The sequence below is a fragment of the Vibrio ostreicida genome (genome assembly GCF_013074385.2).
GTDB classification, from domain to species: domain Bacteria; phylum Pseudomonadota; class Gammaproteobacteria; order Enterobacterales; family Vibrionaceae; genus Vibrio; species Vibrio ostreicida.
On sequence record NZ_JABEYA020000002.1, the window covers coordinates 1 to 57671 of the forward strand.

The window sequence follows — 57671 nt, forward strand, 5'->3', positions numbered from 1 at the left end:
TGAGCTGCCTGCCCAATGGCAAGAAAAAACCGAGCAAATCATTGCCGACCTGCAAGCGAATCCGGCCAACATTGCCTCTCGCAAAGCCTCACAAAATGCGCTTGAAGCCTTTGGTGCAATGCTGCCCGAATTCCTTGGCGGCTCCGCGGATCTGGCGCCTTCCAACCTCACTATGTGGTCGGGCTCTCAGTCATTGACGGCAGACGATGCGTCAGGAAACTACATTCACTACGGTGTTCGTGAATTTGGTATGACCGCGATCATGAACGGCATTGCCTTGCACGGCGGGTTTGTTCCTTATGGTGCGACTTTCCTCATGTTCATGGAATACGCGCGGAATGCCATGCGTATGGCAGCGTTGATGAAGATTCAGAATATTCAGGTCTATACCCATGACTCCATTGGTCTTGGCGAAGATGGCCCGACTCACCAGCCGGTTGAGCAAATCGCCTCCTTGCGTCTGACGCCGAACATGAGCACATGGCGTCCGTGTGATCAGGTCGAGTCGGCCGTGGCTTGGAAATTAGCGATTGAACGCAAACAAGGCCCAACCTCACTGATTTTCTCGCGTCAGAACCTCGCTCAACAAGAGCGTAATGCGGCACAAGTCGCGAACATTGCGCGTGGTGGCTACATTCTCAAAGACTGTGAAGGTCAACCGGATCTTATCCTTATCGCCACGGGTTCAGAGGTTGCTCTGGCCATCAATGCAGCGGCTGAGCTGAGCGCGCAAGGCCATAAGGTACGTGTTGTGTCCATGCCAGCGACGGATGCATTTGACAAGCAAGATGCGGCTTACCGTGAATCGGTCTTGCCTTCAGAGGTCACAGCGCGTATCGCAATAGAAGCGGGCATTGCTGATTTTTGGTACAAGTACGTTGGCTTCGGTGGCAAGATCATTGGGATGACGACCTTTGGTGAGTCTGCACCTGCGGGTGAGCTGTTTGAGATGTTTGGTTTCACTACCGAGAACGTCGTCAAGACAGCCAAAACGTTATTGAACGCATAACCGAGTTGATGTCAGCCGAGTCCATTGACTCGGCTTTTTTGTATCCAGTCGACTGCTATAGATGCGGAACTAGATGCGGAACTAGATGCGGATGATGGCGCTATCAGGTAATATTTGTGACATAAAAATTAAAGAGGGCAATGGAGTCATGCTAAAAGTTGCGATCAATGGATTTGGGCGTATCGGTCGTAATGTCTTAAGAGCGGTATACGAGAGTGGAAAAAGTCAGCAGATTAAGGTGGTTGCGGTCAATGAGCTCGCCCTGCCTGATGCGATGGCACACCTCCTTCAATACGATACTAGCCATGGGCGTTTCGGCAAAAGGGTGACGCACGATCAAGAACACATTCATATTCATCATGAAAGTGGCGAGTTTGATTCCATCCGAATTTTACATCTGGCCGAAATCGATCTTTTGCCTTGGCGGGATCTGGATGTGGATTTGGTCCTTGACTGCACTGGTGTATTTGGCTCCCAAGCTGACGGCCAAGCTCATCTTAAAGCAGGCGCGACGAAAGTCCTTTTCTCCCATCCGGGGGGGCCTGATCTTGATAACACCATTATCTATGGTGTGAACCATGATACCCTTAAAGCGCAACATAAAATCGTCTCAAATGGATCCTGCACGACAAACTGCATTGTTCCTATTGTCAAAGTGCTGGATGAAGCTTTTGGCATAGATTCTGGGACGATTACTACGATACATTCCTCGATGAATGATCAGCAGGTCATTGACGCCTATCACTCAGATCTCAGACGAACCCGAGCCGCCAGTCACTCGATCATTCCCGTTGATACCAAGTTGCATAAAGGTATTGAGCGAATATTTCCGAAATTTTCTAACAAATTTGAGGCTATTTCAGTCCGAGTTCCGACCATAAACGTCACGGCAATGGACTTAAGTGTCACAATTAATACAAATGTGAAAGTAAATGACGTAAATCAAACCATTATCAAAGCTTCTCAGTGTACATTACAAGGTATTGTTGACTATACTGAAGCGCCGCTCGTTTCCATCGACTTCAATCACGATCCACACAGTGCGATTGTAGATGGCAATCAGACGCGGGTCAGCAACGGTCATTTGGTTAAAATGTTGGTTTGGTGTGACAACGAATGGGGTTTTGCGAATCGTATGCTAGATACCGCTCTCGCCATGCAAGCGGCAGAATAATACAAGATCAGAATGGATAATTATTTATTTTTAACCTTGAAATAAATATTGATAATCTCCATATCTAGATCAGATTGAAGAATTGTTGAGTCTGGCTGGGAGCCGGATGAGAAATCACTTTATTTTTACTATTTGAGAGGACATATCATGTCTGTGATCAAAATGACTGACCTGGATTTAACAGGTAAACGCGTATTTATCCGTGCCGACCTTAACGTGCCAGTAAAAGATGGCAAAGTAACGTCGGACGCGCGTATTTTAGCATCGTTACCGACGATCAAGCGCTGCTTGGAAGCTGGCGCAAAAGTAATGGTGACCTCTCACCTAGGTAGACCGACAGAAGGTGAGTATGCCGACGAGTTCTCTCTACGACCTGTAGTGAATTACTTAAACGATGCGCTCGATTGTGACGTCAAATTGGCGAAAGATTATCTTGACGGCCTAGAGTTAAACGCCGGTGAGCTGGTCGTTCTTGAGAACGTTCGCTTTAATCAGGGTGAGAAGAGCAACGAAGCCGGGTTATCTAAGGCTTACGCGTCGTTATGCGATGTATTTGTCATGGATGCATTCGGTACTGCCCACCGAGCGCAAGCGTCGACTCATGGTGTTGGGATACATGCCCCAATCGCTTGTGCTGGTCCTTTGTTAGCGGCTGAATTGGAAGCGCTGAGTAAAGCCATGGATAATCCGCAACGTCCGTTGGTGGCGATTGTTGGTGGTTCTAAGGTGTCGACTAAGCTGACGGTGCTTGAATCCTTGTCTAAAATTGCTGATCAACTCGTGGTCGGTGGTGGGATTGCGAACACGTTTATTGCCGCTGATGGCCACAATGTTGGTCAATCACTGTATGAAGCGGATTTGGTGGGCACGGCTAAGACCCTCATGAAAGAATGTTCGATTCCTGTAGCAACGGATGTTGCTTGTGCAAAAGCATTTGATGAAAACGCTCAAGCGGAAATTAAGCATGTTTCTGACGTCGCCGACGATGACATGATTTTTGATTTGGGCCCTGACTCAACGGCCGCCCTGGCAGAGATTATCGCCAATGCTAAAACCATTCTTTGGAATGGACCGGTTGGCGTATTTGAATTTAAGAATTTTGAAGCAGGCACGGCGGGGATCTCAAAAGCCATCGCTGAATCGGCCGGTTTCTCAGTCGCAGGCGGCGGGGATACTCTTGCGGCGATCGATAAATTTGGCATTAAAGGCGATGTATCGTACATCTCTACAGGAGGAGGGGCTTTTCTTGAGTTTGTTGAAGGCAAAGTGCTCCCCGCAGTTGAGATGTTGGAATCTCGCGGCCAGTAATGGTAGGAGAGTGGCGTAGCCACTCCCTTGTTTGCTGCACGTCACACTCTTCTTTGTTAGAATGAGACAGGTTGTGAGCAAACGTTTGTAAGAATTTAAACTTAATCAGTTTTATTTTTAAAACGACAGATAAATAGGATTATATCCATGTCTAAGATCTTCGATTTCGTAAAACCTGGTGTTATCTCTGGCGATGACGTTCAGAAAGTCTTTGAAGTAGCAAAAGAGAAAAAGTTTGCGCTTCCTGCTGTTAACGTTGTGGGCACTGACTCGGTAAACGCAGTTCTAGAAGCCGCAGCTAAAGTGAAGTCTCCAGTCGTGGTGCAGTTCTCTAATGGTGGTGCTGCTTTCTTCGCTGGTAAAGGCGTTAAGCTTGAAGGCCAAGGTGGGCAAATCTTGGGCGCGGTTGCGGGCGCGAAATACGTCCACGCGGTGGCTGAGGCGTACGGTGTACCCGTTATCCTTCACACTGACCATGCGGCTAAAAAACTACTCCCTTGGATTGATGGCTTACTGGATGCGGGTGAAGCTTACTTCGCTCAAACAGGTAAACCTTTGTTCTCTTCACATATGATTGATCTTTCTGAAGAGTCCCTAGAAGAAAACATTGAAACTTGTGCTAAGTACCTAGAGCGCATGGCGAAAATGGATATGACGCTTGAAATCGAGTTGGGTTGTACGGGCGGTGAAGAAGATGGCGTTGACAACTCTGACATGGATGCGTCTGAACTTTACACCTCTCCAGAAGATGTGGCTTACGCGTACGAAAAGCTTAATGCAATCAGCCCGCGTTTCACTATTGCGGCTTCGTTCGGCAACGTTCATGGCGTGTATAAGCCTGGCAACGTAGTCTTAACACCAACCATCTTACGTGATTCTCAAGCCTATTGTGCTGAAAAGTTCGGTATTGCGCCTAACGCGCTAAACTTCGTTTTCCACGGTGGTTCAGGCTCCTCTGAAGCTGAAATCCAAGAATCGATTGGTTACGGTGTGATCAAAATGAACATCGATACCGATACGCAGTGGGCGACGTGGGACGGTATTCGTGCTTATGAAGCGGAAAATCGTGATTACCTTCAAGGTCAGATTGGTAACCCAACAGGTGATGATGCACCGAATAAGAAATATTATGATCCTCGCGTTTGGTTGCGTGCTGGTCAGGCTTCGATGGTGACTCGTCTTGAAAAAGCCTTCTCTGATCTTAATGCGGTTGATGTGTTATAACAGCCGCTGTGCAATATAAACAAAGCCCTCTAATGAGGGCTTTGTTTTTATCTCTGTTTAGTTCACTTTCTTCATCGATTTGAGTCGATTGATGCCACTTTATGGTGTGCCATGCCGTGCATATAACAGATGGACAAACCTATCACATCTATTTAATACCGCACCAAGGGAAACGCAGTGCCCATTACCACTGTTGTCTAGGTTCTCATCAGTTTCGTGATCATTCATGAATGTCCAACCGCTATAATTATCTTGGTCCTAGAGCGGTTTTTTTGTGCCGAAAATACCGGATTCCCTGCTTGTCGATAATGACCTTCTACGACCGTGAATAATTCCCTTGAACGATGCAACCTTTATACAGGCGAGTGGAAAAACCAGCCACCATTGCATAGTCTTTGTACAGCCAAATCGTATTTCACCTGATAACGCTTTGTTTTATCATGAAGTCAGGTGTCAACGCCATGTGTATTGCTAACGCAGTGCCAGGGTGAGAGGTGGTGATGGGGAGCCAGTGTGTGTTTCATAAAGAAAGCGTCCTGTGCAACCTAAGACCTTGTGCATTTATTGGAGAAAATATTATGGCAGTAGAGCCAACGGAAATCGACAATCCCATCGCTGATGGCCTCGCTCATGCAGAATTATGGATAACCCGCTACTCTGACTTATTGGTTCAATATGGTGAGAATATTATCTCAGCACTATTGATTATATTCATTGGTAATATTGTCTCCAAAATGGTGGCCAAGCGTGTTTCGACAATATTAAGCAAAAAAAATGTCGATCATGCGGTTGTCGAGTTTTTGCATGGTTTGGTTCGTTATCTTCTTTTTGTGATTGTCCTGATCGCGGCGTTAGGCAGGGTTGGTGTTCAGACAGCTTCCGTCGTTGCGGTAATCGGTGCGGCCGGTTTGGCCATTGGTTTGGCGTTGCAAGGCTCGTTATCAAATTTTGCTGCAGGCGTATTGATTGTTGCTTTTCGACCTTTTAAATCGGGTGATTATGTTGAAGTAGCCGGTGTTGCGGGCAGTGTTGAAGCAATACAAATTTTTCAAACGATTTTGAAAACGCCCGACAATAAAATGGTTGTCGTCCCCAATGCGTCTGTGACCAGTGGGCCGATCACAAACTACTCGCGTCATGACACACGTCGTGTTGATCTAACCATTGGTGTTTCATACCGTTCGGATTTAGAGCTGACCCAAACTGTCATTCGGCAAACCCTTAGCCAAGATGTTCGGATTTTAAAAGATCCGGATATACAAATTGGAGTGGTGGCTTTAGCCGACTCGTCGGTCAATTTTGTTGTTCGTCCTTGGGTAAAAGCGGAAGACTACTGGAATGTCTATTTCGATATGAATCTTGCTCTAAAGGAAGCCTTAGATAATGCGGGCATTGAAATTCCGTTCCCACAAATGGATGTGCATGTGACCAAGGTGGATACCTAGCCACGTGGATGAAAACGCGAAGCTCCTCGCGTGCTAGATCGCAATAACGGTATTGGGAAGCACAGACAATACCGTTTTCAGCGCTGAGCCGGAGAGAGCAATTGTGGCCTTGGGATCGCCGGGCGTGTACAAGATTTCACGTTGTTCAAATAGGGTCTTATCGACAATAATCGTGATGTGTTTCGGCATACCAAATGGACACACCGCTCCAGGTAGGCACCCAAGTTGTTCAGTCATATCTTCATTGGTGCAAATAGATGGGCGTTTGCCTAGGACTTGCTTGATGGCTTTAGTGTTTAGCCTCGCGTTTTTTTCCGTTAGATAAAGGGCATACCCTCCTCCTTTTAGCGCTAAGAATAGGCTTTTGCTCTGGATGCCTGTCCAGCCGAGCGCACGTGCCACGCGTTCATCTGTCGCGAAATCTAAAATGGGCTCATGACGCCACTCTTTATAATCAAGCTTAAGCTGATTTAATAACATCACGTTAGTCTGATAAATTTCTTCGATTTTGTTCATTAGCTTATCCATAATCGTGACCAAGTTCTGTGAGGAGCATGATTGCGATGGCAAACATCATGACTGCAACAATAAGGTCAATGGCTTGTTTTACCCGTGGCTTCGACAAGGTTGGTCCCAGTTTTGCGGCACCCATCGATAAAGTGAAGAACCAGACAAACGAAGCGCTGATGCTGCCTATTGTGAAATCCATTTTTTCCTGACCGTTAAATTGCCCGCCGATAGCGCCGAGGATCACCAAAGTATCAAGATATAAATGAGGGTTCAAAAGGGTAACAGCGAGAGCGCCTAACATAACCGCATAACGACCTTGCTTGATTCGCTGACTCACTGATTCTGGCTGCTTATTAGCAAGGAACGCACTTTTTAGTGACAGTAAACCATAGCCGATTAAAAAGACAGCACCCAAGAGGGTGGTGGCCATCAATAAGGTTGTATTTTGAGCCAAGAAGGCCCCACCTCCGAACACACCGATGGAAATGAACAAAATATCCAGCACACTGCAAATCGTCGCGGTGGTTAAATGATAATGTCGTCGAATTCCCTGATTCAGGACGTAGGCATTTTGCGCCCCAATTGGAATAATCATGCTGGCTCCCAGCGCGAACCCCTGCAGTAACACCCATATATTCACGTTTATTATTATCTCGTGACAGTCATTCAGTACACCGACAATAAAGAGGCTTGGTTGATAAGTATAATTAATGATTTTAATATACCATTAGAGTTACTTATTAAGGGAAGGCGATGCGAGGGTTGGATTACAAATGGATTGAAGCGTTGCAATCGGTGGTTGCTCTGGGCAATTTTGAGCGTGCAGCTGAGCATCTCCATCTGTCTCAATCGGCGGTTTCTCAGCGAATAAAACAATTAGAAAAGTTCTTGGCTCAGCCAGTTTTGGTCCGTGAGCAACCACCACGACCGACACAGGCTGGAAAAAAACTGCTTGGTCTCTACCATCGAATTCAATTACTTGAAAACGAGGTCATCCCTGAATTAACCAATGAGGAGGCACATCGGCCTTTACCTATCTCAATCGCCACCAATGCAGACAGCTTAGCAACTTGGTTGTTACCCTCATTGACGCCTGTGCTCAGCGAGCGAAACATTGCGCTTCGGCTGGCAGTTCTTAACGAGGTCAGGGCAATAGAAAAGCTCAAAAGTGGAGAAGTAACGGGTGCAATCAGCCTTGAGTCAACGCCAATATCGGGCTGTCAGGCGGATTATTTGGGGAGGGTTGACTATGTCTGTGTTGCCAGCCCAGCGTTTATAAAACGCTACTTTTCTCAGGGGGTGAATAAAGCGTCTTTACTTAACGCACCAGCGGTCGCGTATGATCAATATGATGAACAACACCTTAACTTTCTTGCACAACATTTTGACGTCTTACCTGATGCCATCACCGTCCATCAAGTTGGTAGTTCAGAAGCCTTTATCAAGATGGCCCTCGCGGGTGTTGCCTATTGCTTGATCCCGCACTTTCAAATCGAAAAGCAACGCCAAGAGGGCAGTTTAGTCGACGTATTGCCGGGCTTTCTCAGTTCATATTGTATCTACTGGCACCATTGGCAATTGGAGTCTGGAGTGCTCGCGGAAATCACGCAAGCTATTGTTGATTATGCCAAAAATGTGCTGTCACCCTAGTATTTCGTCAAAGTTGTGTCAGAAGATGAAATAAGACTCCTCAAGCGAGAACAAAGCGCTATGATGGAAAAGGTGATTAAATAAGGGGCAAAAGAATGAAAAGAGTGTCAAGTTTGGCGATTGCCTTCGCGGGCTTATTCAGTGTCAGTACGTGGGCTTCCACGCCAGATTTTCCACATGTCTCCACAACAGGCTACGGAGAGGTTGTGGCGAAACCGGACATGGCTAAGTTTGCCGTTCGTGTCACGGAAACCACAATGACCGCGGATCAAGCTAAGCAAACGGTCGACAAAATTGTGACCGACTTTTTAGCCGAGCTGAGTGAGCAGGGGATGAATTCAGACAACGTCACCAGCTCTAATCTTTATATTGCGCCCCAATATCACTACCCAAAAGATGGTAAGCCAGAATTGGTCGGATACCGTGCGACTCGAACGGTCAATGTCACTGTGTTTGAATTGGCCAACTTAAACCAGTATCTGGACATTGCGCTTAATTCCGGTATTAATCAGGTTGAAAATGTTCAGTTGCAAGTGAAAGAGCAGGCTAAATATCAAGACCAAGCGAGACTAGCGGCGATCAAAGATGCCAGTGCCAAGGCCAAGTCACTGGCGACAGGATTTGGTAAAAAGCTCAAAGATGTTTGGCAAATTAACTATAACATGACCAATAATCAGCCGGTTCTCATGCGTTCAATGGCCATGGATTCAAAAACGGAATCTAACTCGTATCAAGACTCGACTATAGTGATTCGTGATAGAGTGGATGTGATCTACCAGTTAGATTAACCATATTGAGCGCCTTTTTTCGCTGAAGTAAGGCGCTTATTTTATTTATCGTTTGTCACTAGAGTTAAACTTAACCCGTTTTTTAATCGGTGCTATACTGCTCCGCCTTCTTTCCGGGAGCAGCAGAGTGATTCAGCGTCGTAACATTTTTTGGCACTTGTGCATTACCACAATAGTATTTGTGTCAATTGTGACCACCTACTACGTGCACAGGTATCAGCAGCTCCAAAGCGACACCGTATTGTCAACGGCTAAGCATGCACTTAATCAACTCGCGTACAGCGAAAGAGAATATCGCAGTGCCCGCACTCAGCTGGTATCTGTTGTTGATTTGCTGGCCCACAGTAGTACCTTGAAGGATTACTTTGTCTCTCCAACGCCGACCAATCGCAATGATCTTATTGATGTTTGGTCTTCAGTAGCGTTAAACCATCAATGGTATCGTCAGATCCAATTGCTTGATCAACGTGGTACAGAACGGTTACGTCTGGATTACTTTTCCAGCGAAGCACGCATCAGTATTGACGGTGAACGACGCGACCAATCGCATCTCGATTATTTCAATTACGCTAAGACACTAAAAAATAAGCAAATTGGGGCTTGGGGAATTGATTTAAAAACCGCCGAAGGAAACGTGATTTACCCTTATCAGCCCAGTCTGAGACTGATTGCTCCGATTGATATTGAAAATCAACGTGTTGGCTATCTAGTGATGAATATTGATGTTTGGCACTTAATTTCACGTCTCAATGATTCACCTGATGATGGGATCCGCCCTCAATTGGTTGAGGGGCAGGGCTACGTACTGGCTCAAGATGACCGATCGTTACCGCTCGAAAATCCGATGGGATTTAGCCCGCAGAACATGGCAAAGCGTTATCCGAACAGCTGGCAACAAATTCAAAAGAAGAAGTCTGGTTATGTGCTTGAAAATCAACAGTTGGTGGTTTTTAATCAACTGCCGCTGTCGGAAGGAAAAACGCTTTATCAGGTGGTTAAATTTTCCCAAGACGATCTTGAAGCACGATGCGAGCTCGAATACCGTTTATTGATCAAAGAAGCATCGATTATTTTTCTGGTCGTGATCACGCTGATCATGCCCGTGACCAGCACCATTATTTATTATCGTAACCGAAGTTTGGAGAGTCAGTTAGCCAGAGCGGCTTTAAATGGCATGACGGCTGTGGTGATTTCTGATAAACATCACCGTGCGATATTGGTTAATCGCGAGTTTGAAACGTTGACGGGATACCGGCAAGAGGAGATGGCAGATAAGCACATGCTGGATATCTTACTCAGTCATGAGACCGAATCAGATCCTCTTCCTTCTTTGGCGTCAAAGAAAAAGTGGGAAGGCGAAATCAAAATTTTGCACCAGCAGACGGGGATTATCGCAACCGCCATCATACGTATTCAAAGTGTCGCAGGCAGGGGCAGTCGTTCCAGTTACTATATTACCTCGTTGATCGATATTTCACAGCGAAAAGAGCTTGAAGAACGGCTGAGAATATTGAGTGAAAAAGACGAGCTGACCCAACTATGGAATCGTCGAAAATTCGAAGTGGAACTTCGTAGCAGTACGAAATTGATGGAACGTTATCGGGACGCAAGAAAAGCGTGTTTGGCATTGCTCGACATTGATTTTTTTAAACGGGTCAATGACGAAATGGGCCACGATGAGGGTGATAGGGTTATCAGTCGGGTTGGGGCGATATTGACCGAAGCGTTGCGGGAGACTGACTTTATTGCCCGAATAGGTGGGGAAGAGTTTGCTATCATTATGCCGCACACCAACATTGAAGAAGCAGAGTTAGCGCTAGAGCGGGTTCGAATCGCAGTGGAAATGGCTCCTGATGTCCCTGTGACTATCAGTGCAGGTCTGACGGATCTGACAGGCAACAGTACCCGCTGTTATAAATGTGCAGATATAGCATTATATGAATCAAAGACATTAGGCCGAAACCAGATATCCTTATGCTACAGTCATTCAGAATTTGCGTGAGTGGAGATTCAAGGGCTTGAGTGAGCGTATCAATTAAGCGGCCTTTTCAATACTTGGTTGAATTTGTTTGATGGAAAGGGATAGCTGTCGGTCAAATTCTTGTAGCGCGTGTTTGAGGTTTTTTTCCAATACCGTTTTCATCAATTGTTCATACGCCTGAGTATCAAAATGACTCAGTTCGCAGCCCTGATGGTGCGCAAAATAGCGGTAACGCTTGATCTGATTGGCCAAATCTCTAAAAAAGTTCAGCATATGAGTAGAATGAGCAGCTTGCAAAAGCGAGAGGTGGAATTTCTGCTGACGTTCTTCTCGAGTTGACCAGTCAATGACCTCTGTTGAAAAATCGAGTCGTGACAACTGGTGGAATGAACTCAGTACATTCAACTCCCATTCTTCTTGTCCGTAAGCCATCGACTGTTCCAACAAGGTGGGGGCGATGGTTCGTAAGCTCTGATAGAGATCATGGAGTTCGTTGAGGCTCACACTTGCAACTCGAGCCCCTTTTTGCGGCTCGAGGCTAATGTATTTTTCGCATGCGAGTTGCATCAATGCCTCTCGTATTGGTGAGGCGCCAACTTGATAATAATTTTTTAACTCAGCGACACTGAGCTTCTCTCCGGGCTGAAAGATACCATATAAAATATCACGACTTATCATGGCTGATACAGTGGCAGTTAATGTTGGTCTGGACACGATCCCTATCCTCTCTATTTAGCACGAGCTCGTATTTTTAATGCACTCAAACGGGGTATCATTCTGTAATAATGATAAAATGAACAGTACCATCCGACAAGAGATAGAGATAAAAAAAGAGGGCTTAAGCCCTCTTAATCATTCGGCGTTACATTGTTCAGTGTTAAAGAACGTGAACAGATGCAGTGTTTGTTGTGCCTGAGGCGACTAAAGCACCAGAGACCATCACCACGATATCGCCCTTGGTGCCGAGCCCTGATTCAAGCGCCAGCTCTTTGCCTGCGACGTAGAATGCATCGGTGCTGTCGATAGAGTTGACCAAAACGGGACGAACACCTTTCGTTAGTACCAACTGTGCCGCAGTTTTTGCGTTGGTTGTCAGTGCTAAGATGTTGGCTGTTGGGAAATATTTACGCACTGAGCGGGCAGACTTACCGCCTTCAGTCGCCACGACAATAAGAGGCGCGGCCAGTTTCTCGGCTGTATCGACAGCGCCTTTACATACCGCTTCGGTAATGCGCAAGCGAGGGCTATCCAGACGTGAACCCAGCTCGGCCTTGAGTGCCGAATCGGTACGGTTTGCGATTTGTGCCATGATGGTGACGGCTTCAACGGGGTATTTACCTTTCGCTGTTTCACCAGAGAGCATCACTGCATCCGTACCATCCATGACCGCGTTGGCTACGTCACCTGCTTCAGCGCGAGTTGGGCGTGGGTTGTGGATCATTGAGTCCAGCATTTGAGTTGCAGTGATGACCATCTTGCGTGCGCGATTACATTTTTCGATCATCATCTTTTGAGCAAAAATAACTTCTTCTGCTGGTATTTCTACACCAAGATCGCCACGAGCAACCATGATACCGTCAGACAGCTCCAAAATCTCATCGAAGTTATCGACCCCTTCTTGGTTTTCGATCTTAGAGATGATATGGATGTTTTGACCACCGTTTGCCGCAAGCACATCTCGGATTTCTTGAACATCCGACGCTTTACGGATGAACGAAGCCGCGACGAAGTCGACGCCTTGCTCGCAGCCAAACTTAAGGTCACTCTTATCTTTATCAGATAGGGCTGGCAGGTTCACCGAAACACCTGGCAGATTGACGCCTTTGTTTTCGCCAAGCGCACCATTATTCAATACTTTACACTTAACTTCTGTTTCGGTGATGGCCACTACTTCCATTTCAATGAGGCCATCATCGACCAGAATAGTGTTACCGACGTTCAGATCGGCGGCAAACCCGGCATACGTGACGGCGACAGTATGTTGATTACCTACTACAGAGGTGTCCGTTGTGAAGGAGAACGTCTGACCTGCAACCAGATCGACATCTTCACCGTTTTCGAGCTTGATGGTACGAATCTCAGGGCCTTTAGTATCGAGAAGGATCGCCAGCTGTTTACCAGACTCTTCCATTACCTGACGGAAGTTCGCAATACGAGTGCCGTGTTCTTCAAAGTCACCGTGAGAGAAGTTCAGGCGCATCACATTCATACCTGCGTTGACGAGCTCTGTTAGTTTCTCTACAGATTCTGTTTTTGGGCCAATCGTACAGACGATTTTGGTCTTTTTCATGGAAGCAATTCTCCGGTCAATATAGTTACAATTTGAAAGTCATTGGTTTCGTTGAAGTCGCACGTTCTCACAGGGATTATAGGCCTCCCATATAGAAGAGAACATCACATCCATTGTTCGACTATTGAACTGAAAGTCTTTCATCAAGTTTAGTCATTTTATGACTAAACCTTTGGCACAATTCGCCGTATTTCTGTGACTAACCTCAGTGACATACGACTAGTTGCAAAAAAACAACGGTCAATTCTGTAATTTTTTTTCTTTTCGGTGCCGAATTCTACCACTGATCGATTTCAATATCACTGATTTAGGATTGTCTTAGGACAAGGTTTAGGCGCTAATTTTTTATTTTTTATCTCAAAATAAATAGACATTAAAGTTTCGTTTTGATTATAATTACTTTCATAACGAAACATTGTGACTAGTTAAAAATGTCGAAACGAAATACACAACTGAGAAGGCACACCATTTCCCACCTTGTGAATGAACAAGGTGAGGTGAGTGTTGAGGCATTATCTCTCCAATTTGAGACATCAGAAGTCACGATTAGAAAGGATTTGGCGTCACTGGAAAAAAATGGCCTGCTGTTACGCCGTTATGGTGGCGCGATCGCGCTTCCCAAAGAAGTCGTTAGTGATGAACTCAGTGAAAGTATTTCGGTTCGTAAGAGTGAGTTGGCTCAAGCCGCTGCTGGGCTGATCCGTGAATACAATCGCATTGTGGTAGACAGCGGCAGCACGACCGCTTCCTTGATCAAACAGCTTAACGGGATGCGTGGCTTGGTCGTCATGACGAACTCTTTGCCTGTCGCCAACGCATTAAATGAGCTTGAAAGCGAGCCGATTCTGTTAATGACGGGGGGGACTTGGGATGCGCACTCTGAATCATTCCAAGGACAAGTGGCCGAGTCGGTATTGCGCTCTTACGATTTCGACCAGTTGTTTATCGGTGCAGATGGCGTCGACCTTGAGCGTGGTACGACGACATTTAACGAGCTGATTGGCCTGAGTAAGGTGATGGCCGATGTCTCAAGAGAAGTTATCGTGATGGTCGAATCAGAGAAGATAGGCCGCAAGATCCCGAATCTGGAACTCAGTTGGACATCGATTGATATCTTAGTGACGAACAAAGACTTAAGTGATGAGAGTAAGAGACGTATTGAATCTCATGGCGTCAAAGTCATTTGCGCTTAACCCTATTTTAAATATTAATATTGTGCGTTCTGTAACCTTCGCGGGCTAAGAACATAACAAATAGAAACATTGCGGAGAAAGATATGTGTGGAATCGTAGGTGCCGTAGCACAACGAGATGTTGCTGAAATTTTAGTCGAAGGTCTTCGTCGTCTTGAGTATCGTGGATACGATTCTGCGGGCGTAGCGATCGTCGATGGTGAGTCCAACCTAACTCGAATTCGTCGTTTGGGCAAAGTTCAAGAGCTCGCAGAGGCTGTCGAGGCGGCTGAATTTAATGGTGGAACAGGCATAGCGCACACTCGCTGGGCAACACACGGCGAACCTTCTGAGGCGAACGCACACCCGCATCTCTCTGGTGATATTGCCATTGTCCATAATGGCATCATCGAGAATCACGAAGCATTACGAACCTTGCTTCAGTCTCGTGGTTACGTATTTGAATCTCAAACGGACACCGAAGTCATCGCCCACATGGTTGAATGGCAGTTACGCACATCGGAAAGCTTGTTAGAAGCCGTACAGAAAACAGCTAAGTTGCTTGAAGGTGCTTATGGCACCGTGGCGGTTGATCGTAGAGACCCATCTCGGGTGGTCGTGGCGCGATCAGGCAGCCCAATCGTTATTGGTTTTGGTGTGGGGGAGAACTTCCTAGCTTCAGATCAATTGGCACTTTTGAGTGTCACTCGTCGCTTTATGTACCTTGAAGAAGGTGATGTCGCCGAGGTTACGCGCCGTGACGTTCGCGTTTTTGACGCTTCTGGAGAGAGTGTTGAACGTGAAATCACAGAATCGAATGCAGAGCATGATGCTGGTGACAAAGGCCATTACCGACATTTTATGCAAAAAGAAATCTACGAACAGCCAACCGCGTTACTCAATACGATGGAAGGCCGTCTGACCAAAGATACAGTGGTAACAGAATCTATTGGTATCAATGCTAATGACATTCTCAGTAAAGTGGAGCACGTGCAAATTATTGCGTGTGGCACGTCCTACAATGCAGGCATGACAGCGCGCTATTGGTTTGAGGACATTGCAGGGGTGAGCTGTGATGTAGAAATCGCGTCAGAATTCCGCTACCGCAGCTTTGTAACGCGCCCAAACAGCCTGCTGATCACGCTTTCTCAATCCGGTGAAACCGCAGATACTCTTGCGGCATTGCGTTTGGCAAAAGAGAAAGGGTATATGGCGGCAATGACGATCTGTAATGTGGCCGGCTCTTCCTTGGTACGTGAGTCTGATTTTGCTTTTATGACGCGTGCTGGAGTGGAAATCGGTGTTGCATCGACCAAGGCCTTTACAACCCAATTATCGGCACTGCTAATGTTGGTGACGGCGCTGGGTAAACAGCAAGGCAGTATCAGCAAATCAAAAGAGCAAGAGATCGTTGAAGCGCTGCACGCTTTACCTCAGCAAATTGAAGGGGCGTTGTCATTTGAGAAACAGATAGAAGCCTTGGCCCCTGATTTTGCTGATAAGCACCATACTTTGTTCTTGGGGCGCGGTGAGTTTTATCCTATTGCGATGGAAGCGTCTCTGAAATTAAAAGAGATTTCCTATATTCACGCTGAAGCGTATGCCGCAGGTGAACTAAAGCATGGTCCACTGGCCTTGATTGATGCTGATATGCCTGTTGTCGTCGTAGCACCAAGTAATGAATTACTCGAAAAACTGAAATCCAATGTTGAAGAAGTGCGTGCTCGTGGTGGTTTATTGTACGTTTTTGCTGATGAAGATGCTGGTTTTGAAGCGGATGAGACTATGAAGATCATCACTTTACCGCATGTCAGTGCCATTACCGCACCGATTTATTACACCATTCCAATGCAGCTTTTATCCTACTATGTTGCCCTTATCAAAGGAACGGACGTCGATCAGCCACGCAACCTAGCCAAGGCAGTGACAGTGGAATAAAGATTCATACTGAGTATGAAAGTCTTGTTGTCGTACATTAAAGTTTGAAACTCGACAAAAAAGACTAGAACTATGACAATAAAGTTCGAAACTTTTCGATGCTTTTTTGTCGTAGTTTGCCTTTTACTCTGACAAGATTTTGCCCCTTTCTTCGTTAGATAATCTATACAAGACGATTAACCCTAACTTTACTTGGACCAATTGCTACGCACGTCAGCTTCAGATTTTGCTATAAGCGTGTCCAGTTCACCACTGTCTCTTAGTTCAATAATTTTTTGGTTAATTATCGGAACCAAATCAGCATGATCTTTATGGATATAATGATAGAGTTCTAGTTGATCAAGAGGAGGCCCAACCAGCTCCATATTATTCGCACCTAATTTTTGAAGAACTAAACTACCAAGTAGAGGGTTTGTTAGTGCAATTTGCGCTCGCCCACTAGACACAGATTGCATCATACTCTCAGGGTTATCAATCACTTCGATACTGCTCTTTTTCATGCCCTGAATGATTTTAGCGGTATGCTTAACCCCTCGAATAATAACCACTTTGTACCGACTTAACTCTTCTTTATCGTTTACCTTGATTCCACTGTTGCTCAGAGCGTACCCTACCGTTTGGAGAGAATAATAGGCCGTTGGAACACGAATAACATTTGGTGTTTGATCACCATACCCCCAGATCCGAGCGACTTCACCGGCTACCTTGCCTGAGTTTGCAGCACTTTGAGCTCTCAATCCAGGTAAAGGCTTCACCTGTAAATCGTAACCAAGTTGACTATATATTTCAGTCATAATTTTGGCACTAATCATCTGTTCAGGAAGGTTTTCTATTGAAGCAAACGTATAGTTATCTGCGTATACACTAGATGAATGGCTAATAAGTCCAACTGCCACTAAAAATATTTTCTTTATAATGTCCATGTTCTCTCACCTTGATTCCATCAATAGAGAAGTAGTAGTAGATGAACTAACCAGTGGTCAAACTTAATCTAATTCAAAGTGGATATTTATAATTAGCAGGTAAAGGGGACAATTTAAACTTGCATTAACCATGGTATGGAGAGAGGCAATTTAGACTCTGAACGATTCGGCGTTTTTCAAGGTAGTTGCCGTCATTTGCTTGTTTATTAAGCCGCTTTTCTTTCTGGTTGGAGCCGATCAGGCTTCAGCAGCTAGCTCTTTTTCACGCTGACTGGTACAGGTGTCTTTCTTGACGGCCTTACGCCAACCTTAGATCTGGGATTCGTGTAACCCGATCTGTCTGGCTACCGTATCAAGCCCACTTTATCTGCTAGCTTCAGGGCTTCTGCCTTAAATTCAGGGGAATGTTTAATTCTAGTTTTTGTCGTTGTCATTGTTCACCTCGTTAGTGCTTGTACTCACTGAACTCGGTGTCCAAAACTGCTGGGGCGGATCACTTTAAGAAGGCCCAAGAACGCGGGCCTGAGTTCAAGGAGACGCTGTTAGGCTATTAAGAGAGTAATTTCACCAAAGCCTGACCGACGGCATGAGCGCTGGTTGGGTTTTGCCCGGTGATCACCCGCTGGTCGATGATCACAAACTCTTGCCAAGGCTGAACCTTATTATATCGTGCAGATTGACGGGTTAGAGATTCTTCCAGTAAAAAGGGGATATCATCAAGAGTACCAAAGTCGATTTCCTCCTCGCGGGTAAATCCGGTGACCGACTTTGTTGCCAAAAGTGACTGACCGTCACTGAGCGTGATTGGTAGTAGAGCTGCAGGGCCGTGACAAACGGCGGCAAGGGTCCCACCTTGCTGATAATGCGTTGCAGCAATCCGAGCAAACTCTGTATTGCTGGCAAGGTCTGATAGCAAACCAAAGCCGCCGGGGTAAAAGATCGCAACGTAGTCGTCTGGGTTGAGATGCGACACAGGGATCGTGTTGTTGATTCGGTTTTGCAATTCCTCATTGGCCAGCATGGCCGCATTGACGTTATCTCCCTCGATATCTGTGCCATAGAGAGGGGCTTTTCCTCCCTCAATCGAGGCAATATCGTAGTCAAAACCTGCAGCCAGTAATTCATGGAGGACGTGGGTCAGCTCTGGAGCATAGGTTCCGTTGGCCTGATGAGTATTGCCCAAAGTGGCGTGATTGGTTACGGGGATCAGGATCTTCTTCATGAGTTGTACCTTCTATTATGTGATGAAGTGGTGACGACATAAACATCATAATTAATAATCATATGAGTGATAATATGGCTAGACTGCAAAATATTATTGCTATATAGCAAAGGTGAGTCATGGAGAGCTTTGAAGGGATCAATGAATTTATTACCGTAGCTGAGAGTCAGGGGTTTTCTGCGGCGGCGCGTCATTTGGGTTGCAGCACCAGCCATGTCAGCCGTCAGGTCTCAAAGCTGGAACGGCGACTTGGTGTGGCACTGCTGGCGCGTTCGACGCGCTTGATCAGCTTGACCGATGCAGGGCACATTTATTATCAGCAGTGTCGGGAATTAGTGACGGGCCTTCAGCAGGCCAATGAGCAGCTGAACTCGCAACAGGTTCAATTGAGTGGCACCTTACGAGTCAGTGCTGCTGGGGCTTTTGCGGAAGATTATGTAGCGCCGGCCTTGATGATGTTTGCGCATGATTACCCACAACTGAATATCGTCATGGATTTTAATACTCGGATGGTGAATTTTATCGAAGAGGGGGTCGATTTTGCAATCCGATACGGAAAGCTAAGTGATTCTGGGCTGGTGGCACGTAAGCTGGTTGATCGTCCTATGGCAGCAGTGGCGAGTAGAGCGTACCTAGATCAGTATGGTGAACCTAATCATCCCCAACAGCTCAAACAGCACAGCTGTATTGTCTCTAATAATGAACACTGGATGTTTGAACATCAAGGTGAACGCGATAGTGTTCGTGTCGATGGCCGCTGGCGAAGCAACAGTTCTCAGGCGGTGATCAAAGCCTGTGAGCAAGGGTTAGGGATTGCCTATATGCCTAAGAGCAGCCTTGCCAGTGCCATCAACACGGAGCGCTTAGTTCCGATACTCGAGCCGTATTGGGGAAGTGGTTCAAGCAGTTGGATCGTTTATCAAAATCGCCGATTTCTGCCGATGCGAGCACGCCTAGCGATTGACTTTTTAGTGTCGTATTTTTCTGATTGGAAGGAAAATCACGGTTAGTACGCCTGACCAATAACTTCGTCCATATAAAGGGCATCCCAGTGAGCCACTTATTTGAAATCAAGCACTCAGTTTACCCCTCAAACTGCAAGACAGTGCAATAGACGTCGATATTATATGACACCTGTTGATTAATTGGGTTTTTGCTTTTGTGTATAGTTCTTGTTCATGCATTATATATGCAGTGTATATACATTTGTGAGTGGTGACATGAGCAATAAGAAAAAGTCATCGAACAAAAAAGATAGCCAGTTATTGTTGCGTATTAATCGCCAAGAGAGGGATGCATTCATCTCAATTTGTGAAGATATGGATACGTCAGCAGCGCGCGAGATCCGCAGGTTCATTAAACACTATCTTGCTGACCACAAATGTCTACATACCCCAGAGTCTGGGGATGAGAGTGCCCAGACGTAACCTTTATTGAGCCTAGCTCACCAATGATTGATGGAGTTAATCATGGCTAAAGAGAAAAAAGTTGTTGAAAAGAAACAAGTGAAAACCCCAAACATAAAAAAAGATCTTAAGAAGTCATTGAAGAAAGCCAAAGCGAAAGTGAAAAAGATCAAAAAAGCACTGAAAAAAGCGTGACCCTTTTTATTGAGTGAGACAAGTGCTGAGTCAATAGTTTTGATTCGCCTTAACTAATAAAGCCGCCAATTGTGAATTGGCGGCTTTTTCGTTTCTCCATTATGAAGCCGAGCGATGTCGGCTATTGATTCGCCACACCAATCTTTCCCGTCTTACTGGAGTAATCCACAGTATTCCTGCGTTTATTAGAATGGCATTGATGTGTAATTAAATTACACAATGAATTTCATGGAAGTTTTCTGTTTTATTTTTGAACGATATTTGGTTGTTTATCATTCTTTATTTTTTAACTTGATATATTGAGGTGTTTTATTGTGATATATATCTACTTTATGATTTTTTAATTTTGTGATTATTGTGATCTAATTCAATTAATATAGTCAATAAAGGGCGCCCTAGTTGTTGTGTAATTTATTAACATGATTTTTTTGTGATTAAAATCTCACTTTATTATCTTGTTATAGATTCTTATTGTGACATATGTCTGCTTTTGTTCTGTTTAACTCGTGATTTGAAATCCTGTGTTACATTTTAAGTAATTCATAAACAAACACTTTGGTCAATGTGACCAGTCAATACTTATCGTGAGGTTTCTTTTATGTTAACACCAGAAGCAAAGACCAGAGTCCAAAGCTTTGGTCGGTTCCTCTCTAACATGGTTATGCCCAATATAGGTGCGTTTATTGCTTGGGGCTTTATCACTGCTTTGTTCATCCCGACCGGTTGGTGGCCTAATGAATCGTTGGCATCATTGGTGGGCCCGATGATTAAGTATCTGCTGCCGCTTCTGATTGGTTATACCGGCGGTAAGATGGTCGGCGGTGATCGCGGTGCTGTGGTGGGTGCGGTCACCACTATGGGTGTGATTGTCGGGACCGACATTCCAATGTTCATGGGTGCAATGATTGTTGGCCCCCTTGGTGGTTTAGCGATTAAACACTTTGATGCTGCTGTCCATGGCAAAATCAAAAGCGGGTTCGAAATGTTGGTCAACAACTTTTCGGCGGGCATCATTGGTATGGTGTTGGCATTGCTGGCTTATAGCGTGATTGGGCCAGCGGTCAAAGTTATGTCAGATGGTGTTGCTGTTGGTGTCAATTTTATGGTTGAGGCGGGTTTGTTGCCCCTTGCGTCTATTTTGGTTGAACCAGCGAAAATCCTGTTTCTCAATAATGCGATTAACCATGGTATTTTTTCGCCGCTGGGTATTCAGCAATCGGAAGAATTTGGGCGCTCTATCTTTTTCTTGATTGAAGCTAACCCAGGGCCTGGTTTCGGTCTTTTATTGGCTTATATGGCCTTTGGCAAAGGACTGGCCAAACAGTCGGCGTCGGGAGCATCCATTATTCATTTCCTTGGTGGTATTCATGAGATTTACTTTCCTTACGTATTGATGAATCCGCGTCTCATTTTAGCGGTGATTGCAGGTGGCATGACTGGCGTGTTTACCAATGTTGTGTTTGGCTCAGGGCTCATTTCCCCCGCGTCACCGGGTTCTATCTTTGCGGTACTGCTTATGACGCCGAAAGGTGCCTATCTTGGTGTCATTCTCTCGGTGGTGGCGTCAACGGCGGTCTCATTTTTTGTTGCTTCGTTACTGCTGAAAACGCAAACGGAGACCGGTGAAGAGGATTCATTGGAAGAAGCAACGGCGGCGATGAAAAACCTGAAAGCGGAGGCAAAAGGCGAGATGTTGACAGCGGTCGACTTGGCCGATGTTCGTTCAATTGTTGTCGCTTGTGATGCGGGCATGGGTTCAAGTGCCATGGGAGCGGGTTTATTGAGTAAAAAAGTTGAAGAGGCTGGTCTTTCTATTTCGGTTACAAATTTGGCGATCAACAACTTGCCTGCCGATTCTCAATTGGTGATTACCCATAAAGATCTGACTGAACGCGCTCGTCAACACGCACAACACGCATTGCACATTTCATTGACTAACTTTCTTGACCACGCAGCATACGACAATTTGGTGGCCTCACTCAGTGAGGCGCGCAGTGGTGATGAAAAAAAGCCTAGAGCTCCCGAGCAGGGGGCGGAGAGTGACCAAGATCTATCGATGAGACTGACCTCTGAGGCCATTTTCTTAGGACTGAAAGCGAATGAAAAAAATGACGCGATTCAGTTTGCTGGGGAGCAGCTAGTCAAGCTGGGGTATGTCGCCCCGGAATATGTTGAAGGGATGTTTGCTCGTGAATCCTTGGTGGCCACCTATCTTGGCGAATCCATTGCGGTTCCCCATGGCACGATTGAAGCGAAAAAGTACGTGAAAAAAACCGGCATCGTCTTCTGTCAATATCCTGAAGGCGTTCCATGGGGAGAGAACCCTGAAGATGTTGCGAAGATGGTCATTGGCATTGCGGCCAAGGGCGATGAACACAATATGGTCTTGATGGCTATCACCAATTCACTTGACGATGAACAAGCGGTCGAGCGTCTACAGAATACCGCGAATCCGGAGGACGTTCTGAACATCCTTAAGGCCTAGATCACTTCAAGCCTTGCTCCTGAGTAAGAGAGGCCAGTGTCCCACTGGCCTCATTTTTAGTCTGGATAGCACACCGTTCGGGCGTCGTTGAGGGATGTGCTATACAGATTCGGTATGATTAAGGTGGATATGATGAAGGCGTTACATTTCGGTGCAGGTAATATTGGGCGTGGGTTTATTGGCAAGCTACTCTCCGATGCGGGGATTGAGGTCACTTTTGCCGACGTCAATCAGGTCGTGATTGATGCGTTGATGGCTCGTAAATCATACCCCGTAAAGATTGTTGGGGAAACTTGTGTCGTGGAAACGGTCAGTCCTGTCACCGCGGTTAATTCCTCTAGTGATAAAGTGCTTCAATGCATAGTTGATAGTGATTTGATCACGACGGCGGTTGGACCGACAGTCCTTCCTATTGTTGCCAAATCGATCGCGAATGGTATTGAAAAACGTGCAGTCTTAAACCCAGCGAGCACGCTTAATGTTATCGCTGCTGAAAATATGATTCGTGCGAGCAGTCAGTTAAAGGACGCCGTGTATGCGCTTCTTAGTGAGCGGCTAAAAGTTTTTGCTGACGAAAAGATCGGCTTTGTTGATTCAGCGGTCGATCGTATTGTGCCGCCAGCGGAAGAAGGCGTCACTGACCCTCTGGCAGTGACGGTTGAAGTTTTTAGCGAATGGATTGTTGATGAAACTCAATTTAAGGGCCCAATGCCGAAAATTTCCGGTATGGAAGGCACGGATAACTTGATGGCATTTGTCGAGCGTAAACTATTTACGCTCAATACCGGTCACCTGATCACTGCTTATCAAGGCATTCTGGCAGGCTATGACACCATTAGAGAAGCGATCCAAGACGAGGCGATTCGTGCCGAAGTGACCGCTGCGATGGAAGAAAGCGGTGCGGTCTTGATAAGGCGTTATGGTTTTGAGCCCAATGCTCATGCTGCCTATATCGACAAGATACTGGATCGTTTTGCCAATCCATATTTGCGTGATGAGGTTGATCGGGTTGGGCGTCAGCCGATTCGCAAACTCAGCCCGCAAGATCGTTTGATTAAACCACTCAATGGTACGTTAGAATACGGTCTGCCGAATCAACATTTGATCAATGGGATAGCGGCCGCTTTTCATTACTGTAATCAAGATGATCCTCAGTCTGTTGAACTTCAGGCTAGATTGGCTGAATACGGTTTTACTGAAACATTAGTTTATTATTCTGGGCTGAATAGTGATGCAGAAGTTGTTAAACTAGCAAAAAATGCGTTTGAAGCATTGAAATGATGCCCTCCAACCACGTGCTAATTATTCAGCACGTTAGCTGTTTAGAATTGTGATGCCTATACACTCGAACCATGACACTGAATTACTTGAAGATCTCGCGCAAGCGGCCAACGCCGCTGAATGCCTGCTTTGTGCGTATGACGTATTAGAAGATATGCTTGATAGCCTGCTTAGAAGTATCTTTCACAAAGACGATTACGCGGTTAAATTTGTCGTCGATCCCCTACTGACGTTGGATGGCCCTTTAGGCGATATCATGGTTCGCAGTAAGTTATTGCTTGGCTTGGGCGCGATGAACAAGCAAGCTTATGATGATATTGAAGTGTTTGTGACCCTGAAAGAATGGGTAAAAGTGCAACAAGGTCATGTTGATTTTGGGGATCTGGACGTTATTTTCGAACTTAATCGTGTTGATGCGATTCAGAGAACCATGCCGATCGAATATTCTCCAGACCAAGTCGCGGGGATGTCAGAGACAATGGCAGCGATGTTTTTCGAACGCCACTTCCAGAAAGTGCGTTCGACTATTGTACTTGCTGTCACGGATCTATCTCAGCAAATGGCCAAAGATAACCCCCTGAAAACCTGAATAGGGCTTGCCGATGGGCCTCTTCTTGACCAAAAAATAACGATTCCCCCGCTATGGCATCAGCGGGGGATCAGTTCGATTCAACGCTGCGTAGATAGGCTTTGGATGAGATGTCTGTCCAAGCACGTACCTTTTTCAAGTAACGTTGTTGTGATTCGATGATTTGCTTGGCAAGAGGATCTTTGTTTGCCAATTCTCCAAGTAAGTCTTGGTTAGCATGACGCAGCGCAGCGATGACTGTTGGTGGAAAGTCTCGCACTTTGATGCTGGGAAATTGTGCCTTCATGATCGCCCAACTGGTGGCGTTAGCATCCAGCGCTTGTGTATACATATCGAATGCGCTGACCCGAAACGCGGTTTCGAGAATCAATTGGAGATCGGTTGGTAATCGGTCCCACGTTTTTTTATTGACCAAAAATTGGGTTTCCGAACCGGGTTCGTGCCATGCGGTATAGTAGTAGGGGGCGATTTTGTGAAACCCCATACGAAGATCAAACGCTGGGCCTACCCACTCAAGGGCGTCTATTGTGCCTCGTTCTAAGGCGGTATACAGTTCGCCTGGCGCAATATTGGTCGGTTTTGCGCCGACCCGTGCCATGATTTCACCCGCGAAACCGGGAATGCGAATTTTTAGCCCTTTAAGATCGCCTACGGAGTGGATTTCTTTCTGGAACCAGCCTCCCATTTGAATATCAGAATTTCCGCCGGGAAAAGAGAGCAAATTGTGTGGAGCATACACCTGTTGCATTAACGCCATGCCACCGCCTCGGTAAAACCAGGCATACTGCTCGGTTGTGATCATTCCAAAGGGCATCGAAGAGAAATAAAGCGTGTTGGGCAGTTTGCCTTTCCAGTAATATGAACTGGAGTGTCCAAGATCATATTGGCCGGATTTGACCAAATCAAAGATACCGAGCGGTGCTTTATGTTTGTTGGCTGAATCAATGCGAATCTTAAGACGGCCATCTGACATGGACTCGGCCAGCTTGGCCATATTTCGACTTGCATCACCAAGAATAGGGGTATTGGCCCCCCAAGTTTCTGCTAATGTCAGACGGTAGACTTTGTCTGCGGCAGATGCGGTGAAAGAAAATAGGCAGAATGCAAACCCAGCCCAAATGATGGAACAAAAAAGACGATAGGGTGACCACATGGTTGTTCTTATGTCCTTATAAATTTAAGAGAATAGCTTTCGCTAGTCATTGTTGACGTCAATGTCTGTTGTTAAATGACAACTTAACTAAATAAACACATTAGACTTTCTCTGCATAGACTTTTGGGTTTGATATCCATCAAGGATCAAATATTGATGTGATTGATTTGAGTTGAATAACAAAATTAGGTCATCGTCGCTCGAAAAGGTGCTGCGAAGATCACGCAGCACGGTCATTATTGATTATCGGGATGGATTGTGATGATTAAGATACTTCTCTGCGTCATGTGAGCCCATGTAACGGGTCAGTGTCTTTAATGGCACTTGCCGGAGGTCAAGCATAATTAAACCATCTAAGGCGTTCTTGAATGAAGGGTCGACGTTGAACGAAACCAACTTTCCATTGAGAGCAAGATACTGTCTAAGTAATACTGGGACACCTTTACCATCGTCAATACGGGCAATCACCCGTGATAAAAGTTGGATATCAGCCAAAGCGGTCAGCATACTGGTGTTCCAGTTTTTTTGCTGAGTGGGTAGTGGGTTTGAAGGCGTGACATATTCTGCTTTCTCAGAATCATAATGATGGAGTGTCATGGTCTCGGCGAGTAACTGCCTTGCTTGATCGCTATAATCATTACTGATGCTGACTGGTCCAAATAAGTGGGTATACTGCGGGTTTTTGTTTACGTAAGTAGCAATGCCTTTCCAGAGTAAAAACAGCGCTCCGACACTTTTCTGGTAACGTTCATCTATCACAGAACGCCCCATTTCAATCGCAGTGCCCATGGTTTGTAGGAAATCATGACCGTACTGAAAAAGGGTCCTTGAGTAGAGAGCAGCCAAACCTTTTTTCTGCATCAGCTTATCGACCATTCCGAGTCGGTAGGCCCCGACCAGACAATCGTGGTTTCTGTCCCAGATAAACAGATGCATGTAATCACGGTCGAACTCATCAAGGTCGATGGCTAAACCCGTGCCTTCACCGACGGCTCTGAAATTACGTTCTCTGACGCGCCCTATTTCATGAAGAATAGAGGGAATACAATCGGCGGTTGTGCAGTAAACATCAAATTCACCGCTGCTCAATAGATGGTGATCGATTGGCAAGGTGGCAAGATCGGTTTTGAGGTCTTTGAGTGGTAGCGCATCTGCGACAGGCAGAGCTTGAGGTTGATCCGGTTGGTGCGTTTCACGATGAAGGGTATCACTGTGGAGTAAGTAAGTATTTAGACGCAGGTAGTTAACAATCTGCTTATCAGTGAGGTTATTGATTTCTTTGTATTTGATAGCAGATCCAATCGAGACACCAATGGGGTGATCCGATTTGTTTAATAGCTCACGCCCTAACATCAACGTTCTGAGGAGGGGATGGACCTTGCCAGCCACGTAAAAACGCTGCGAGTTGTGTCCATCGATAAACACGGGAATAGTATTAGCTTTGGTTTTTCTGACCAAACTGCTGACTGAGCGACTCCATTCCTTATCTTCAATTCGTTGTGTTTTTCGGTCGACCAACTGAGACACTTCTCCTGCTGGAAAAAGCAATAGCAGGCCATGATTGTCTAAGTGTTGATGTGCTTGGCGTAACGCTTTGAGGTTGGCTTTATGCGCCTTTTGACCTTCAAAAACGTCGACACCGATAAACAGTTCATCCAGTTCCGGAACGGTCTTTAAGTATTGGTTGGCGAGGATCTGGACATCGCGGCGAACGTGAAGCAACATCTCAGCCAATATGACGCCCTCAACGCAGCCTAAAGGGTGGTTGGCAACGACAACGGTAGCGCCCTGAGTTGGGATGTGAGTGAGAGATCCTTTTACGATTTTATAATCGATCCCAAGGATTTTGAGTGTGAAGCGAAGGAAAGTTTGGGTATCACACCCTGCTGGGCGTTGCGTGTAGTATTTATCCAACTGACTTAGGCCTGTAGCCCATTCAGCCAGATTTTCACCTATTCCAAATGGCGTTTTACGTGGTAAGCGAAAAGGGCTAGAACAATCCATAGTTTTCTCGGTTGTGGAAATGTCAATTCGAGATTAGGCGGGGTATATGACAATTGAAGGTCAGGGTGGTGAGAAATTTATGACGTCATAGTGACGATTTTATGATCGCATCGTCAGTTAGGGAAATGATGGAGACACGAGCGGGCAAGAAGGGCCTGACAGAATCCAGTAAGAGAGTTCCACGCTTGCTGGATTCTGAGGGTGTTGGGGCTTAGGTTGTTCTGTGGACCGACATATGGGCGAGTGTCACTAGCGCTTCTTTGTATGGTGATTCAGGCAATACCGCCAATTCGTCAATCGCTTGATCTGCTTCTCTATAGGCTTTTTGGCGAGTGTATTCGAGCGAGCCGGTTTGTTCCATAGCGTTCAGAACATCATGGATCTTTTCCATACCATTGGCTTTCTCGATGGCTTCTCTTATCAGTTTGGCTTGCTCTGGTGTCCCCTTTCGCATGGCGTAAAGCAATGGCAACGTAGGCTTACCTTCGGCTAAATCGTCACCGACGTTTTTACCCATTTCTTCGCCGTCAGACGTATAATCCATCACATCATCAATTAATTGGAACGCCGTCCCTAGGTGTTTACCGTAGTTTTGCAGCGCTCGTTCGATGTTTTCTGGCGCATCATTGAGCAGCGCCCCCATTTGGGTCGCGACCTCAAACAGGCGAGCGGTCTTAGAATAAATGACCGCCATATAACTGTCTTCCGTGGTATCGGGGTTATTGCAGTTCATGAGTTGCTGAACTTCACCTTCTGCAATGATATTGACGGCGTTGCTCATCAGTTTAAGGATCTTTATGGATCCGAGTTCTGTCATCATCTGAAATGAACGCGTATAGATAAAGTCGCCCACCAGAACACTGGCCGCGTTGCCAAAGGCGGCGTTGGCTGTCGCCTTACCGCGGCGCATGTCTGATTCATCGACCACATCATCGTGCAGTAACGTGGCAGTATGAATAAATTCAATAAAGGCCGCTGCCATGGTATGTGACTGACCTTGGTAACCTAGTGCCCGGGCCGACAAAACGGCCAATAGAGGACGTATGCGTTTTCCACCTCCGCTGACGATGTAAAACCCTAATTGGTTTATTAAAGATACGTCTGAATCGAGTTGTGCATGAATTGTTTCATTCACTTTTGCCATGTCATCGGCAGTAAGCGCTTGGATAGCTTTAAAATCCATTGTAAATCCGGCTGAAGTTAGAACCTGTATGGTCTTCTTATCTATTTTATTGCTGAATAATACACTAAAAAACGTTGATTAATACATGCTTAAAGGGCATGATTGCGGCACTTTTATCTGGCGATTATCATTTCGCCAATTTTTTAAAAATATGGCTTGTCATCGGGAAAGCTCTTCTGTAGAATCTGCGCCCTATTGATGATTAGTTTAGCGCACACCCAAGATGCTCATTAAGTATTCGTAAGGCTGTGCGGAAAAAGCGGAGTAAGATATGTACGCTGTTTTCCAATCTGGTGGTAAACAACACCGTGTAAGCGAAGGTCAAACCCTTCGTTTAGAGAAATTAGACGTTGAAACTGGTGCAACAGTTGAATTTGATAAAGTTCTTCTTGTCGCAAATGGCGAGGACGTTACAGTTGGTGCCCCTCTAGTAGAGGGCGGTAAAGTAGTTGCTGAAGTTGTACAACACGGTCGTGGCGATAAAGTAAAAGTCGTTAAGTTCCGTCGTCGTAAGCACTCTCGTAAGCAACAAGGTCACCGTCAGTGGTTCACTGAAGTGAAAATCACTGGTATCAACGCTTAATCGATTAGGAGAGTTTAACAATGGCACACAAAAAAGCTGGTGGTTCTACTCGAAACGGCCGCGATTCAGAAAGCAAACGCCTAGGTGTTAAGCGTTTCGGTGGTGAATCTGTACTTGCAGGTAACATCATCGTTCGTCAACGTGGTACTAAGTTCCACGCTGGTAATAACGTTGGTATCGGTAAAGACCACACTCTTTTCGCTCTTGCTGAAGGCAAAGTGAAGTTTGAAGTGAAAGGTCCTAAAAACCGTAAATTCGTTAGCATCGAAGCTGAGTAATTAAGCCTAAGCGCTGAGTTATATTTGCTTTCAAGCTGAATTTAAAAGCCCTGCCAGTTCGGCGGGGTTTTTTATTTGTCGCGTTAAGAAAACTGAGCCGATGACCAACGATTTTTTGAACGCCGGAGTTGATATTAAGGGACTTTGAACCAGCCTCTATACGATACCTAATTCGGTTGAGGTGGGTAGAAAGCCCCTCAATATATATTCCTAAATTGAAGAATGACCTCAGTGTGTCGGTCCACAACTGAGCATGGGGTCTGCTAGAATTTATATCACCCACGCACGACAACGGCGTAAGGTGATAGTTGTAACCCAGCTATGAGACATAGCCATTGGGCGGAGTAAGAGATGAAGTTCGTTGATGAAGCGGTAGTGAAAGTAGAGGCCGGTGACGGCGGTAATGGTGTCGTCAGTTTTTGGCGCGAGAAATTCGTAGCAAAAGGTGGCCCTGACGGTGGTGATGGCGGAGATGGCGGAGATGTCTATATTCTTGCTGATGAGAACCTTAATACGTTGATCGACTACCGTTTTCAGCGCTTCTATGAAGCTGATCGCGGAGAAAACGGTCGAGGTGGTAACTGTACTGGTAAGCGTGGGCAGGACAAGGTTCTGCGCGTTCCTGTTGGCACGAGAGCGGTGGACATTCACACCAATGAAATCGTCGCTGAAGTGGCGGAACATGGCAAAAAAATCATGGTGGCTAAAGGAGGCTGGCATGGGCTTGGCAACACACGTTTTAAGTCATCAGTCAACCGAGCTCCGCGTCAAAGAAGTATGGGAACCAAGGGTGAAATCCGTGAGTTGCGCTTAGAGCTTTTGCTGCTGGCTGACGTCGGAATGTTGGGGTTGCCTAATGCGGGTAAATCAACCTTTATCCGAGCGGTATCGGCTGCAAAGCCTAAAGTGGCTGACTATCCGTTTACGACTCTTATTCCAAGCCTTGGAGTGGTGAGTGTGGTCCCAGAAAAGAGTTTTGTTGTTGCGGATATTCCGGGCTTGATTGAAGGGGCAGCGGATGGCGCGGGATTAGGCATTCGATTCCTCAAGCACCTTGAACGGTGCCGTGTTCTTCTGCACATGATCGATATTATGCCGGTTGATCAATCTGATCCGATTCAAAATGCACTCACTATTATTGATGAACTTGAACAGTACAGTGAAAAGTTAGCCGATAAACCGCGTTGGTTGGTTTTCAATAAGGTTGATTTGTTGCCTGAGGGTGAAGCGGACGAGATCATTCAAGGTATTGTTGATGCATTGGGTTGGGAAGAGCAAAGCTTTAAGATTTCAGCGGTTAACCGATCTGGAACCAAAGAGCTGTGCTATAAGCTAGCGGACTTTATGGATGCCCTACCACGTGAAGAGCAAGAAGTCAGCGAAGAAGACAAAGTGAACTTTATGTGGGATGACTACCATCAAGATGTGATCAGCAAAGGCAAAGATGTGATCACGGAAGAAGGCGATGAGTGGGATGATGAAGATTGGGATGATGAAGAAGACGACGGCCACGTTGTCTATGTTCGAGATTAATCTTCAAAAGGTGCTGTAAATAAACCGCCGCAATGTGAAAAACATTGCGGCTTTTTTGTGTTTAAATCAAATCATAAATCCCATTTGTGCGCGACAATAGCCAGTGTTAAAAGGCATTGGAGAATGGGATGGTTGATCAACAACGCCGAGTATCTCGCCTGATTGCCCAAGCAGGGCAATTGTTGCTGGCGCATGGCGCAGAAAGCACCTTAGTGACCGATTTGACTCAACGTATTGGTTTGGCAAGCGGGATGGATTCTGTCGATGTCTCTTTGTCTGCCCGTTCTTTGGTTATCACGACTATCTATCATACGCATTGTATTACTACGGTTCGGTGTTGTCTGGATCGAGGAATAAATATGCAGGTGGTTACTCGGGTCCAAAGAATATGTATTTTGCTGGAGCGTGGTATCTTTGATGTTGATCTCGCTCAGAAGCAGCTTGATCAAGTGCATCCACAACACTACAACCGTTGGCTTGTGGCCTTTATGATCGGATTATCGTGTGCGGCATTTGGGGGCTTAGCCGGTGGGAACGAGCTGGTGGTTATCATGACATTCATCGCCTCTGTGGTTGGGATAACCGTTAGGCAGGAACTGAGCCTACGGCACTTTAATCCCCTGATTAATTTTTCGGTGACAGCTTTTTTTACCACGTTGATATCGGCTCAAGCGGTGATCCATGATCTGGGTAATGCCCCATTTCTGGTTATGGCTTCTTCGGTCCTAATGTTGGTGCCGGGTTTTCCATTGATCAATGCGGTTTCTGACATGCTTAAAGGAGAGATTAATATGGGGGTGACTCGGTTTGTGATGGCCAGTCTACTCACTTTGGCAACCTGCCTTGGGATCGTGGCGGCAATGAGCGTCACTGGTGTCAGAGGGTGGGTATTGTGAATCTAGTCATCGGTTTACTTCAGGATATGGTGCTTGCTGCTGTTCCGGCGTTTGGTTTTGCACTGGTGTTTAATGTGCCTAAAAAAGCGTTAGCCTATTGTGCAATGGGTGGCGCCCTCGGCCATGGGTCGCGTTATGTCATGATGAATTTTTCTGTACCGATAGAGTGGGCGAGCTTGTTTGCTGCGATTTTGGTCAGTTTGGCTGGCATTTATTGGTCAAAACGCTTTCTTGCTCATCCTAAAGTGTTTACGGTCGCTGCCCTGATCCCAATGGTACCAGGAGTGTTCGCTTTTAAAGCGATGATTGCGTTGGTTGAACTCAATCAGAGAGGGTACAGCCATCCACTGATGGCCGTGCTAATAGAAAACTTTCTTAAGGCAATGTTCATTATTACGGGTTTAGCTGTTGGCTTAGCTATGCCGGGATTGTTATTCTATCGGCGAAAATCCATCGTTTAAGTAATATAAAGGAAGATCTCGTTATGATCATTAGTCTGATCGCCGCAATGGCAAATGACCGCATCATTGGTAAAGACAATAATATGCCGTGGCATTTGCCCGCCGATTTTGCTTGGTTTAAGCAATGTACGATGGGTAAGCCAGTAGTGATGGGACGCAAAACGTATGACTCGATTGGTCGACCTCTCCCTGGGCGCCACAACATCGTGATCAGCCGTGATGAGAATCTTGAACTTCACGGTGTCACAACGGTAACGTCAGTTGAAGAGGCGATAGAAGCTGCGGGTGAGGTCGAAGAAATTATGATCATTGGCGGAGGGTCGATTTATCGAGCGTGTTTACCTCAGGCCAATAAACTTTATGTCACTTATATTGATGCTGATTTTGAAGGGGATACTCAGTTTCCTCTCTGGGGAGACCAATTTGTGGAGATCGACTCTCATCATCATGGTTGCGATGAAAAAAATGCCTATAGTATGCGTTTTGCCGTTTTAGAGAGAAAGACTGCTGAGAATGCTGCGTGAAGAGTTTCGTTGGCGTGCCTTTGAACTCAGTATTGCCTAGCGTAGAGCGGATTGCACAAAGTATGTTTGATCTTCCCATCTCAACATGGTCAGCTCCCCACCCCAAACACACCCAGTATCGAGTCCTATGACATCTGAGCTATGATAGCCCTCTAGGGCAGCCCAATGGCCAAAGAGGACGGTTTTGTCCAATGCGACACGACTCTTAATCTTAAACCATGGAACAAGGAGGCTGTCGGTTAGCAGGCTAGGGGGCTGCTTGCACGCCATGTCGAGTCGCCCTCCTGAATCGCAAAACCTCATTCGAGTGTAGGCATTGACGATGAAGCGATAGCGTTGAATTCCTTTTAAGCGGTCACTCCACTGATCAGGTTGGTCATCGTACATATGCTTTATCAGCCAGTCCCCTTTATCACTTTGCAGTATGGCTTCGACTTCACGTGCATATTTCCGGGCTTGTTTTAGTGACCAAAGTGGAAAAATTCCAGCATGGCATACGGCAAATTCATTATGCTCGGCCAGCAGAGGTTGCGCGCGAAGCCAGTTTAGAAGTTCGTCTTGATCTGTTGCTTCAAAGATAGGCAGTGTCTTGTCTTTGGCTTTGGCTTTGTGAATCCCAAGTGAGACGGCAAGCAAATGTAAGTCATGGTTTCCCAGAACCACTTTAGCACTAGTGCCAAGGTCTTTAATGAACCTTAAGGTCTCTAATGATTTTGGTCCGCGAGCGACCAAATCACCAGCCACCCAAAGGGTATCCACTGTGGGGTTAAAGTGCGCTTTGTGGAGTAGGCGTTGCAGTTCATCAAAGCAGCCTTGGATATCACCGACAATATAATTAGACACGGGTCATCTCTAGTTAAGAATGTTGGGTAAAGCGAGCCTAAATGGCTCTATCTCGGTACTAAATTCTTGCCCTTTTTCATTGAGAAAGAGGTATTGACCTTGCATCACACCAACAGGTGTTTCAATGGCGGTACCACTGCTGTAAGTGTATTCGTCATTACCGGGAATAAAAGGTTGTTGGCCAACGACGCCATCGCCTTCGACAGTCATTTGTTTGCCATTGGCATCAGTGATTAGCCAGCGACGTCCCATGAGTTGGACGGTTTGGTTACTGAGGTTTTTTATGGTGATGATATAGGCGAAAACGTAACGTTGTGAATCAGGCTGAGATTGCTCTGAAATATACTTGGTATGTACTTGGACTTTAATACAAGGGATGGATTCCATGTAGACTCCTGCGCAAAAGTCAAAAGGTTAGAGTTGTAAACCCGCAGGTTACAACCCTAAGTATATGAAGTTTATTTATGATTTGCGTCCAACCAGTTAGCCAGACCAACAAATTGCTCTAGCGTAAGGTTCTCTGGGCGTAGGCTTGGGTTGATCCCGAGTTGCTCAAGGGTGCTGGCATCGACGAGAGATTTAAAACAGTTGCGCACAGTTTTACGTCGTTGGTTAAAGCCTTCGCGGCAGACCCTATCAAGCCAATTGAGGTTATTGGCTGGGCAAGGCAAGGTTTCATAGGGAACTAAGCGTACGACCGCTGAATCGACCTTCGGCGGTGGTACAAAGGCTGTAGGCGGAACTTCTAACACTGGAACGACTTTACAATAGTACTGAGCCATCACGGTTAGGCGTCCATAAGCTTTGGTTCCTGGGCCAGCGGCTAAGCGGTTAACTACTTCTTTTTGAAGCATAAAGTGCATGTCTTGAATGTCTTTATGGTATTCAAATAAGTGGAACATTAACGGCGTAGAAATATTGTATGGGAGGTTGCCGAAGATACGTAACTTATTATTGGGCTTAACTAATTGAGTGAAGTCAAAGCTCATAGCATCGCCTTCATAGATAGTCAGTTTATCAGCCAGATCGGGATGATTTCTCAATCGCTCTGCTAGGTCGCGATCAAGCTCTATCACCGTAAACTTATCGACTTCTTGCCCGACTGGTTCGGTAATTGCCCCAAGGCCCGGCCCAATTTCGACGAGATTTTGCCCTGATCTTGGGTTGATTGCGGAGACAATACCGTCAATGATGTACGGATCGTTGAGGAAGTTTTGACCAAAGCGTTTACGTGCTTTGTGCCCTAAGTGGACATCGTTTCTCATAATTTTCTCAAGTTAACTGGTTTTCTTATCCACAAGCTCAATGGCATGAGTCAGTGCAGTCGTGAAACTTCCTGTATCTGCATTTCCTGTTCCAGCCAGGTCCAATGCAGTGCCGTGATCAACGGATGTCCTAATAAAGGGCAGCCCAAGCGTGATATTCACTGAGCGACTAAACCCTTTGTATTTTAGCACTGGAAGAACTTGATCATGGTACATTCCTAACACAACATCCGCATCATCAAGATACTTTTGATTAAAAATCGTATCGGCGGGCAGAGGACCAATCAAATCAAACCCGTCTTGCTGCCGTAATTTCTCTAGTGTAGGCGTGATGGTTTCTATTTCTTCTCTGCCAAGGCAGCCATCTTCTCCCGCATGCGGGTTGAGCCCACAAACATAAATTTTAGGTGAAGCCAGTGCAAACTTCTCGACTAAATCTTTATGCAATATACGAATGATGTTTTCAAGTCGTTCTTCTGTGATGGCTTGGGATACATAAGCCAACGGTATATGGGTTGTCACTAAAGCGACTCTGAGCCCTTGCGTGGCTAACATCATGACGACAAGCGGCGTGTTGGATTTCTCGGCAAAGAACTCGGTATGGCCACTAAATGCGACCCCTGAGCGGTTGATTACGCCTTTGTGCACAGGGCCAGTGACAATAGCATCAAACTCGCCTTTCATACAGCCTAAAGCGGCTCTTTCCAGTGTTTTTAGTACATAATGACCGTTGTTTTCATTCAATTGACCAGCAATAGCAGCGACCTGCATGGGGATATGCGCGACGACGAGTGAACCGGCCTTCTGCGGAACAGGCGCTTGTGCGGGATCATAGTCTATCAGTGTTAGCTCAATATTGAGTTGTTGGGCCCTTTGTTCAAGCAACGCTTTATCAGCACTGATGACAATTTGATGTGGCCAATTCTGTGCAGACAAGGCCAGCACTAAATCAGGACCGATACCCGCCGGTTCTCCAGCAGTGACGACGATGCGCTTAATTGTCATCTTGATCTGCTCCAATGACTTCAACAAAGGCGCTGGCTCGAATTTCCTGAAGCCAGGTACTTGCTTCTTCATTGAATTTACGGTTGAAGATGATGCGATAAGCTTTGTTTTTCAGGCTCGAATCCGTGCGATCAACCTTGCGACGGTCAAGCACTTCTGCAATATGCCATCCGTGTACTGTTTTAAACGGTTCACTAATGGTGCCTACTGTCAGAGTATCCACCTGATGTTTAAACTCTGGTACATAAAGATCGGAGGTCTGGTAGCCGAGTTCACCTTGCTGAGAGGCTGAGCCGGTATCCTGACTGTATTGTTGTGCCATTTCTCCGAAGGTGGCTTCGCCAGATCGAATACGACGAGTGATCTCCAGCAGGTCTTTCTGAACGCCTTTGTCACTGAGAATTACGGTGGGCTTGATGAGAATATGTCGGACGTTCACTTCAGTCACAGCAACGGTTTCCAACCCTTTCACGTCTTCAATCTTGAGGATATGGAAACCCATGCCACTGCGAAAAGGCCCAATGATACTGCCTTTGTTCTGCAAATTAATATGATCGGCAAAGATGGTCGGCATTTCTTCTTTGCGCATCCAGCCCCAGTCACCACCGTTTAAGGCTTTTGGACCTTTTGAGTAGGTGTACGCCATGGTGCGAAAGTCTTCACCTTGGTTTAATTTTTGGACAATATTATTGGCTTTTTCTTCGACAGAGGCTTTGTCGTCGCTTTCAGAGGTGCGTAATTGGATATGGCCAATTTTATACTGCACGGTCGCATTCGTCTCTTGTGCTAAAATATTGGCGAGACTGTCGACCTCTGCTGGCAGGATGTTGATCCGGCGGCGAACGAGTGCATTACGTGCTTCACTGGCGGCAATTTCTTTGCGTACTTGCTCACGAAATTGCTCATAACTGAGGCCTTCTTCGGCGATTGATGCAGTGAGTTGATCGAGTGTTTGGCCATTGTTTTTGGCAATGTCTGCAATGGCTTCACTGAGCTGGTTATCATCAATGCGAACACCAATCCGCTCGGCTTCTTGCTGCTGAATCGTGTCAGATATGAGCTTTTCGATCACTTGCTCGCGCAAGGTTGCACTATCAGGGAGTGCTTGGTCGCTTTTTTTTGCATTGGCTCGAATCGTTTTGAGTGACGTTTCTATGTCACTTTGCAATACCACACCGCTGTTGACTATCACCGCAACCTTATCCAGTTCAACGGGTTCTGCTTGCACAAAACAAATCGGAGAGACGGCAAGCAGTCCTAGCAGAGTTTGCTTCCAAAATTTCATTAATCTTCCTATAAAATAAAGCCTGTGTTTTAGACCACAGGCGGTCGAATTAGTTGTTCAAAAAGAATGGGCGGCCATAACTTAGAGAATTACTCGTACTGGTCGCTCCAGTTGCGCTTGAGTCTGAACCAATATTTGTTCCAAATCCAATAATACCAAAGTTAAAACTGAAGTTGTTTTCATACGTTGGGGTCGAATTAGGATAGCTGGAGAAATTAGGGCTCCAACTACGAAGCTGGTTACTGTACGCAAAGCCAATATACCAGCAGTCTGAGGTGTAATTTAACCCAGCTAACCACTCAAGGGGCTCGTCTGTGGTCAAATCATAGAAATATTGGGCTGAGGCATGCCAATTTCTGTTGAGCTGGTAGCCAGCGAGAAGACCAGCCTGTGAAATGCCTTCTTCAGTAATGGTATCCAAATCGCCGATGCTGTCACCCAAAGTACTTTCTATATACCGACGTGTTACATATCGATAATTCCCTTGTATGTAACCCCCAGAGTAACGATATTCTAATGTGCTGTTACCAAGCTGTACTTCGCTGGTGTCAATATCGTATTGGATACCGCCATGATAGAACAGGTAATCCGCATAATTGAAGTCCATCTCGACGGCCCACGCTGAATAGTTGGACTTTTCATTTTGAGTCGTACTGTTCGAATTCTTGGTGTCTTTATCTAGATAGAATATCTGCCCAAAGGAGATATTAAGGCGCTCTTTGTAATGATCGTCAAAGAATCGGGTTGAGGCGCCATAGCTAAATTGATTGGCCTCGGCAATGCGATCAACGCCACTGTATTTTCGACTGCGAAACAGACCATAGTAGTCGGTTTCTAGTAACGTTGTATCGTAGAGGTAAATCTCACTTTGGTCTTTTTTAGGCACATACAAATACTGGACTTGAGGCTCAAGCGTCTGGGTGTAATTGTCTAACACAATGGTATCGCGCTCTAGGACAATTCCGGCATGACTTCTGAACTCAGGAATCACTCTTGAGGTATTGTCTTTGAGGTCGTAGCCAGTAAAGTCGGATAAATTCAGTCCATTAAGATCTTGTTGATAGTAGGTGCCTAAAACTCGGGCCTCTGTTGTCCAAGTACCCCACGTTGTCCCCACGGGAATCGTCAAGCCCGGCTCAATATGGACACGGGTTGCTGATGGTTTACTGGTGTCATCGGTGTCAAATTGAGAAATGTGGCTAATCATATCAAAATCAAGATAACGCATCAGTTCTGGAGCATAATAGTTAAACTCTAGCTGCGGCAACAGTTTGTATGGTGTTCCCGCTGTGGTCAGGACCTGAAAATCTCTACTTAATATCGAGGCATCCCAATGGGCGGATCGATACGTTGCTTTTGCTTCTTGTATCAATTGCCCGTCAGATTGGTTACCTAAACCTGAGCCTGTATCCGAAAAGTAATTAATGTCGCTGACTTTAGAATAATCAATTTCGAACTTCCAGTTTTCCTGAAAAATTCCACTGTGTGACCATTGAAAGCCCCAGCGACTGCCTTTTTCAGGGTATTTTTTATCGTCCGGTAAGTACTCAGATTTTAAGGTGCTGTAACCCAGATCGGATAGATAACGAAATTCACTATTCAGTTGCGTGCCGCGCTCTTGCATGTATTTGAGCGTGGTCTCTAAATCAAAGTTAGGCGCTAGGTTCCAGTAAATCGGTACTTGCATTTCAAAACCGTCACTGGAACCGTAAGAAACGGTTGGATAGAGAAAGCCCGTTTTCCGAGTGTCACCAATGGGTACGGTTAAGAAAGGAAGATAGAAAACTGGTACGTTCATAATTTCGAAACGAGGGTTATAGAAGGTGGCTTCTTCTTCATTCTGGTCAATATCGATACTGGATGCTTTCATTCTCCATGAACGATCGCCTTCAGGACAAGATGTGATCGTGCCATCTTCGATCTCATAGACGGCTTTGCCAGTTTTGGAGATATAGACCGCCTCGCCGCGTCCCGGTTCACAGAGAAACTTATACTGTGTGTTTTCTAACGTGACCAGTTCGGTGTTGAGGTGGTTGATACCTTTGTCTGAGATGGTTTTAAGCTGACCATCGCTAAATGTGACGTTCCCTTCTGCGACAGCAATGTTATCCTGTTGGTGCAGAGTAATGGTGTCAGCCTTCATTCGTTTTTTGCCCTGCGCCACAGTAACATTACCACTGTAGGTGGCTTTATCACCAATGATTGCTTCTAGGCGATCCGCATCAACATCCACGGGCAGTTGATTTGCATTTTCAGGCTCCTCTTCATTGACCAGACATTGGTCAATAAGGTCTAATGTCTGGCATTGACCAATAGATGGCAGTTCTTGTGAAGTGTCCATTGGACTTTCTTCAGCCTTAGCCAGAGGCATAAGAAAAGCGGCGCTGATTGAAGTGGCTAACAAGGTACGAGGAAAACGTGACATCGAGTTGTACTGTCCTGTTGAACTTGATATATCCGGTGAATAGATAACCGAATGTAAAATAAAACGGCCCTTATAATAAAGGAATTTATTGCTCACGGCACTATCAGACCGCTTTACAAAGAAAAAATTCATAGATTGAGAGCACATAATGCATATTTTCGGCAAAATACTCGGTACTTTTTTTGGACTCCTTATTGGCGGTCCGTTTGGTGCAATCTTCGGATTATTTATAGGGCACCAGTTCGATAAGGCACGAAGGCTTAATCAGGCAGGTTTTAACTCTGCATTTAGTGGCGGACCTAGTCAAACAGAGCGCCAAGATGAGTTTTTTAAAGCTGCCTTCTCTGTAATGGGGCATGTGGCTAAGGCGAAAGGCCAGGTGACCCAAGAAGAAATTCATTTAGCGACAGTCATGATGGAGCGGATGAACCTACATGGTGAGCAACGTCGATCGGCGCAAGAGGCTTTCCGTGAAGGCAAGGAAGCGGGCTTTCCATTGGAGAACGTATTAGAACGAGTTCGAATCTCAACGGGTGGACGATTCGATTTGATGCAGTTTTTTCTTGAACTGCAAATCTCGGCAGCGTTTGCTGATGGTGATCTTCACCCTAGCGAACGGAATGTATTGCATAAAATCGCCCAAGGGCTAGGTTTTTCCTCTGAGCAATTAGAGCAACGCTTGCGCATGCAAGAAGCCGCATTTCGCTTTCAACAGGGAGGCCGTCAGTCTCAAGGTCGACGTTCGAATCAGTCTGGTGGCTGGCAACAGGCCTCTCCAGTGGATCAAATGAGCGATGCTTATAAACTTTTAGGGGTCGATAGCAGTGCTGATCCAAAAACGGTTAAACGCGCGTATCGCAAGTTAATGAATGAGCATCACCCTGATAAACTGATGGCAAAAGGGTTACCACCTGAAATGATGAGCGTCGCGAAAGAAAAAGCGCAAGAGATACAAAACGCTTACGATATTATAAAAAAAGCGAAGGGTTTCTAGCCTGAATCTACATAAAAAGAGCCTGAACAGCGCAATCGTCATCAGGTTTTTTTAGTTGAAAAAGTAACGATGCTTATGAATAGAGTACTATCAAGTGAGTGGCGTTACACCATGCTGACATGAGTTGCGGCTCTCTTTTGATTTAGGAACGTTCAGAAAAATAGGCTACCCAGAAACTAGAACGAAAAAAGCCTGACGAATTTCTTCATCAGGCTTTCTGTATCTGGTGGCCCCTCGCAGACTTGAACTGCGGACCAATCGATTATGAGTCGACTGCTCTAACCACTGAGCTAAGGGGCCGTTAGGTAGTGCATTATAGGGGAAGCGAATCGGACTGTCTAGGGGAGAGGTGGGGTAAATGCGCTTGGTTTTTATCCACTTAACTCAAACAGATATAAAAAAGGCGAGCAACTGCTCGCCTTTTAATCAGTTTTTCTTTTTATTCATCCAAGAAGCTGCGCAATGTTTCAGAGCGGCTTGGGTGACGAAGTTTTCTTAACGCTTTTGCTTCGATCTGACGGATACGTTCACGAGTAACATCGAACTGTTTACCAACTTCTTCAAGCGTATGGTCAGTATTCATGTCGATACCAAAGCGCATACGTAGAACCTTTGCCTCACGAGGTGTAAGACCAGCCAGAACGTCTTTAGTGGCCACTTTCAAGCTACCAGACGTCGCTGAGTCTAATGGTAGCTCAAGCGTGGTGTCTTCGATAAAGTCACCTAGGTGCGAATCTTCGTCGTCACCAATTGGTGTCTCCATAGAGATTGGCTCTTTGGCGATTTTCAGTACTTTACGGATCTTATCTTCTGGCATCTGCATACGCTCAGCCAACTCTTCCGGCAATGGCTCTCGGCCCATTTCTTGAAGCATCTGGCGAGAGATACGGTTGAGCTTATTGATCGTTTCGATCATGTGTACCGGAATACGAATCGTACGTGCCTGATCCGCAATCGAGCGAGTAATGGCCTGACGGATCCACCAAGTCGCATAGGTTGAGAACTTGTAACCACGACGGTATTCAAATTTGTCGACGGCTTTCATCAGACCGATGTTGCCTTCCTGAATGAGATCGAGGAATTGCAGGCCACGGTTAGTGTATTTCTTCGCAATCGAAATAACCAAACGTAAGTTTGCTTCGACCATTTCTTTTTTCGCCCGGCGAGCTTTCGCTTCACCGATCGACATCCGGCGGCTAATTTCTTTGATATTCTGAACCGTTAAAGAGGTTTCATCTTCAATCATCTTCAGTTTTAGGATTGAGCGGCGAATATCATCTTCACTACGGCGAATTTTTTCTGCGTAAGGTTTGTCTGATGCCAGAATTTCATCTAACCATGCATCGCTTGATTCGTTACCTGTAAACAAGGCAATGAACGATTTCTTGGGCATTTTTCCGTATTCAACAGAAGCTCTCATAATCAGACGCTCTTGTGTACGGACACGCTCCATCGAAGTGCGAAGCTCTTCGACCAAGTAATCAAACTGTTTAGGTGTCAGGCGAAACTCTTTGAAGACGTCTTGTACCAGCTCATGAGCGATTTGCGCTTTAGGGCTTTCCTTTCCGTATTCGTTGCAGGCCAGTTGGTGATTCTGGAAGGTATTACGCAATGAAGTGAACTTTTCCAAGGCAAGCTCAGGATCGATACCAGTATCTTCCTCTTCCTCGTCGTCGTCTTTATCTTCTTCGTCTGCGTCTTCCGCATCTTCATCTTTTAAATCAGATTCAGCGAGTTCTGAGCCGATATGCGTTGCTGTTGGCGCTGTCGTTTCGTCGGCATCTGGATCGACAAAACCAGTGATTAAGTCCGTTAAGCGCAGTTCTTCTGCTTGAACTTTGTCAAACTGTTCAAGAATATAAGGGATTGTCCCTGGATATTCAGCAACCGCGTGTTGAACTTGGTTTATGCCATCTTCAATACGCTTAGCAATATCGATCTCGCCTTCACGAGTCAATAGTTCCACGGTGCCCATTTCGCGCATGTACATACGAACAGGGTCAGTCGTGCGGCCGATTTCATTCTCTACGCTAGAAAGAGCTGCGGCTGCAGCTTCCGCCGCATCTTCATCGGTAATCGTATCATCATCATTAAGAGCAAGATCATCAGCATCGGGAGCCGTTTCTACGACGCGGATGCCCATGTCATTGATCATCTGGATGATATCTTCGACCTGCTCTGAATCGACGATTTCTGCTGGCAGGTGGTCGTTTACTTCTGCGTAGGTCAGATAGCCTTGTTCCTTGCCTTTAATGACAAGTTGTTTTAGCTGAGACTGCGGATTTTGATCCATAGACGGTATCCAACTTAGTATCTGGTGAAGGAATTAGTATGCGAGTTGCAAACCACACATCTTAACAAATTAATTGGTTGCTGACTATCCGAACAGGGTTACGCTTTTAAATCTAGCATTAACGCTAGCAGCTCCCTTCTTTCCTCGGTTGATAAACCGACGCTTCTTTCTTTGGCCTGCAGATTTTCAATTTGTTTCTCGACACACTGAGCAAGTATCTTGTCCAGAGAGTCTAAAAATATATCTTGTTCGTTATCTTCATCAAGCGGAATTTCCCATCCTGCCAAACGAAAGAGCAGAGCTTCATGGCTCGTATTTCGCCAGTACTCCGTTAACTGGCCTGTGCTTATATTGGGGTACTGATGGCAATAATCAAGCACCTCAACAAATAAACTTAACCCCGGTACGCTCAAACCTTTCACGCTTGATAGGTCTGGTACCATTTCAGCATAGCTCGGATTTTGAATAAGCAAGGCAACCACTTCACGCATGGGTGTTCGCTTAAGTTCTTTATGAGGTTGCGGCCTTGCTGCCTTAACTTGTTTACGAGATTGACGAAGACGATGGTCAAAACCTGTTCGTTCATCAAGTAATTTTTCTAACAACTCTTGAAAATAGGCATCGGGAATCTTGTTGATTAAAGCACTGGCATGAGCTCTTAGTGCGGATTTCCCTTCATGACTGCCTAAATTGAGCTGATGGATTTCAATTAAGTTATCAAATAAGTAGCGTGATAGCGGCAGTGCATCTTGCACCTGTTGCTCAAAATTGGCCTTGCCATGCTGACGTATATAACTATCAGGGTCTTCACCATCGGGCAAAAACAGAAACTTGAGAGTATTGCCCGTCTTGAGATATTGAAGAGCATTTTCTAGCGCCCGCCAAGCCGCTTCTTTTCCTGCACGATCACCATCATAGCAACACACCACAGTATTGGTTTGGCGAAACAATAACTGGATATGGTCGCCCGTGGTGGATGTGCCTAATGATGCTACGGAATAATCTACGCCGTATTGAGCCAAGGCAACCACATCCATGTAGCCTTCAACCACCAGTATCTGTGGGGGCTCGCGATAGGCTTGTGTCACTTCATATAAGCCATAAAGCTCTTTTCCTTTATGGAAAATGGGCGTTTCCGGCGAATTGAGGTATTTGGGGGTGCCATCACCAATGACTCTCCCGCCAAAGGCGATAACGCGTCCACGACGATCACGAATAGGGAACATGACCCGGCCTCGGAATCGATCGTAACGATTTCCTTTGTCATTTTCGATCAACATGCCCCCAGAAACGAGCATGTCTTGGGCGTGTTTTTGTTGGCCGAAGTTTTTACGAACTAAATCCCATTCGTCGGCGACATAGCCAATGCCAAACTTTTGCACGATTTCGCCGGATAAACCTCGATTTTTCAAATAGTCTATCGCCACTTTGCTGCCGACGAGTTTGAGTTGGTCGCGGTAAAACTGTGCGATGCCTCCCATCAGGTCGTAGAGGTTACGTTTTTGCTCTGTATTGGCTTGAGGTTGATTCGACGGGGAACGACCGCCTTGACTTTGCTCTCTAGGGACATCCAAACCAAGGTGTGAGGCGAGTTCTTCGATGGCTTCAGGGAATTCAAGCCGTTCGTACTCCATCATAAAGTCTATGGCATTACCGTGCGCACCACAGCCAAAGCAATGGTAGAACTGTTTTTCTTGGCTGACGCTGAATGATGGTGTTTTTTCGTTATGAAAGGGGCAGCAAGCGCTGTAGTTTTTCCCTTTTTTCTTAAGTTTCACCCGCGCGTCTATAATGTCGACAACATCAAGTCGAGCCAATAAATCATCGATAAAAGTGCGGGGTATGTGTCCTGCCATAAAACCTAACGAAAAAAGAAAATACGATCAGTGAGATACAAACAAGCCGTGCATTCCAGAGGATAGCACGGCTTGCTGCAATTTGGATTGGGTAATTAGCTAAGTTTAGCGCGAACTAAACCGCTGACGTTACCCATATCTGCGCGCCCCTGAATTTGAGGCTTGAGCACACCCATTACTTTACCCATGTCTTGCATGCCTGCTGCACCAGAATCTGCAATCGCACTGACAATGAGTGCTGATACTTCTTCTTGCGTAAGCGGTTGAGGCATAAATTCCTCAAGTATTGTAATTTCGGTTTGCTCAGCGTCAGCTAAGTCTTGACGACCTGCTGATTCGAATTGAGCGACAGAATCGCGACGTTGTTTAACCATCTTGGTCAAGATAGCAATGATATCATCGTCGTTCAGAGTAATCCGTTCGTCGACTTCACGTTGCTTGATGGCAGAAAGAGCTAAACGTATAGTGCCAAGGCGTAATTTTTCCTTGGCTTTCATCGCTAATTTTTGCTCTTCTTTGAGAGTGTCAATCAGAGCCATAACTATAATCCTCTAGGACCTAGTTATTAGTACAGGCGAACGCGACGAGCGTTTTCGCGAGCAAGCTTCTTCGCGTGACGCTTCTGAGCGGCTGCTTTAGCGCGTTTGCGAACGGTAGTTGGTTTTTCGTAGTGCTCACGACGACGCACTTCAGAAAGGATACCTGCTTTTTCGCAAGAGCGTTTGAAACGACGTAGTGCAACGTCGAACGGTTCGTTTTCACGTACTTTAACTACTGGCATATGCCTTTCACCTCAGGGGTTAATTCGTTAATGCTGATTTCACAGGACCGAGCGTGGATACTGGGTCTACAATCAGCTTGATCAAAAATGGTGCGGAATTTTAATCCGATCACATAGGCTTTGTAAAGCCCTTTGTCGTCTAATCAGTATACAAAATTTGTTTGCGAAGCCAAGCCGAGGTAAGATTGCCCCAAAATTTAATCAAAGATCAAGACTCCAAGTTTATACTATGCGCATTATCGGTATTGAAACCTCTTGTGATGAAACAGGCATTGCAATTTATGATGATGAGAAAGGGTTGCTTTCTCATCAACTTTATAGCCAGGTCAAGCTTCATGCTGACTATGGTGGTGTTGTTCCTGAATTGGCATCACGAGATCACGTTAAAAAAACTATTCCGCTAATAAAAGCGGCGTTAGCTGAAGCAGAACTGACTCCTGAAGATATTGATGGTGTGGCTTATACTGCTGGGCCAGGTCTGGTTGGAGCCTTGCTGGTTGGAGCGACGATCGGCCGCAGCCTCGCCTACGCTTGGGGTGTTCCAGCGGTGGCCGTTCACCATATGGAAGGGCATTTGCTGGCACCGATGCTGGAAGACAATCCTCCTCCGTTTCCTTTTGTCGCAGTGCTGGTATCCGGTGGTCATTCCATGATGGTGGAAGTCAACGGGATTGGCGAGTATAAAATTTTAGGTGAATCTATTGATGATGCTGCGGGTGAAGCCTTTGATAAAACCGCTAAACTGATGGGGCTGGATTATCCAGGTGGGCCACTCTTGTCAAAATTGGCCGAAAAAGGCACTGCGGGCCGGTTTAAATTCCCCCGACCAATGACAGATAGACCTGGACTGGATATGAGCTTTTCTGGTCTGAAAACCTTCACTGCCAATACCATTGCCGCGAATGGTGATGACGAGCAAACTCGCGCGGATATTGCGTTGGCCTTTGAAGAGGCGGTGTGCGCGACGTTGACGATTAAATGCAAACGGGCACTTGAACAAACGGGTTTTAAGCGTATTGTGATCGCTGGTGGCGTGAGCGCAAACCGCCGTTTACGCTCTGACCTCGAAGAGCTGGCTAAGAAAATTGGCGGAGAAGTTTACTATCCTCGCACCGAATTTTGCACCGATAACGGAGCAATGATCGCTTATGCAGGTATGCAGCGTTTAAAAAATGGTGAGTGTTCGGATCTCTCTGTTAAGGCGATACCAAGGTGGCCAATTGATCAACTTGAGTCGATTAATTGAGAACCCAATAACTCGCGCACTACCTAACTGATTGATGTTGATTACAAAGCCACTTCTTTAGTGGCTTTGTTTGTTTAGACTAGGTTCAGCAAGCACTCTTAGTGCAACGAGCCCAACCGTTAGCTGAGTCAATAATGATGGTTTACCACAAACATCCGAGGTGTTTGTATTGCCATTAATGATATTCTTGGTATTAATAAAAATAACTAATGGAATTAACCATGAACACATTCGCTGTTAACGACCATCAAATGGCGTATCGGGATATAGGTCAAGGCCCAGTGATTGTTTTTGGTCACAGCTATCTTTGGGATAGCCAAATGTGGGCGCCGCAAATTGACGTTCTTTGCCAACACTATCGTTGTATCGTGCCTGACTTTTGGGCTCATGGGGAATCTGATTTTGCGCCGCCTTCTATGACGTCCCTCGTCGATTACGCTCAGCACATTCTCGCACTGATGGATCATTTAGGTGTTGAGTCCTTTTCAGTGTTAGGGCTATCGGTTGGTGGGATGTGGGGCAGTGAGATTGTTACTTTAGCGCCCGAACGCGTGGTTTCACTGGTCATGATGGATACGTTTGTTGGTCTTGAACCTGAAGTCACGCATCAAAAATACTTTGCGATGTTAGAGACTATTTCAGCAGCGCAAATGGTGCCGGTTCCGATTGTCGAAGCCGTCGTTTCGTTGTTCTTTGCCCATCAAACCATGCAAGAATTGCCTGATCTAGTGAATGGCTTTCGTCAAAGGCTGAATCACCTCAAAGGCGAACAAGCCGCCGAAGTAGCCCGAATGGGACGAATGGTGTTTGGTCGTCGTGATCAGATAGAGGACATCGAAAAATTTGATTTACCGGTTCTTATCGCTGTCGGTGAGCAAGACATTCCCCGTCCTGTGCTTGAGTCTTTTCTTATGCACGATTGTATCAAGGGCTCTCAGTTGGTTCAGATCCCCCAAGCTGGGCATATTTCTAGTTTAGAGCAGCCAGCGTTTGTCACCACCATGCTGGACGATTTTTTCGCCCAAGTACATGCCTAAAACGTCGTTCTCAATTTGGCCTGTGCCGTCTCTAGGTGTGCGTTATTGGTGCGGGTTCGTTTGCTTATCAGGCTTCATGGTCAGGTCCGAATGAGTCCTTTCTTTTTTCTCCTATTTTCGGTTCGGTGCCATCCAAGAGTCGCTTAATATTTTGATGGTGCCGAAACACGATGAGGCAGCAGAGCATAGCGACGGGTAAGGTATAATGAGGTTTAATTAACCAAGTATACAAGGGGGCCAGCAGTACGCTAATGATGGCGGCGAGTGAAGAATAACGGAAAATTATGAGCACCAGTAACCATGTGGCAGTGATCATGGCGGTTAGGCTGAGTCCGATTGGAGCGATGGCTCCTAAAGCGGTTGCTACCCCTTTTCCGCCTTTAAAATGGAAAAATATTGGGTACATGTGCCCAAGGCATGCAGCAATGGCGATCACACCGAGAACAATAGGCTCAATGTCAAGAAAATAGCCACCCCAGACTGGAATGGTCCCTTTCAACATATCGAAAAGCAGAACACAAGCTGCGGCTTTTTTCCCACCGACTCTCAGCACGTTGGTAGCGCCGGGGTTGTGGGAGCCCACATTTCTTGGATCGGGGAACTTCAGTACTCGACAGATAAGAACGGCACTAGAGATCGACCCCAAGAAATAGGCAAAAATGATCATGATAAGTGCTAGTGGACTCATACTGAAGTTACTCGTTATAAAGAGATGTTAGTCAAGCAAGTAATTGATATCATATCGTGCCTGACACGCTCAAACTACCAAGAGAGTGGTTTTTGAAGTGGAAATAGTACAATTTTTTACCACATTTAGGTATCCGACCTCTACGGGAAGCAAAAACCATGGATAAAGTTTTTATCGAACGCTTAGAAGCGATTACAACTATCGGTGTATACGATTGGGAACAGGAAATAAAGCAAAAGCTGGTTTTAGATATTGAAATGGCTCATAACAATCGCCCAGCTGGACAAAGTGATGATGTCGTCGATGCACTCGATTACTCTCAAGTCAGCCATGCGGTGCTATCACATATCGAATCGGGTCGCTTTTTGCTGATTGAGCGTGTTGCCGAAGAAGTGGCTGAGCTTATTATGGCTAAATTCAACGTGCCCTGGTTGAAAATTCGCCTAACGAAACCCGGTGCGGTCGCTCAGGCTGAGGGCGTTGGGGTGATTATCGAGCGAGGTCAGGCATGAATACAGCGTACATTGGCGTTGGTTCCAATGTAGACAGGCGTAAACATATAGAAGCTGCAATTAACGAGCTGTCGGCCATAGGCCAAGATCTGCGATTGTCGACCATTTATGAATGTGAAGCTGTGGGGTTCGAAAGTAGTGCGTTTTATAACCTTGTTGTAGAGGTGCGTACCCACTTTGGTTTAGCTGAATTTTCACAGCGTCTGAGAGAGATTGAGGTTAAGTGGGGCCGCGATGAACAGGCTAAAAAATTTCAGCCCAGAACCGTCGATCTGGATATTATATTATTTGGTCAGCAAACCTCGTTGATGTCACCAGAATTGCCTCGCAGCGACATATATAAATATGGTTTTGTTATTGAACCTCTGAATGAACTTTGTGGTGAGCTTTGTGTCCCTGGCGACGGGAGAACCGTTCGCCAAATTTGGTCGCAAGTCCGTTATCAAGAAACCCTGAGCAGGGTGGATATTTGGTTTAATTATTAAGAGTATTTCATGAGTTATTTAGAAGCGTTTATTCTTGCCTTAATTCAGGGGTTGACTGAATTCTTACCGATTTCCAGTTCAGCTCACTTAATTCTCCCGTCAGCGGTATTGGGTTGGGAAGACCAAGGGCTGTCGTTTGATGTTGCTGTTCATGTGGGGACCTTGGCGGCGGTTGTCATTTACTTTCGTCATGAAGTAGTGACTTTGCTATCGGCATTTTTTGCCTCAATGTTTAAAGGTGAACGCAGTAAAGAAGCCAAGCTGGCGTGGATGATCGTTTTAGCAACCATTCCCGCTTGCGTATTTGGTTTGTTGATGAAAGATATCATTGAAGTTTATTTACGCAGTGCTTGGGTCATCGCGACGACGACCATTGTCTTTGGCGTACTGCTTTGGTATGTCGACAAACATGCTCAGCTGACCGATGATGAGTATCAGGCGACGTGGAAAAAATCCGTGTTTATCGGGCTGGCTCAAGCGCTGGCAATCATCCCGGGTACTTCACGTTCTGGAGCAACGATTACTGCCGCTTTGTATCTCGGTTTTACTCGTGAGGCGGCTGCGCGTTTTTCTTTTTTAATGTCGATTCCGATTATTGTCTTGGCAGGTGGCTATCTGGCGATGAAATTGGTGTCGAGTGGTGAGTCTGTTCACTACGGCTTCTTGATGACGGGGATCGTGACTTCGTTTATCAGTGCCTACGTGTGTATCTATTTTTTCCTCAAGCTGATTTCGAAGATGGGCATGACGCCTTTTGTTATCTATCGATTGCTTTTAGGGTTTGGTTTGTTTGCTTTTCTACTGATGAAGTAGACTGGGATCAAATATTGATAACTGGTGATGTGGATTTAAACAAGAGTCGAGCAATGCGGTGTCGACACTTTTGACAAATGGTTTGGCTGCAGGTGCAATCTCGCGCGCGAAGCGACATTGTGTTATATATGTGGTCTTTCGATATTTCTCATTCTTAGAATACTTTATGCGAATCTTTGCCCTTACCTTATTCTTGTTACTAGGCTGGCTGCAATATACTTTGTGGTTCGGCAAAAATGGTATTTCTGAGTATCAGTCGGTTCAGGCCGACATTGATGTTCAGCATCAGGTCAATGGTAATCTTTATAAACGTAATAGTGAAATGTTTGCCGAGATTGATGATCTGCGTCAGGGGCTGGATGCGATTGAAGAACGCGCCCGTCATGAATTAGGCATGGTCAAAGAGGGTGAGACTTTTTATCGTATTGTTGGAGATGAGAATTAGAATGAACCCATCAAAGACTTCCATTGCGGCGATTGTTCCGGCTGCTGGAGTGGGTAGCCGAATGCAAGCCCAATGTCCTAAGCAGTATCTAACTATTGCGGGAAAAACGATTTTAGAGCACACGTTAGAGACGTTATTGCAGTACCCAAAGGTAGATAAAGTGATTGTGGTGGTGAGCGAAAATGACCCGTACTTTTCGCAATTAGCCATTGCCACTCATCCTGAGTTAATTCGTGTCTCTGGTGGCAAAGAGCGTGCAGACTCTGTGTTGGCGGGTCTACGTTATCTCCAATCTCATTTTTCACATCAATGGGTTATGGTTCATGACGCGGCTAGACCTTGTGTCAAAATTCAGGATATTGATCGTCTTATCTCGGCCTCTTTGCGGGATCAGTGTGGTGCAATATTGGCAACCCCAGTCCGCGATACGATGAAACGAGCCAATAGCAGCGATAAGATCGATCACACGGTTGATAGGCAATCGCTCTGGCATGCGCTGACGCCACAGATGTTCCCAACTCAACGGCTCACAGAAGCACTTGCTCAAGCACTTGACAATGGCGTCCATATTACTGACGAAGCCTCAGTGATGGAGCGGCTCGGGGAGCAACCCACTCTGGTGCAAGGCGGGGCTGATAATATTAAAATTACTCAACCAGAAGATTTAGCGTTGGCTGAATTTTATCTTAATAGAAGTAAAGGATAACGCATGATTCGCATTGGTCACGGTTTTGATGTCCATAAATTTGGCGGCGCAGGCCCTGTTGTTATTGGCGGTGTATCGGTTCCCTATGAGCAAGGTTTGGTCGCGCATTCTGATGGTGATGTTGCTCTGCATGCGCTTTGCGACGCATTGTTAGGTGCCATAGCCGCGGGCGATATTGGTCGTCATTTCCCAGATACAGATGACAAGTGGAAAGGGGCGAACAGTCGAGATTTACTTCGTGATGTCTACCGCGGCGTTAAGCAGCAAGGCTATATACTAGGGAATGCGGACGTTACAATCATGGCGCAGGCTCCAAAAATGGCCCCGCACATTAGCGCTATGTGTCAAGCGATTGCTCAGGATTTGGACACCGATATTGGCAACGTCAATGTAAAGGCAACCACGACAGAGCGTCTTGGTTTCACTGGCCGCAAAGAGGGTATTGCCGCAGAAGCGGTAGTGCTACTTGTAAAAAATCAATAAATGATTAGATCCGGTAGCGAGCGCTGCTTGGTGTAATGGAAAAACTATGACAGACATTTTATCTTCACTTTCTTTCCTGAACGGGAAACCTAAGGCCACAGGCAAACTTAAAGTTAAGCCCCAGCATTTTCAGGTCAATGAAAACCTTGGCTTTTCCTTCTCTGGTGAAGGTGAGCACTTAATGGTTCGTATTCGAAAAACGGGCGAAAATACCAGTTTTGTCGCGAATGAATTGGCAAAAGCGTGTGGTGTTCAATCTAAGGACGTCAGTTGGGCTGGTTTGAAAGACCGTCATGCCGTCACGGAACAGTGGCTTAGTGTACACTTACCTAGAGGTGATGTTTCTGATTTTAGTGCATTCTTGGCTCAGCATAAAAGCATCGAGATTTTGGAGACCTGTCGACATAACAAAAAACTACGCCCGGGTGATTTGGTCGGTAATGACTTTGTGATCACATTGACAGAAGTCAGTGATATTGAAGATGTGGTAAAGCGACTGTCGCTGGTGGCTCAATATGGCGTTCCTAACTATTTTGGTAGTCAGCGGTTTGGTCATCAGGGCAATAACCTCGATGAAGCACGGCGGTGGGGACGAGAGAATGTACGAACCCGAAACGCCAATAAACGCAGCCTGTATTTATCAGCCGCGCGTTCATGGATTTTTAATACTATTTTATCCGCGAGAATTGAAAAAAATCTTTTCTCTCAGGCCGTGGTGGGAGACGTAGTGGTTCGTGATGAGCAAACGTCTGTTGTGACGTCGGATAATGTTCAAACCATTAATGATGATATTGTGAAACGCTCAGTGCATCTTACGGCAGCGCTAGCAGGCGATAATGCACTTCCGACACTCGACAGCGCTTTATCTATTGAGCAGCCTCATCTAGACGCTGAACCTGATCTTATGGCATTGATCCGTGGCAATCGAATGCGTCATGAACGGCGCAATGTGTCACTGATCCCGCAAGATTTGGAATGGGAGGTTCAGGAAGACAGTATCAAGCTGTGCTTTTCTCTCAACGCTGGCTGTTTTGCTACGGCGATAATTCGTGAATTGATTGAGGAAGTCGAAGTGGAGCGTCAGTACCCATGAGTAATAAAAGCATGAGAATTCTTCTGAGCAATGATGACGGTGTTCATGCACAAGGTATACAAGCATTAGCGGACGCGCTTAGCGATATCGCCGAGATCATTATTGTTGCGCCAGACAGGAATCGTTCCGGTGCTTCCAACTCGCTGACACTTGAACAACCATTGCGTGTGACGGAATTATCTCAGAACAGATACTCGGTACAAGGTACTCCAACAGATTGCGTTCATTTTGCGTTGAATGAGTTGATGAAAGGGAATTTACCAGATCTTGTGCTTACTGGGATTAATCATGGTGCTAACCTTGGTGATGATGTGTTGTATTCTGGGACGGTTGCAGCGGCAATGGAAGGTCATTTTCTTGGTGTACAAGCCATTGCCTTTTCCTTGGTCGGTAACGTACATTTTCAAACGGCAGGGCACATTGCACGCAAAATCGTCGAACAACATATGACAGCGCCCATTCCGACTAATCGTTTACTTAATGTCAATATCCCTGATGTTCGGGTCGATGAAGTTGAAGGGTTATGCGTAACCCGTTTAGGTGCACGCCATCATTCAGAAGCGATGATTAAACAACAAGATCCTCGAGGCCATGATATATATTGGCTGGGCCCTCCAGGAAAAGAACAAGATGCAGGTGAAGGAACGGACTTTTACGCCATTGAGCAAGGCTTTGTTTCGTTAACGCCGCTGCAGGTTGATTTAACTGCACATGAGTCGATGATGAGTATGGATAACTGGTTAAAGGACAATTAAGTATGGCGAATCCACACGCCGACAGATTGATCAGCTTTCTGATTGCCAGTGGTATTCAAGAACAAGACGTGCTTGATGCTCTGTATGCTGTGCCCAGAGAACGGTTCGTTTCTCAGGCTATGGCGCATCAGGCTTACGACAATAACGCGTTACCGATCGGACAAGGCCAGACTATTTCTCAGCCCTATATTGTCGCAAAGATGACGAAACTACTTGATTTAAAAAGAGAAAATAGAGTTTTGGAGATAGGGACCGGTTCGGGATACCAAACCGCGGTGTTGTCGCAGCTTGTCGAACATGTTTATTCTGTTGAGCGTATTAAGCTATTGCAATGGGAAGCGAAGAGAAGGTTAAAGCAACTCGATATCTACAATGTCTCGACCAAGCATGGTGATGGTTGGCAAGGTTGGGCGGCTAAATCTCCGTTTGACGCCATCATTGTCACGGCCGCTGCTGCTTCTGTGCCGGATGCATTGTTAGGGCAGTTAGCCGAAGGCGGTGTGCTTGTTATTCCTGTTGGCGAAATGGAGCAGAGATTGCTAAAAATCACTCGGCAAGGTAATGAATATCTGTCCGAAATAATTGAGGATGTTCGTTTTGTCCCCCTGATTGCTGGTGAACTTGATTAGCGGCTATGTGTAAGTTCAAGTGTTTATTTACTCTCACCTTAATCAGCCTACTCATCGGGTGTACCGCTCATTTCCCGGCTCCCGTATCGGACCTAAACAAAGACTACAGTTCTATTTCGCGTGGAAGTTATCGAGGCAGTTATTATGAAGTAGAGAAGGGAGACACTCTTTACTTTATAGCGTACGTCACGGATAGAGATGTAAAAGAAATCATTAGTTACAATGGTTTATCTTCACCTTATACTATTTATCCGGGGCAAAAACTGAAACTGTGGCAACCAGCTTATACCCCTCCAGCTTATGCTGGAACTGGTTCAGGCCCTGTAAGCACGCCCGTTGCCGTCGTGGTACCTTCGCCACTGAAACCAAAGTTGAGTAAAAACTCGAATCAAAAGGTTAGCTCGAAAGTCGTGAGTTCCGATCAAGGGTCGATTAAAAAATATACACCCAAGAAGGTTGAACAATCAAATTCAAAAGAGTATGTTGGTTCCAAAAGTAAACAAAAATTTAACAAAACGGTAAATGTACCTCAACCAAAAAATGAAAAAATTTCAAGGTGGTTATGGCCAACCAAAGGGAGGGTGATTAGAAACTTCTCAGCTGGAGATCAAGGAAATAAGGGTATCGACATTGCAGGACAGCGAGGTCAGCCAGTATCTTCTTCAGCGAGTGGCACCGTTGTTTACTCGGGTAACGCACTGCGTGGTTACGGTAATCTTGTGATTATCAAACATAACGATAATTACCTCAGTGCTTATGCGCATAATGAACGGTTGCTAGTACACGAAGGACAGAGTGTAAAAGCAGGCCAGAAAGTAGCAACAATGGGCAGTTCTGGTACTAGCAGTGTTCGTCTACACTTTGAAATTCGCTATCAAGGTAAGTCAGTGAATCCGAATCGCTACTTGCCCTAAATACTTATTAGGTATATAGCGACATTAGAAGTAGTAATGTCTTGCTAGCTCGCCAGGGGGAGGCGCTATGAGTATCAGCAATGCAGCAACTAAAACCGAAGAGTTTTCAGAAGAACCTACAATGGAACTGGTTCAGGAAACCGAACTCACTACCGAAAATCGCGCTCAGTCAGAAGAAGCCAAAGAAGAGTTTGAGGTTTCTGCAAAAAGTCTGGATGCAACACAACTTTATTTGGGGGAAATTGGTTTTTCTCCACTCCTAACAGCAGAAGAAGAAGTATTGTACGCCCGTCGAGCTTTACGAGGTGATGAAGCGGCACGCAAGCGTATGATAGAGAGTAACCTTCGCCTTGTTGTTAAAATTTCCCGTCGATACAGCAACCGTGGTCTGGCCTTACTAGATTTAATCGAAGAAGGTAATCTAGGGCTGATTCGTGCGGTTGAAAAGTTTGATCCTGAAAGAGGCTTCAGATTTTCAACTTATGCGACTTGGTGGATTCGACAAACCATTGAACGCGCTCTTATGAATCAGACGCGTACCATCCGTCTACCCATCCATGTTGTAAAAGAACTGAATATTTATTTACGAACAGCTCGCGAATTGTCGCAAAAGCTTGACCATGAACCAACGGCAGAAGAAATTGCATCTCAACTTGATAAGCCAGTTGATGATGTGAGCAAAATGCTAAGGCTCAACGAGCGGATTAGCTCAGTTGATACTCCAATCGGTGGTGATGGTGAGAAAGCGCTGCTAGACATTATTCCAGACGTCAATAACTCAGATCCAGAAGTGTCGACACAAGATGATGACATCAAGTCTTCATTGATTGACTGGCTTGATGAGCTTAACCCTAAGCAGAAGGAAGTGCTGGCGCGGCGATTTGGCCTGCTCGGTTATGAGCCTTCCACTCTCGAAGAAGTTGGTCGTGAGATTAATCTTACTCGGGAGCGTGTACGGCAGATTCAGGTCGAAGGTTTGAGGCGTTTGAGAGAGATTTTAATCAAGCAAGGACTGAATATGGAGAATTTGTTCAGTATTGATGAAGAGTAGTTGTTTACAATTGTGATAGCTTGAAAAGCCTTGGTGTTGCCAAGGCTTTTTTGCATTAAAGGCTATGTAGCGTTATTTGGGAAGACTTTGACCAGTTTGATCCGATTTTCTTGTAACTCCACTATCTCCATTGGATGGCCAGAGACTTGGACACTGAGGTGACTTTCGGGAATATCTTCAAGATGTTCAAGGATCAGGCCGTTAAGCGTTCTTGGTCCATCGGTTGGGAGCGTCCACTTGAGCCCTTTATTAATGTCTCGGATATTGGCGCTGCCTTCTATCAGGAAGCTTCCATCCCCTTGAGGGGTAATTTCCTCAGATAAACTGGGTGCGAGAGAGGTGGTGAATTCACCAACAATTTCTTCCAGTATGTCTTCAAGGGTAATCAGACCAATGATGTCACCGTATTCATTGACAATTAGACCAATTCGTTCTTTGTTACGCTGAAACTTCAGTAGTTGGATGTTGAGAGGGGTGCCTTCAGGAATAAAATAGACTTCATCAGCCGCTCGCAGCAAAGTTTTTTTGTTAAACTCGTTTTTCTCTAGCATCAGGCGGTAGGATTCACGCAGACGCAACATCCCGACCACTTCGTCGATTTGATCCCGATATAAGACCGCCCGTCCGTGAGGAGAATGGGTAAGTTGGCGCACAATCGATTTCCAGTCATCGTTGACATCGATGCCAGTGATTTCATTTCTGGGCACCATGAGGTCATTGACCGTGACATGCTCCAAATCAAGGATAGAGAGCAACATGTCTTGGTGACGTCTTGGGATCAAGCTGCCGGCCTCATTAACGACTGTCCTGAGCTCTTCAGAGCTGAGATGGTCATCACCGCCATGACTGGCACGAACCCCGAG

General features: G+C 45.9%; 57 protein-coding genes, 1 tRNA gene and 2 pseudogenes (1 of these 60 running past the window's edge). 36 read left to right on the forward strand and 24 right to left on the reverse strand.

Annotated features, from left to right (window positions below; all coding sequences use genetic code 11):
- The 4 genes from HLM86_RS03720 to fbaA form a co-directional block, all read left to right on the forward strand.
- On the forward strand, positions 1-1009 hold a 1009-nt coding region (locus tag HLM86_RS03720), incomplete at its 5' end, for a transketolase-like TK C-terminal-containing protein (protein ID WP_303047973.1).
- A 148-nt stretch (positions 1010-1157) separates the two neighbouring features.
- The gene (gene epd / locus HLM86_RS03725; protein WP_170882249.1) at positions 1158-2183 is read left to right on the forward strand and encodes an erythrose-4-phosphate dehydrogenase; all 1026 of its coding nucleotides are present in this window, start codon (positions 1158-1160) and stop codon (positions 2181-2183) included.
- Positions 2184-2330: 147 nt separating this feature from the next.
- A complete protein-coding gene (locus HLM86_RS03730) occupies positions 2331-3491 on the forward strand; it encodes a phosphoglycerate kinase (RefSeq protein ID WP_170882250.1) in 1161 nt (386 codons plus the stop codon).
- Between the two features lie 147 nt (positions 3492-3638).
- The gene (gene fbaA / locus HLM86_RS03735) at positions 3639-4715 is read left to right on the forward strand and encodes a class II fructose-bisphosphate aldolase (protein ID WP_076586012.1); all 1077 of its coding nucleotides are present in this window, start codon (positions 3639-3641) and stop codon (positions 4713-4715) included.
- A gap of 99 nt (positions 4716-4814) precedes the next feature.
- On the opposite strand, the pseudogene HLM86_RS20400 reads toward fbaA, so the two are convergent.
- A pseudogene (locus HLM86_RS20400) lies at positions 4815-4955 on the reverse strand (immunity protein Imm33 domain-containing protein); the annotation flags it as partial.
- Between the two features lie 338 nt (positions 4956-5293).
- Here HLM86_RS20400 and HLM86_RS03745 point away from each other — a divergent pair.
- Positions 5294-6160, forward strand: coding sequence for a mechanosensitive ion channel domain-containing protein (locus tag HLM86_RS03745; RefSeq protein ID WP_170882252.1), 867 nt, complete (start codon positions 5294-5296; stop codon positions 6158-6160).
- A 33-nt stretch (positions 6161-6193) separates the two neighbouring features.
- On the opposite strand, the gene HLM86_RS03750 is transcribed toward HLM86_RS03745, so the two are convergent.
- Both HLM86_RS03750 and HLM86_RS03755 read right to left on the reverse strand, forming a co-directional pair.
- Positions 6194-6676 (reverse strand): YbaK/EbsC family protein, encoded by a 483-nt coding sequence (locus tag HLM86_RS03750; protein ID WP_170882253.1) that lies wholly within the window; start codon positions 6674-6676, stop codon positions 6194-6196.
- Between the two features lie 4 nt (positions 6677-6680).
- Positions 6681-7310, reverse strand: coding sequence for a LysE/ArgO family amino acid transporter (locus HLM86_RS03755; RefSeq protein ID WP_170882254.1), 630 nt, complete (start codon positions 7308-7310; stop codon positions 6681-6683).
- Positions 7311-7423: 113 nt separating this feature from the next.
- Here HLM86_RS03755 and HLM86_RS03760 point away from each other — a divergent pair, with 113 nt between their 5' ends.
- The 3 genes from HLM86_RS03760 to HLM86_RS03770 all read left to right on the forward strand — a co-directional run bounded on the left by HLM86_RS03760 (position 7424) and on the right by HLM86_RS03770 (position 11110).
- Entirely contained in the window at positions 7424-8320 is an 897-nt protein-coding gene (locus HLM86_RS03760) for a LysR family transcriptional regulator ArgP (RefSeq protein ID WP_076586020.1), read from the forward strand.
- 95 nt (positions 8321-8415) lie between these two features.
- Positions 8416-9108: an oxidative stress defense protein gene (locus HLM86_RS03765; protein ID WP_170882255.1), complete on the forward strand. Its 693-nt coding sequence runs from the start codon at positions 8416-8418 to the stop codon at positions 9106-9108.
- 127 nt (positions 9109-9235) lie between these two features.
- A complete protein-coding gene (locus HLM86_RS03770; RefSeq protein WP_290310887.1) occupies positions 9236-11110 on the forward strand; it encodes a sensor domain-containing diguanylate cyclase in 1875 nt (624 codons plus the stop codon).
- A gap of 33 nt (positions 11111-11143) precedes the next feature.
- Here the strand turns inward: HLM86_RS03770 and HLM86_RS03775 are convergent, their stop codons facing one another.
- Positions 11144-11803, reverse strand: coding sequence for a GntR family transcriptional regulator (locus HLM86_RS03775; RefSeq protein ID WP_170882256.1), 660 nt, complete (start codon positions 11801-11803; stop codon positions 11144-11146).
- Between the two features lie 163 nt (positions 11804-11966).
- Positions 11967-13379, reverse strand: a complete 1413-nt coding sequence (gene pykF / locus HLM86_RS03780) for a pyruvate kinase PykF (RefSeq protein ID WP_076586026.1) — start codon at positions 13377-13379, stop codon at positions 11967-11969.
- A 431-nt stretch (positions 13380-13810) separates the two neighbouring features.
- Here pykF and HLM86_RS03785 point away from each other — a divergent pair, with 431 nt between their 5' ends.
- Positions 13811-14572 (forward strand): DeoR/GlpR family DNA-binding transcription regulator, encoded by a 762-nt coding sequence (locus tag HLM86_RS03785; protein WP_076586028.1) that lies wholly within the window; start codon positions 13811-13813, stop codon positions 14570-14572.
- Positions 14573-14655: 83 nt separating this feature from the next.
- Positions 14656-16488 (forward strand): glutamine--fructose-6-phosphate transaminase (isomerizing), encoded by a 1833-nt coding sequence (gene glmS / locus HLM86_RS03790; protein ID WP_170882257.1) that lies wholly within the window; start codon positions 14656-14658, stop codon positions 16486-16488.
- Positions 16489-16676: 188 nt separating this feature from the next.
- Here glmS and HLM86_RS03795 read toward each other — a convergent pair whose 3' ends face one another.
- The 3 genes and pseudogenes from HLM86_RS03795 to HLM86_RS03805 all read right to left on the reverse strand — a co-directional run bounded on the left by HLM86_RS03795 (position 16677) and on the right by HLM86_RS03805 (position 18633).
- Positions 16677-17411 (reverse strand): substrate-binding periplasmic protein, encoded by a 735-nt coding sequence (locus tag HLM86_RS03795; protein ID WP_076586032.1) that lies wholly within the window; start codon positions 17409-17411, stop codon positions 16677-16679.
- A gap of 243 nt (positions 17412-17654) precedes the next feature.
- Positions 17655-17845 (reverse strand): annotated as a pseudogene (locus tag HLM86_RS03800) (transposase); the annotation flags it as partial.
- 116 nt (positions 17846-17961) lie between these two features.
- Positions 17962-18633 carry a type 1 glutamine amidotransferase domain-containing protein gene (locus tag HLM86_RS03805; protein ID WP_170882258.1) on the reverse strand — a complete coding sequence of 224 codons (672 nt, stop codon included), beginning with the start codon at positions 18631-18633 and terminating at the stop codon, positions 17962-17964.
- A 119-nt stretch (positions 18634-18752) separates the two neighbouring features.
- On the opposite strand from HLM86_RS03805, the gene HLM86_RS03810 reads away from it, so the two are divergent.
- The 6 genes from HLM86_RS03810 (at position 18753) to HLM86_RS03830 (ending at position 24589) form a co-directional block, all read left to right on the forward strand.
- Complete coding sequence (locus tag HLM86_RS03810) at positions 18753-19643, forward strand: LysR family transcriptional regulator (RefSeq protein ID WP_076586036.1); 891 nt, start codon at positions 18753-18755, stop codon at positions 19641-19643.
- 210 nt (positions 19644-19853) lie between these two features.
- Positions 19854-20060, forward strand: coding sequence for a hypothetical protein (locus HLM86_RS03815; protein ID WP_076586038.1), 207 nt, complete (start codon positions 19854-19856; stop codon positions 20058-20060).
- A gap of 42 nt (positions 20061-20102) precedes the next feature.
- Complete coding sequence (locus HLM86_RS20290) at positions 20103-20234, forward strand: hypothetical protein (RefSeq protein WP_281249464.1); 132 nt, start codon at positions 20103-20105, stop codon at positions 20232-20234.
- A 598-nt stretch (positions 20235-20832) separates the two neighbouring features.
- Positions 20833-22719, forward strand: a complete 1887-nt coding sequence (locus tag HLM86_RS03820) for a PTS mannitol transporter subunit IICBA (RefSeq protein WP_076586040.1) — start codon at positions 20833-20835, stop codon at positions 22717-22719.
- 132 nt (positions 22720-22851) lie between these two features.
- Positions 22852-24000, forward strand: a complete 1149-nt coding sequence (locus tag HLM86_RS03825) for a mannitol-1-phosphate 5-dehydrogenase (protein WP_076586042.1) — start codon at positions 22852-22854, stop codon at positions 23998-24000.
- Positions 24001-24052: 52 nt separating this feature from the next.
- Entirely contained in the window at positions 24053-24589 is a 537-nt protein-coding gene (locus HLM86_RS03830) for an MltR family transcriptional regulator (protein ID WP_076586044.1), read from the forward strand.
- 70 nt (positions 24590-24659) lie between these two features.
- Here HLM86_RS03830 and HLM86_RS03835 read toward each other — a convergent pair whose 3' ends face one another.
- The 3 genes from HLM86_RS03835 to ispB form a co-directional block, all read right to left on the reverse strand.
- Complete coding sequence (locus tag HLM86_RS03835; protein ID WP_170882259.1) at positions 24660-25742, reverse strand: TRAP transporter substrate-binding protein; 1083 nt, start codon at positions 25740-25742, stop codon at positions 24660-24662.
- A 243-nt stretch (positions 25743-25985) separates the two neighbouring features.
- A complete protein-coding gene (locus HLM86_RS03840) occupies positions 25986-27746 on the reverse strand; it encodes a bifunctional lysophospholipid acyltransferase family protein/GNAT family N-acetyltransferase (RefSeq protein ID WP_076586048.1) in 1761 nt (586 codons plus the stop codon).
- A 211-nt stretch (positions 27747-27957) separates the two neighbouring features.
- Positions 27958-28929: an octaprenyl diphosphate synthase gene (gene ispB / locus HLM86_RS03845; RefSeq protein ID WP_170882260.1), complete on the reverse strand. Its 972-nt coding sequence runs from the start codon at positions 28927-28929 to the stop codon at positions 27958-27960.
- A 271-nt stretch (positions 28930-29200) separates the two neighbouring features.
- On the opposite strand from ispB, the gene rplU reads away from it, so the two are divergent.
- The 6 genes from rplU to folA all read left to right on the forward strand — a co-directional run bounded on the left by rplU (position 29201) and on the right by folA (position 33204).
- Positions 29201-29512, forward strand: coding sequence for a 50S ribosomal protein L21 (gene rplU / locus HLM86_RS03850; RefSeq protein WP_076586052.1), 312 nt, complete (start codon positions 29201-29203; stop codon positions 29510-29512).
- Positions 29513-29532: 20 nt separating this feature from the next.
- Entirely contained in the window at positions 29533-29790 is a 258-nt protein-coding gene (rpmA, locus tag HLM86_RS03855; protein WP_076586054.1) for a 50S ribosomal protein L27, read from the forward strand.
- 351 nt (positions 29791-30141) lie between these two features.
- A complete protein-coding gene (cgtA, locus tag HLM86_RS03860; protein WP_170882261.1) occupies positions 30142-31323 on the forward strand; it encodes an Obg family GTPase CgtA in 1182 nt (393 codons plus the stop codon).
- Between the two features lie 128 nt (positions 31324-31451).
- Positions 31452-32219 carry a threonine/serine exporter family protein gene (locus tag HLM86_RS03865; RefSeq protein WP_076586058.1) on the forward strand — a complete coding sequence of 256 codons (768 nt, stop codon included), beginning with the start codon at positions 31452-31454 and terminating at the stop codon, positions 32217-32219.
- 26 nt (positions 32220-32245) lie between these two features.
- A complete protein-coding gene (locus HLM86_RS03870) occupies positions 32246-32680 on the forward strand; it encodes a threonine/serine exporter family protein (RefSeq protein WP_076586759.1) in 435 nt (144 codons plus the stop codon).
- A 23-nt stretch (positions 32681-32703) separates the two neighbouring features.
- Positions 32704-33204, forward strand: coding sequence for a type 3 dihydrofolate reductase (gene folA, locus HLM86_RS03875; RefSeq protein WP_076586060.1), 501 nt, complete (start codon positions 32704-32706; stop codon positions 33202-33204).
- Positions 33205-33240: 36 nt separating this feature from the next.
- On the opposite strand, the gene HLM86_RS03880 is transcribed toward folA, so the two are convergent.
- The 6 genes from HLM86_RS03880 to lptD all read right to left on the reverse strand — a co-directional run bounded on the left by HLM86_RS03880 (position 33241) and on the right by lptD (position 40027).
- Complete coding sequence (locus HLM86_RS03880) at positions 33241-34047, reverse strand: symmetrical bis(5'-nucleosyl)-tetraphosphatase (RefSeq protein WP_076586062.1); 807 nt, start codon at positions 34045-34047, stop codon at positions 33241-33243.
- A 9-nt stretch (positions 34048-34056) separates the two neighbouring features.
- Entirely contained in the window at positions 34057-34434 is a 378-nt protein-coding gene (gene apaG / locus HLM86_RS03885) for a Co2+/Mg2+ efflux facilitator ApaG/CorD (RefSeq protein WP_076586064.1), read from the reverse strand.
- A gap of 71 nt (positions 34435-34505) precedes the next feature.
- On the reverse strand, positions 34506-35312 hold the full coding sequence (gene rsmA / locus HLM86_RS03890) for a 16S rRNA (adenine(1518)-N(6)/adenine(1519)-N(6))-dimethyltransferase RsmA (protein ID WP_076586066.1): 807 nt from the start codon (positions 35310-35312) through the stop codon (positions 34506-34508).
- Positions 35313-35324: 12 nt separating this feature from the next.
- Positions 35325-36317: a 4-hydroxythreonine-4-phosphate dehydrogenase PdxA gene (pdxA, locus tag HLM86_RS03895; protein WP_076586068.1), complete on the reverse strand. Its 993-nt coding sequence runs from the start codon at positions 36315-36317 to the stop codon at positions 35325-35327.
- The gene (surA, locus tag HLM86_RS03900) at positions 36307-37602 is read right to left on the reverse strand and encodes a peptidylprolyl isomerase SurA (RefSeq protein WP_076586070.1); all 1296 of its coding nucleotides are present in this window, start codon (positions 37600-37602) and stop codon (positions 36307-36309) included. Before surA ends, pdxA begins: the two co-directional genes overlap by 11 nt.
- A 49-nt stretch (positions 37603-37651) precedes the next feature.
- The gene (gene lptD, locus HLM86_RS03905) at positions 37652-40027 is read right to left on the reverse strand and encodes an LPS assembly protein LptD (RefSeq protein ID WP_076586072.1); all 2376 of its coding nucleotides are present in this window, start codon (positions 40025-40027) and stop codon (positions 37652-37654) included.
- Between the two features lie 148 nt (positions 40028-40175).
- Between lptD and djlA the strand changes: the two genes are divergently transcribed.
- Complete coding sequence (gene djlA / locus HLM86_RS03910; protein WP_170882262.1) at positions 40176-41021, forward strand: co-chaperone DjlA; 846 nt, start codon at positions 40176-40178, stop codon at positions 41019-41021.
- 224 nt (positions 41022-41245) lie between these two features.
- On the opposite strand, the gene HLM86_RS03915 is transcribed toward djlA, so the two are convergent.
- The 5 genes from HLM86_RS03915 to rpsU all read right to left on the reverse strand — a co-directional run bounded on the left by HLM86_RS03915 (position 41246) and on the right by rpsU (position 45951).
- Positions 41246-41321 (reverse strand) — tRNA-Ile (locus HLM86_RS03915).
- Positions 41322-41460: 139 nt separating this feature from the next.
- On the reverse strand, positions 41461-43314 hold the full coding sequence (rpoD, locus tag HLM86_RS03920; RefSeq protein WP_076586076.1) for an RNA polymerase sigma factor RpoD: 1854 nt from the start codon (positions 43312-43314) through the stop codon (positions 41461-41463).
- A gap of 98 nt (positions 43315-43412) precedes the next feature.
- Positions 43413-45170 (reverse strand): DNA primase, encoded by a 1758-nt coding sequence (gene dnaG, locus HLM86_RS03925; protein WP_170882263.1) that lies wholly within the window; start codon positions 45168-45170, stop codon positions 43413-43415.
- Between the two features lie 95 nt (positions 45171-45265).
- On the reverse strand, positions 45266-45709 hold the full coding sequence (locus HLM86_RS03930) for a GatB/YqeY domain-containing protein (protein ID WP_076586079.1): 444 nt from the start codon (positions 45707-45709) through the stop codon (positions 45266-45268).
- A gap of 26 nt (positions 45710-45735) precedes the next feature.
- Positions 45736-45951, reverse strand: a complete 216-nt coding sequence (rpsU, locus tag HLM86_RS03935; protein WP_001145625.1) for a 30S ribosomal protein S21 — start codon at positions 45949-45951, stop codon at positions 45736-45738.
- A 229-nt stretch (positions 45952-46180) separates the two neighbouring features.
- Between rpsU and tsaD the strand changes: the two genes are divergently transcribed.
- Together tsaD and HLM86_RS03945 are read left to right on the forward strand one after the other, a co-directional pair.
- Entirely contained in the window at positions 46181-47197 is a 1017-nt protein-coding gene (gene tsaD, locus HLM86_RS03940; RefSeq protein WP_076586080.1) for a tRNA (adenosine(37)-N6)-threonylcarbamoyltransferase complex transferase subunit TsaD, read from the forward strand.
- Between the two features lie 221 nt (positions 47198-47418).
- Complete coding sequence (locus tag HLM86_RS03945) at positions 47419-48234, forward strand: alpha/beta fold hydrolase (RefSeq protein WP_076586082.1); 816 nt, start codon at positions 47419-47421, stop codon at positions 48232-48234.
- Between the two features lie 67 nt (positions 48235-48301).
- Here HLM86_RS03945 and plsY read toward each other — a convergent pair whose 3' ends face one another.
- Positions 48302-48922 carry a glycerol-3-phosphate 1-O-acyltransferase PlsY gene (plsY, locus tag HLM86_RS03950; RefSeq protein WP_170882264.1) on the reverse strand — a complete coding sequence of 207 codons (621 nt, stop codon included), beginning with the start codon at positions 48920-48922 and terminating at the stop codon, positions 48302-48304.
- A gap of 158 nt (positions 48923-49080) precedes the next feature.
- On the opposite strand from plsY, the gene folB reads away from it, so the two are divergent.
- The 11 genes from folB (at position 49081) to rpoS (ending at position 56808) form a co-directional block, all read left to right on the forward strand.
- On the forward strand, positions 49081-49434 hold the full coding sequence (folB, locus tag HLM86_RS03955; RefSeq protein WP_076586086.1) for a dihydroneopterin aldolase: 354 nt from the start codon (positions 49081-49083) through the stop codon (positions 49432-49434).
- Positions 49431-49919: a 2-amino-4-hydroxy-6-hydroxymethyldihydropteridine diphosphokinase gene (gene folK / locus HLM86_RS03960; protein WP_076586088.1), complete on the forward strand. Its 489-nt coding sequence runs from the start codon at positions 49431-49433 to the stop codon at positions 49917-49919. The genes folB and folK overlap by 4 nt, the downstream gene beginning before the upstream one ends.
- Before the next feature lie 9 nt (positions 49920-49928).
- Positions 49929-50732, forward strand: coding sequence for an undecaprenyl-diphosphate phosphatase (locus HLM86_RS03965; protein WP_170882265.1), 804 nt, complete (start codon positions 49929-49931; stop codon positions 50730-50732).
- Positions 50733-50898: 166 nt separating this feature from the next.
- Positions 50899-51177: a cell division protein FtsB gene (gene ftsB, locus HLM86_RS03970; RefSeq protein WP_076586092.1), complete on the forward strand. Its 279-nt coding sequence runs from the start codon at positions 50899-50901 to the stop codon at positions 51175-51177.
- 1 nt (position 51178) lies between these two features.
- On the forward strand, positions 51179-51883 hold the full coding sequence (gene ispD / locus HLM86_RS03975) for a 2-C-methyl-D-erythritol 4-phosphate cytidylyltransferase (RefSeq protein ID WP_076586094.1): 705 nt from the start codon (positions 51179-51181) through the stop codon (positions 51881-51883).
- A gap of 3 nt (positions 51884-51886) precedes the next feature.
- Positions 51887-52366, forward strand: a complete 480-nt coding sequence (ispF, locus tag HLM86_RS03980) for a 2-C-methyl-D-erythritol 2,4-cyclodiphosphate synthase (RefSeq protein ID WP_076586096.1) — start codon at positions 51887-51889, stop codon at positions 52364-52366.
- A gap of 46 nt (positions 52367-52412) precedes the next feature.
- Positions 52413-53459 (forward strand): tRNA pseudouridine(13) synthase TruD, encoded by a 1047-nt coding sequence (gene truD, locus HLM86_RS03985; protein ID WP_170882266.1) that lies wholly within the window; start codon positions 52413-52415, stop codon positions 53457-53459.
- 11 nt (positions 53460-53470) lie between these two features.
- The gene (gene surE / locus HLM86_RS03990; protein WP_076586761.1) at positions 53471-54214 is read left to right on the forward strand and encodes a 5'/3'-nucleotidase SurE; all 744 of its coding nucleotides are present in this window, start codon (positions 53471-53473) and stop codon (positions 54212-54214) included.
- Between the two features lie 2 nt (positions 54215-54216).
- Positions 54217-54843 (forward strand): protein-L-isoaspartate(D-aspartate) O-methyltransferase, encoded by a 627-nt coding sequence (locus HLM86_RS03995; protein WP_076586100.1) that lies wholly within the window; start codon positions 54217-54219, stop codon positions 54841-54843.
- A 5-nt stretch (positions 54844-54848) separates the two neighbouring features.
- Positions 54849-55757 (forward strand): peptidoglycan DD-metalloendopeptidase family protein, encoded by a 909-nt coding sequence (locus HLM86_RS04000; RefSeq protein WP_170882267.1) that lies wholly within the window; start codon positions 54849-54851, stop codon positions 55755-55757.
- A gap of 67 nt (positions 55758-55824) precedes the next feature.
- Positions 55825-56808, forward strand: a complete 984-nt coding sequence (gene rpoS, locus HLM86_RS04005; protein ID WP_076586103.1) for an RNA polymerase sigma factor RpoS — start codon at positions 55825-55827, stop codon at positions 56806-56808.
- 62 nt (positions 56809-56870) lie between these two features.
- Here the strand turns inward: rpoS and HLM86_RS04010 are convergent, their stop codons facing one another.
- On the reverse strand, positions 56871-57671 hold the 3' portion of the coding sequence (locus tag HLM86_RS04010; RefSeq protein WP_076586104.1) for an HlyC/CorC family transporter. 468 nt of this gene lie beyond the right edge of the window; only the last 801 of its 1269 coding nucleotides appear in the window; its start codon lies beyond the right edge, outside the window; its stop codon occupies positions 56871-56873.

Coding starts and splice junctions, on each gene's coding strand:
- epd (WP_170882249.1), top strand. CDS start 1,158: ATGCTAAAAGTTGCGATCAATGGATTTGGGCGTATCGGTCGTAATGTC.
- HLM86_RS03730 (WP_170882250.1), top strand. CDS start 2,331: ATGTCTGTGATCAAAATGACTGACCTGGATTTAACAGGTAAACGCGTA.
- fbaA (WP_076586012.1), top strand. CDS start 3,639: ATGTCTAAGATCTTCGATTTCGTAAAACCTGGTGTTATCTCTGGCGAT.
- HLM86_RS03745 (WP_170882252.1), top strand. CDS start 5,294: ATGGCAGTAGAGCCAACGGAAATCGACAATCCCATCGCTGATGGCCTC.
- HLM86_RS03750 (WP_170882253.1), bottom strand. CDS start 6,676: ATGAACAAAATCGAAGAAATTTATCAGACTAACGTGATGTTATTAAAT.
- HLM86_RS03760 (WP_076586020.1), top strand. CDS start 7,424: ATGCGAGGGTTGGATTACAAATGGATTGAAGCGTTGCAATCGGTGGTT.
- HLM86_RS03765 (WP_170882255.1), top strand. CDS start 8,416: ATGAAAAGAGTGTCAAGTTTGGCGATTGCCTTCGCGGGCTTATTCAGT.
- pykF (WP_076586026.1), bottom strand. CDS start 13,379: ATGAAAAAGACCAAAATCGTCTGTACGATTGGCCCAAAAACAGAATCT.
- HLM86_RS03785 (WP_076586028.1), top strand. CDS start 13,811: ATGTCGAAACGAAATACACAACTGAGAAGGCACACCATTTCCCACCTT.
- glmS (WP_170882257.1), top strand. CDS start 14,656: ATGTGTGGAATCGTAGGTGCCGTAGCACAACGAGATGTTGCTGAAATT.
- HLM86_RS03795 (WP_076586032.1), bottom strand. CDS start 17,411: ATGGACATTATAAAGAAAATATTTTTAGTGGCAGTTGGACTTATTAGC.
- HLM86_RS03805 (WP_170882258.1), bottom strand. CDS start 18,633: ATGAAGAAGATCCTGATCCCCGTAACCAATCACGCCACTTTGGGCAAT.
- HLM86_RS03810 (WP_076586036.1), top strand. CDS start 18,753: ATGGAGAGCTTTGAAGGGATCAATGAATTTATTACCGTAGCTGAGAGT.
- HLM86_RS03815 (WP_076586038.1), top strand. CDS start 19,854: ATGAGCAATAAGAAAAAGTCATCGAACAAAAAAGATAGCCAGTTATTG.
- HLM86_RS20290 (WP_281249464.1), top strand. CDS start 20,103: ATGGCTAAAGAGAAAAAAGTTGTTGAAAAGAAACAAGTGAAAACCCCA.
- HLM86_RS03820 (WP_076586040.1), top strand. CDS start 20,833: ATGTTAACACCAGAAGCAAAGACCAGAGTCCAAAGCTTTGGTCGGTTC.
- HLM86_RS03825 (WP_076586042.1), top strand. CDS start 22,852: ATGAAGGCGTTACATTTCGGTGCAGGTAATATTGGGCGTGGGTTTATT.
- HLM86_RS03830 (WP_076586044.1), top strand. CDS start 24,053: ATGCCTATACACTCGAACCATGACACTGAATTACTTGAAGATCTCGCG.
- HLM86_RS03835 (WP_170882259.1), bottom strand. CDS start 25,742: ATGTGGTCACCCTATCGTCTTTTTTGTTCCATCATTTGGGCTGGGTTT.
- HLM86_RS03840 (WP_076586048.1), bottom strand. CDS start 27,746: ATGGATTGTTCTAGCCCTTTTCGCTTACCACGTAAAACGCCATTTGGA.
- ispB (WP_170882260.1), bottom strand. CDS start 28,929: ATGGATTTTAAAGCTATCCAAGCGCTTACTGCCGATGACATGGCAAAA.
- rplU (WP_076586052.1), top strand. CDS start 29,201: ATGTACGCTGTTTTCCAATCTGGTGGTAAACAACACCGTGTAAGCGAA.
- rpmA (WP_076586054.1), top strand. CDS start 29,533: ATGGCACACAAAAAAGCTGGTGGTTCTACTCGAAACGGCCGCGATTCA.
- cgtA (WP_170882261.1), top strand. CDS start 30,142: ATGAAGTTCGTTGATGAAGCGGTAGTGAAAGTAGAGGCCGGTGACGGC.
- HLM86_RS03865 (WP_076586058.1), top strand. CDS start 31,452: ATGGTTGATCAACAACGCCGAGTATCTCGCCTGATTGCCCAAGCAGGG.
- HLM86_RS03870 (WP_076586759.1), top strand. CDS start 32,246: ATGGTGCTTGCTGCTGTTCCGGCGTTTGGTTTTGCACTGGTGTTTAAT.
- folA (WP_076586060.1), top strand. CDS start 32,704: ATGATCATTAGTCTGATCGCCGCAATGGCAAATGACCGCATCATTGGT.
- apaG (WP_076586064.1), bottom strand. CDS start 34,434: ATGGAATCCATCCCTTGTATTAAAGTCCAAGTACATACCAAGTATATT.
- rsmA (WP_076586066.1), bottom strand. CDS start 35,312: ATGAGAAACGATGTCCACTTAGGGCACAAAGCACGTAAACGCTTTGGT.
- pdxA (WP_076586068.1), bottom strand. CDS start 36,317: ATGACAATTAAGCGCATCGTCGTCACTGCTGGAGAACCGGCGGGTATC.
- surA (WP_076586070.1), bottom strand. CDS start 37,602: ATGAAATTTTGGAAGCAAACTCTGCTAGGACTGCTTGCCGTCTCTCCG.
- lptD (WP_076586072.1), bottom strand. CDS start 40,027: ATGTCACGTTTTCCTCGTACCTTGTTAGCCACTTCAATCAGCGCCGCT.
- djlA (WP_170882262.1), top strand. CDS start 40,176: ATGCATATTTTCGGCAAAATACTCGGTACTTTTTTTGGACTCCTTATT.
- rpoD (WP_076586076.1), bottom strand. CDS start 43,314: ATGGATCAAAATCCGCAGTCTCAGCTAAAACAACTTGTCATTAAAGGC.
- dnaG (WP_170882263.1), bottom strand. CDS start 45,170: ATGGCAGGACACATACCCCGCACTTTTATCGATGATTTATTGGCTCGA.
- HLM86_RS03930 (WP_076586079.1), bottom strand. CDS start 45,709: ATGGCTCTGATTGACACTCTCAAAGAAGAGCAAAAATTAGCGATGAAA.
- rpsU (WP_001145625.1), bottom strand. CDS start 45,951: ATGCCAGTAGTTAAAGTACGTGAAAACGAACCGTTCGACGTTGCACTA.
- tsaD (WP_076586080.1), top strand. CDS start 46,181: ATGCGCATTATCGGTATTGAAACCTCTTGTGATGAAACAGGCATTGCA.
- HLM86_RS03945 (WP_076586082.1), top strand. CDS start 47,419: ATGAACACATTCGCTGTTAACGACCATCAAATGGCGTATCGGGATATA.
- plsY (WP_170882264.1), bottom strand. CDS start 48,922: ATGAGTCCACTAGCACTTATCATGATCATTTTTGCCTATTTCTTGGGG.
- folB (WP_076586086.1), top strand. CDS start 49,081: ATGGATAAAGTTTTTATCGAACGCTTAGAAGCGATTACAACTATCGGT.
- folK (WP_076586088.1), top strand. CDS start 49,431: ATGAATACAGCGTACATTGGCGTTGGTTCCAATGTAGACAGGCGTAAA.
- HLM86_RS03965 (WP_170882265.1), top strand. CDS start 49,929: ATGAGTTATTTAGAAGCGTTTATTCTTGCCTTAATTCAGGGGTTGACT.
- ftsB (WP_076586092.1), top strand. CDS start 50,899: ATGCGAATCTTTGCCCTTACCTTATTCTTGTTACTAGGCTGGCTGCAA.
- ispD (WP_076586094.1), top strand. CDS start 51,179: ATGAACCCATCAAAGACTTCCATTGCGGCGATTGTTCCGGCTGCTGGA.
- ispF (WP_076586096.1), top strand. CDS start 51,887: ATGATTCGCATTGGTCACGGTTTTGATGTCCATAAATTTGGCGGCGCA.
- truD (WP_170882266.1), top strand. CDS start 52,413: ATGACAGACATTTTATCTTCACTTTCTTTCCTGAACGGGAAACCTAAG.
- surE (WP_076586761.1), top strand. CDS start 53,471: ATGAGAATTCTTCTGAGCAATGATGACGGTGTTCATGCACAAGGTATA.
- HLM86_RS03995 (WP_076586100.1), top strand. CDS start 54,217: ATGGCGAATCCACACGCCGACAGATTGATCAGCTTTCTGATTGCCAGT.
- HLM86_RS04000 (WP_170882267.1), top strand. CDS start 54,849: ATGTGTAAGTTCAAGTGTTTATTTACTCTCACCTTAATCAGCCTACTC.
- rpoS (WP_076586103.1), top strand. CDS start 55,825: ATGAGTATCAGCAATGCAGCAACTAAAACCGAAGAGTTTTCAGAAGAA.